The organism is Streptomyces sp. CB09001 (assembly GCF_003369795.1).
Taxonomy (GTDB): domain Bacteria; phylum Actinomycetota; class Actinomycetes; order Streptomycetales; family Streptomycetaceae; genus Streptomyces.
The window spans coordinates 5017029-5072225 of the sequence record NZ_CP026730.1; the positions used below are offsets into that span (position 1 = coordinate 5017029).

Sequence of the window (55197 nt, forward strand, 5' to 3'; positions counted from 1 at the left end):
CTGGTGGCTGGAGACGTCGACGCCCTCCGTCTGGACCGCTCGGCCCGGGACGGGGGTGCCGTGTTCGCCGTCGTGGGCCGCGACGCCCATGCCCATGTGGGCGGAGCCGCGGGCCGGGACGTCCGCGGACGACGCGGCGTCGGCGGGAAGGGTGAACACGAGGGAGAACGCGGCGAGCAGGATCCCGGTGACGGCGAACCTCCGTCCGCGGGCCGATCCGGATCTGTGCACGAGCATGACGTGCCTCCGATGGCTCGGTGGTGCTCGGTGGGGGATGCGCGAGTGGGGAGAACCCCTGGACGGCATGAGGATGGCGTGCGCATGCCATTCGGAGGTCCGGTGAAAGACTCTACGCACGTAGAAACGCTGGGTGGAAGAGGACCGGGAGCCGCCGTTGGTCTAAGCCTGCGAAATACTTGGCGAGCTGCGGCGATGGCGGCCCGTGGCGGAAACTTTCAGGACCGGAAAATCGAGGCAGGGGCTGACGTGCACGAAGACGGGAACGGCGGCGGTCGCGGAGGCGAAGCCCGCCTGTCCGGCAGTGGTGTGAACCAACCGGAGTTCCTCGCCCTGGAGCGGGAGCTGACCGTCCTGCTGCGTCGGGCCCGGGCCAACCAGGGCGAGATGGCCCGGGAGGTCCACCCCGACCTCGAGTCGTCCGCGTACGGCCTGCTCGTCCGGCTCGGCGAGTGCGGCGGCCAGCGCGCCACCGACCTCGCCGCGTTCATCGGCGTCGGCAAGGCCACCATGTCCCGCCAGCTGCGCGCCCTGGAGGAACTCGGGCTGGTCGCCCGCGAGCCCGACCCCGCCGACGGCCGGGCCTGGCTGGTCACCCTGACCCCGGAGGGCCAGGAACGCGTCGGCCGGGTCCGGGAGGCCCGCCGCGCCCGGTACGCCCGGCGGCTCGCCGACTGGAACCCGCGCGAGGTGACGGAGCTGGCCCGGCTGCTGCACGAACTCAACCGGGGGATGGAGAAGTAGGACCGGCGCCGTCCCTCCGTCTCACAACTCGGCGTAGACCACCGTCGCGTCGTCGTGCGTCTTGCTGCGCCCGAGGAACGCCCGGCCACCCGCCTCGTCCGCGCGCTCCAGCTCCCGCACCCGGTCCACCAGTGCCTGCGCGCCCTGCTTGCGGACCAGTGCCAGGCAGTCCGCCCAGTCGCCCTCCCCGAACTTCTCCACCCACCGCGCGGCCCCGTCCGTGAGTGCCGCCAGCGTCCGCACCCCACCGCGCGGGAGCGCCCCGGTCACGGCGCGCGCCGCCACGGCGGGGTCGGCCGCGGCCGTGAAGAAGCCGCCCTCCTTGTTGCGCAGCCCGGCGTCGATCACCGCGTCGCTCACGAGGGCCGAGCGCGGCAGCCGGGCCAGCCGGTCGTCCAGGACGGGGGTGAGGGTGCCGTCGGGTGCCTCCAGCAGGAGGGCGGAGTCGGACAGGACCAGGTACTCGACGGCGTCCGGGGACCAGCGTGCGAGGACCACGGTTGCCTGCGGTGTGCGCGGGTGAGAAAGGTCACAGGATTCCGCGTGCGTCGCCGCGGTACGCGCGATGCCGCGGGACAGGGCCTCGGCGAGGGGAAGATCCGGGAGTGAAACGGTCAGTTCGGTCAGCGCTCCCCCCAGTCGCGCCGTGAACCAGGGCACGGAATGCAGACACCCCGTCGCGGTCCGTGGCGGCGTCACGCCGTCCAGCACGACGAGTGAACCACCCTGTCCCGAGGCGGGTAGTCCGACGCTCGCGAAGTCCTCGTTGGGCTGGTCGGCGAGGCCTGGTTCCGAGACGAGTTCCGTACGCATCCGGCCAGTCTGCACGACCCCTTCACAGCGTTCGCAAAAGGCTGGCACCTTCCCCGGGTTCTCCCGGAACCGGGGCGGCGACGCAGGTCAGGCGCCGGATTTGGGGTGGAATTCCAAGCTCCGGCGGCGCGTGGCGGCACATAGTGCCACCGCCCGTCGCAGACGTCCAACCGGCTCGCCGGGCAACCGCACGGCACGCGCCAGGGGAACTTGCTCCCCAACTCCCCTCCGGGGTTCACTCCTTCGGGTGGCGGGTCGGACGATGCGCGCTCACCGCCCACCGGCACTGGGAGGGTCGGGAACCGGTGGGGGACTGCCCCGCTCACGCGGTCTCCCCGCCCGACGCGCTGTCGGCGGCCGGGGAACAACCCAGCGCCCGGCGGTGGGTGCACGCGCCCCCGGCCGGCCAGTTGACGGAGCGCCACCCGGGCCCACGGGTACACGAGTCAGGATTGCGAGCACCGGTGCAGAAGACGCGGCCTCGTCGCACAGGCAAGCAGACGGCCCCCGCGGGGAGCGCGGAGCGCACCCCCGGCACCTCCACCCCTCCGCAGCCGCCGGAGGCCCCCGTCGGCAAGGGCCGCGCCACCCACGTACGCAACCGGCTCATCGTCGCGGTGGCCGTCGTGGCAGCCGCCGTCGCCGGGGCCGGAGCCCCCTCGGTCGTGGCCGCCTCCGGGCAACTGCACGACTCCCAGGAGCTGGTGACGCTCGCCGAGCAGACCCAGGGCGCGCTGACCCTCGCCCACTCCCTCGCCGACGAGCGCGACGAGGTCACCCCGTACATCGCGGTCGGCCGCCCCAAGTCCAAGGCGCCCTCCGAGCAGCGCAGCGCCCGCGTCGACCGGCAGGTGGAGGAGCTGCGCGCCGACACCGACACGCCCGCCTCCCTGCGCGAGGACCTCGACGCCGTCGCCGCGCTGCGCCGCGCCGCCCTCACCGGCAAGAGCACCGCGCTGGAAGCCCACCAGGCGTACTCGGAGGCGATCACCGAACTCCACGCCCTGGCCGAGAAGCTGGGCGAGGAGATGCCGCCCCGCGCGGGTTCCGGCGCGTACGCCCTGGCCGAGCTGGACACCGCCGTCCAGCAGGCCGCCGCCACCCGCGGCCTGCTGCTGGCGGCACTGAACGTGCCGAGCACCACCGAGACCGTCATCGACCCCCTCACCGGCCTGCCCACCGAGACGACCACCTCCTCGGACGCCGACGCCGAGCAGCGCGACGCCCTCGCCGCCGCCGCCCAGCAGGCCCGGGTGCGCTCCGACGCGGCCCTCGCCGACTTCCGCGAGGGTGCTCCCAAGGAGGCGCGCGGCAGCTTCGACGCCACGGTCGCCGGGCCCGAGGTCAACTCCGCCGAGAAGTACCTCGCCGGCCTCACCGACGAGCCGACGCTCTCCGAGCGCGACCTCGGCACCAGCACCAAGCGGCTGGACGCGGCGCTCTCCGCCCGCGTCGACGCGATGCGCGGCGCCGAGTCCGCCCTGTACGAGAAGCGCGTCGAGGCCCTGGAGCAGCTGCGCGACGACGACGTCACCGCGCTGGAGATCCGGATCGCCGTCCTCGGCGCACTGATCCTGCTCGCCGTCGGCATCGCCACCGCCCTGGCCCGCACCCTCACCCGCCCGCTGTCGGTGCTGCGCCGCGGCTCCGCCCGGCTGGCCGGCTCGGCGGACCCGACGGCCGAGGAGCCGGTCGCCTTCACCGGCCGCAACGACGAGTTCGCGCAGGTGGTCCGCTCCGTCAACGCCCTGCACACGCATGCCGCCACGCTCGCCGGGCGGGTCGCCACGCTGGAGTCCGACCGCAAGCACCTGGTCGGCCAGCGGCAGAGGATGGCCGACGCCCGCGAGGAGCTGCGCACCGAACTCGCCGAGTCCGCCGCCCAGCTGGAGGTGGTGCGCAAGAGCATCGGCTCCACCTTCGTCAACCTGGCACTGCGCACCCTCGGGCTGGTCGAGCGGCAACTCGCCGTCATCGAGGGCCTGGAGGAGCGCGAGCAGGACCCGGACCGGCTCGCCACCCTGTTCAAGCTCGACCACTTCGCCACGGTCATGCGCCGGCACAGCGAGAACCTCCTCGTCCTCGCCGGCACCGAGCACGTCCAGCACAGCGCCTCGCCGGTGCCGCTGGTCGACGTGGTCCGCGCCGCGGTCAGCGAGATCGAGCGGTACGAGCGGGTGCGCATCGCCGCGCTGCCGCCGCACGCCCACGTGGCCGGTTTCGCCGCCGACGACCTCTCCCACCTGCTGGCCGAGCTGATGGAGAACGCCACCTCCTTCTCGCCGCCCGACCTGCCCGTCGAGGTCTCCGGCTGGCTCCTGGAGAACGGCGAGGTGATGCTCTCCGTCCAGGACGAGGGCATCGGCATGGCCACCGAACGCCTCCAGCGGCTCAACGCCCGCCTCACCGACTTCGACCCGGACGCGCCGTACGACCAGGAGGGCGAGGACGGTCTGGGGCTCGGCCTCTACGTCGTCGCCCGGCTCGCCCACCGGCACGGGGCACGGGTACGGCTGCGGGAGCAGAAGCAGGGCGGGGTCGCCGCCGTCGTCGTCCTGCCGAGCCCGCTGCTGGCCGCCGCCCCGCCGGCCGCGCTCACCCCGACCGTGCCGGTGACCGACGGCACCGGGACCTTCTCCCTGCCCGGCGCCGACGCCGAGGCCAACTCCAACGTCCTGCACGGGCGGACGGAGAAGGCGGAGCAGGCGGCACGGACGGAGCGGGCCCTTCCGGCGGAACAGGCGGAACAGGCGGCACAGGGTGCCGGGGAGGAAGCGGGCCCGGACCCCGAGCCCGGCATCGACCCGCTGGTCGCCTCGGCGGAGGAAGCCGTACGCCGTGCCGAGGCGGACGCGGCAACGTCCCACGCCGACACGCCGCACGCCCCGGAACCGGACGAGCGTGCGGACCCGGCCGGGTCGGCCACCCCGGAACCCGCGGAGGGGACGGAGTCCTCCCAGGACGGTCCCGCCCCCGGCGGCGACCTCCCCGACGACGCCACGATGGCCCTGTTCCTCCCGGCCGTAGCGGAACCGGAGACCCGGCCGGAGAGCGGTCCCGACCCGTACGCCATCGGACCCGACGCCCACGACCGCGCGCCGGACGAGGGAGCCGGACGGTCCGAGGGCTCCGAGCCCGCCGAACCCGTCACCGAGAAGGGTCTGCCCAAGCGGACCCCGAAGCTCACCACCCACGCCGCGGTGCCGCGGCCGCGCACGTCGGATTCCGTCGACGCCGACGCGCTCCGTCGGCGCCTGGGCGGATTCCGTCGCGGGGCGGAGGCCGGCCGCCGGGACGTCGAGGCGGAGATCGCCGACCGCACCGGGCAGAACCAGGGGCCGGGCGCCGCGGCGGAGACAACCGAAGAAGCCACGGGGGGCACCGTCGAGGAGGCAAGCAGTTGACCGCGCCCAGTACCTTCGGACTGAGCAGTGAAGCCCGCAATCTCCACTGGCTGCTGACCAACCTCGTCGAGGAGGTGCCCGGCATCCGGTCGGTCGCCGTGGTCTCCTCGGACGGGCTCCTGCTCCTGTCCTCCGACCCCGGACGCAACGAGGAGGCCCGGCAGGCCCGCGAGACGCCCCGGGCGGGCCCGCGCGGTTCCGCCGCCGACCTCGCCACCGTCGTCTCCGGCGTGGGCAGCCTGACCGTCGGCGCCGCCCGGCTGATGGACTTCGGCTCCGTGAAGCACACGATGGTCGCCATGGACGAGGGCAGCCTGTTCGTGATGTCGATCAGCGACGGCTCGCTGCTCGGCGTGCACGGCTCCGCGGAGTGCGACATGAGCGTGGTGGCGTACCACATGGCCCTCTTCGTCGGCCGCGCCGGCCACGTCCTGACCCCCGAACTCCGCACCGAACTGCGCCAGTCCCTGGAGCCCGAGTCGTCCAAGTCGTCCGAGCCGACGGGGAGCGCCCGATGAGCAGCAGTCCCAGGAAGCCCGGGAAGAACGGCCGGGGCCACCTCCCCGTGCGCGGCGCCGACCGCAAACCGGCCAGGGTACGCCCCTACTCGCTCACCGGCGGCCGCACCCGTTTCGGTCACGTGCTGCTCGTCGAGACGTTCGTCGGCGCCACGGCCGGCACCGCCGCGCTCGAAGCCGCCGAGGAGCGCAAGGAACTGACGACCGGCGGCCTGACCTCCCGGGTGATGCCGGAGATGCGGGCCATCGTCGAACTGTGCCGCCGCATGCGTACGGTGGCCGAGATCGCCGCGCTGCTGAAGATGCCGCTCGGTGTGGTCCGGGTGCTCCTCAGCGACCTGGCGGACCAGGGAAAGATCCGTGTGTACGGCACCGGGACCGGCCACGGCACGGGCCGCCCGGACCGCGCTCTGCTCGAAAGGGTGCTCAGTGGACTCCGTCGTCTCTGACGCCGCCGCGTTCGGCGTCCCCCCGCTCGTCGACACCGACGGGCCCGTGCAGCCCTGGCAGACCGATCCCACTCGTGCGCCGGTCGCCACGAAGATCGTCGTCGCGGGCGGTTTCGGTGTCGGCAAGACCACGCTGGTCACCGCCGTCTCGGAGATCACGCCCCTGCAGACCGAGGCGCTGATGACCGAGGCGAGCGAGGAGACCGACGACCTCACCGCCACCCCGGGCAAGCTCACCACCACCGTGGCCATGGACTTCGGCCGCATCACGCTCGACGACGACCTGGTGCTCTACCTGTTCGGCACCCCGGGCCAGCAGCGGTTCTGGTTCATGTGGGACGACCTGGTGCGCGGCGCGATCGGTGCCGTCGTACTGGCCGACACCCGCCGCCTGAAGGACTGCTGGCCCGCGCTGGACTACTTCGAGAGCTGCGGACTGCCCTACGTCGTGGCGGTCAACCACTTCGACGGCAGCGAGCTGTTCGAGGCGGAGGACGTGCGGGAGGCGTTGACGATCCCGGCGCACATACCTGTCATGATCATGGACGCGCGCCGTCGGATCTCGGCCATCGAGACGCTGTTGTCCCTCGTGGGCCACGCGCTCGACGAAACACCCGAGTAGACGAACCCTCGTCCAGACGCCCTCGACCAGGAGACGGAAACCGCATGCGGAAGATACTCGTCGTCGGAGCCGGCCAGTCCGGTCTCCAGCTCGCCCTCGGCCTGCAGTCGCACGGCTACGAGGTCACCCTGATGTCCAACCGGACCGCGGACGAGATCCGCACCGGCCGGGTCATGTCGACGCAGTGCATGTTCCACACGGCACTCCAGCACGAGCGTGATCTCCAGCTGAACTTCTGGGAGTCCCAGGCCCCGAAGATCGAGGGTCTCGGCGTCTCGGTGGCGGCCCCCGGCTCCTTCGACCCGGGCCCCTCGCAGCGCGCGATCGACTGGCTCGGGCACCTCGACGGCATCGCGCAGTCGGTCGACCAGCGGGTGAAGATGGCCGGCTGGATGGAGACCTTCGCCCAGCGCGGTGGCCAGCTGGTCATCCACGGCGCGGCCGTCGGCGACCTGGACTACTTCTCCCGCGCCTACGACCTCGTCCTGGTCTCGGCGGGCAAGGGCGAACTGGTCCAGATGTTCGGCCGGGACCCGGGGAGGTCTCCGTACAGCGAGCCGCAGCGCGCCCTCGCCGTCGCCTACGTCCACGGGATGGGCCCGCGCCCCGAGCACCCGGAGACGGAGGCCGTGCGCTGCAACCTGGTGCCGGGCGTCGGCGAGATGTTCATCATGCCGACGTTCACCACTTCCGGCCGGGCCGACATCCTGTTCTGGGAGGGCATACCCGGCGGCCCGCTCGACGCCTTCAAGGACGTCAAGGACCCGGCGGAGCACCTGTCCCTGACGCTGGAACTCATGGAGAAGTTCCTCCCCTGGGAGTACGCGCGGGCCACCAAGGTCGAACTGACCGACGCCGGCGGCACCCTGGCGGGACGCTACGCCCCCACCGTCCGCAACCCGATCGGCCGCCTCCCTGGCGGCGGTCTCGTCCTCGGTGTGGCCGACGTGGTCGTCGCCAACGACCCGATCACCGGCCAGGGCTCCAACTCCGCGTCCAAGTGCGCCGCGTCCTACCTCGCCTCGATCGTCGAGCACGGCGACCAGGAGTTCGACGAGGCCTGGATGCGGCAGACCTTCGACCGCTACTGGGAGACCGCGCAGCACGTCACCAAGTGGACGAACACCATGCTGGCCCCGCCGCCGGAGCACATCCTCAACCTGTTCGGCGCGGCGACGCAGCTCCAGCCCGTCGCCGACCGCTTCGCCAACGGCTTCGACGACCCGTCCGACTTCGAGAACTTCTTCTACGACCCGGCGAAGACCGAGGGCTACCTGGCCGAGCTCGCGGGCACCGCGGGCGCGTAGGCGTCCGTGTACCCCTCGTCCGACCCGTCCGTCGCCCCCCGGGGGAGTCGCGGTGGCGTGTAGCGCCGTACCGGCTCCCCGCCGGGGTCGGGGCGTACGGCGCCCAGGACCGGGTTGGCGGCGATCGGCGACACCTTGACGTCGGCGCCGGGGCGGGGTGCCTGGACGACCATGCCGTCGCCGAGGTACATCGCGACGTGAGTGGCCTCGGGGAAGTACACGACCAGGTCACCGGGGCGCAGCTCGTCCAGCGGCACGTGGCCGAGGCGGGCCCACTGCTCCTGGCTGGTGCGCGGGATCGGCGTCCCGGCCCGCTCCCAGGCCACCGAGGTCAGCCCCGAGCAGTCGTACGACGCCGGGCCCTCGGCGCCCCACTCGTACGGCTTGCCGAGCTGCTCCACCGCGAAGCGCACCGCCCTCTCGCCCCCGGCGGACGGCTTGGCGTCGTCACCGAGCGCGCCGGACGCCAGGAACCGCTCCTGTTCCTCGGCGACCCCGCTCCTCTCCAGCTCCGCGAGGGCGGCCAGCTGCTCCGGGGTGAGGGAGGCGAGCAGCTCCTCGACGGCGCGCAGCCGTTCGCGCACGCCGTCCCGTTCCCTCTCCTGGCGCTCGGCGAGGGCGGCCTGCCGGGCCAGGGCCGCACGGGCCCGCCCGGCCAGCTCGTCGGCCTTCCTCGTGTCGCCGGTCAGCCGCCCCACCGTCTCGGCCCGCTCCGTGGACAGCCTGCCGATCACATGCCCCTGGTCGAGGGCGTGCTGCGGGTCGCGGGCGAGCAGCAGCCGCAGATAGGGGGAGAAGTCGCTGCTGTTCTGGTACTGCTGCCGGGCCAGCCGCCCGGCCGCGCCGCGGCTGTCCCGCAGCGACAGCCGGGTCCGGGTCAGCTCCGCGTTCAGCCGCAGCACCCGGGCGCGCTGCTGCTTCAGCCGCTCCTCGGTGCCGTTGTAGGTCTCGGTGGCCCGCTCCGCCTCCCGGTACAGCCGCTGAAGGTCCGTCAGCAGCCCGGCCACGGTACGGTCACCGGCCGCCCCCTCGGCCGGCCCGGGCCCGGGTTCGGCCGCGGCGGGCACCGGCGCGAGGACGATCCCGGCCGCGAGCGCCGCCGTACACACCAGACGCAGAAGCCTTCCTGACACACCATCACCTCCGCTGCGGGGCGGCGGGTCCGCTCCGCACGGTGAGCATGTGGCGGGTCGGCGGGCTTCGCGCGCCGAGTGTGCGCGGATCGGCGCAACCGGGTCACCCGTCCGCGTCGTCCGGCTTGCCACCCGGCGTGGCGTCTGGATCGGCGGCCGCCGGACGCTCCGGTTTCGACCAGGGCCACTTCCGTCCGGAGCCCTTCTCCCCGCCGGGGGAATACGCGTACTTCCAGCGGGCGAACCGCAACCCGCCCCGGGCGTCCCGGGGCACGCGCCGGTAGACGAGCACCGTGGGCGGGCCGCCGTCCGGGTCGGGGACGGGGATGCGGTACGTCTTCGGCGGGTGCCCGGTCATCCCGACCAGGACGGGCAGTACCCGTCCGTCCATGGGGCCGCCCTCGAAGGGGGTGTCTTCGCTCTTCACGGCACCAGTGTCGGTGATCGGGGCTCGGGTGCCGGAAGTCGTCGCTCCCCTGTCGGGTCCGCCCGGTGTCAGAGGTCCGCCGCCAGCGCCTCGACCAGCGTCGCGGTCTGCGGGTCGCGGCGGGCGGTGACCGTCAGCACGGCGAGGAACTGCTCCACCAGCCAGTCCCGCAGCTCGTCGAAGGGCGGCTGCTTGTCCTCGTCCAGCCAGATCAGCGAGGCCGCCTCCACCGCAGTGATCCACATCCGGACGGTCATCCGCAGCCGGGGACCCGGCTCGGCGACGTCCAGGTGGCGCATGATGTGGTCGGCGGCGGCCCGGCGGACGCCGTCCACGATGCCCGAGGTCTGCGAGGTCTCGACCACGCTGCCGCCGCGCAGCAGGGCGCTGAAACCGGTGTCGTGCTCGTCGACGAAGGTGAGATAGCGGTCCAGGGCGCGGGAGAGCCGGGCCAGCAGCGGACCCTCGCGGGGCTCGTCGAAACAGAGCCGCAGCTCGTCGGCGGCGGAGCTCAGCGCGGCCTCGTACAGCTGCTGCTTGCCGCCGGGGAAGTACCGGTACACCAGCGGCCGCGAGACCCCGGCCTGCTCGGCCACGTCGTCCAGGGAGACCTCCTCCGGGGCCCGGTGCGCGAAGAGCGCGAGCGCCGCCTCCAGCAACTGGACGCGGCGCTCCTCCACGCTGAGGCGGCGGTAGGCGGGGGTGGGGGCCTGCGGGGTCATGAACCGCAGCGTAACCCGCACGACCGGGCGTCCACCCACGTCGGCGAGGCGGACCGGCCGGACTAGGCCAGCAGTCCCGACGACCGCCACAGCTTGCGGCCGGCGCCGCGCAGGACGCCGATGTCGTCCAGGAAGTCGGTCAGGCGCTTGGCGCCGGTCTGCATGATCTCCTTGCGGTGGCCGCTGGCCTGGACCTGGGCCAGGGCCTCCCGCTTGTCCAGGCCGACGTTCGGGTAGACCTCGGGGTTGATGAACGCCTTGGAGAAGACGCGGGCGAACTCGCCGGAGGTGACCCGGGTGAACTCCTGCGACCACTTCGGGGCCGTCACCATCTGCCGGCGCAGCTCCTCACGGGCGTACCGCACGTGCCGGGCCTCCTCCACGACGTGGATGCGCGTGACGCCCCGGATCAGCGGCTGGACCCGCTCGTCCGGGAAGGTCAGGCGCTGCATCCAGTCCAGGACCTCCTCGCCGAGGAGCGTGGCGGTGAAGGAACCGGGGGTGGTGGAGATCGTCTTGAACAGGCGTCCCAGGTGCTGGTGGACCGGGCTCACCGGGTACCAGGGGGTCTCGCCGCGGGATATCAGCCGGGCGAACATCTTCGAGTGCCGGCACTCGTCCTCGATCTCGGTGAGCGCGTAGCGCACGTGGGCGCTCGTCGCCGCCTTGTCGTAGATGTGCCGGACCAGGAGCTGCATCAGGATCAGCTCGAACCAGATGCCGAGCGAGGCGAGCGCGGCGGCCTCGTGCTGGGAGAGCGCGATGCGCTGCTCCTCGCTCATCCGCTGCCACATCGGCGTGTCGTACAGCGACACCAGCTCCGGCGGCCAGAACCACTTGCCGTCCTCGAACGGCGCGTCCCAGTCCAGCTCCTTGTCCGGGTCGAAGGAGTGCTTGGCGGACGAGTCGAGCAGCCGCTCGGCCACCTGCTCCCGGTCCTTGAGCAGACCGAGCGCGTCGCGCAGGCCCTCGAGCGCGTCGGCTTCCGTCAGGGTCGTCATGGCTGTGTCCCACCTCGTCGAACGGATCGTGTTACCCGCGGTCACTCCAGCGTGCCGGTTCTTATGAGACTGCGTGTCAGTAAGCTCGTCAATCCCCTGCGCCCAACTTGTTGACCGCGAGTAAAGGTGGGGTGGCCGTCAATCGTCCGGTGTGGGTTCGCTCGATGGGGCGCTCCGTCGGCGTTCGTCCTGGGTACGCTGGCCGTGTCCGTCAGACTCCGGGACATGGGAGCGATCATGAGCGCCGCGCGTGACTACGGGCTGGACGACGACTACGAGTGGCCCCGTCCGCCGGAGGGCGGCTGGACGGCGGACGACCTCGACGAGCTTCCCAACCTGCCTCCGCACACGGAGCTGATCGACGGGAGCCTTGTTTTCGTGAGTCCGCAGACCGCTTTTCACATGCGTACGATCCGCTTGCTGGACCGCGCCCTCAGCGACCAGGCGCCGGACGAATTCGAGATCTACCGCGAGTTCACGGTGACGCTCAACGACCGGAACCGTCCGGAGCCCGACGTGCTGGTGGCCCGGGCCGGTGCGGACCTGGGACCCAAGCAGACTCGTCTCCTCCACGGTGACGTTCTTCTGGCCGCTGAGGTGGTCTCCGAGGACTCGATTGACAGAGACCGGGAGACCAAGCCCCGCAAGTACGCAGCTGCGGGCATTACGCACTACTGGCGGATCGAGCAGAACAACGGACTGCCCGTTGTCTACGTGTACGAACTGGAGTCGACGGCGAAGACCTACGTGCCCACTGGCATCTTCCACAACCGCCTCAAACTCACTGTCCCCTTCCTCATCGACATCGACCTCACCGCCGTGAACCGTCGCCGATAGCCCCGCCCTCACCCCCGAGCACCGCCTCCATCACCGCCCGCGCGATCGGCGCCGCCAGCCCGCCCCCGCTGATGCCCTCCCGGTCCGAGGCCGAGCCCTCGACCACCACCGCGACCGCGACCTTCGGCTCGATGTCCCCGGCCCCCCGCGCCCAGGAGATGAACCAGGCGTACGGCGTGCCCGAGTTGCCGACGCCGTGCTGGGCGGTGCCGGTCTTGCCGCCGACGGTGGCGCCCGGGATCGCCGCCTTCGCGCCGGTGCCCTTGTCCACCACGCCGGTCATCAGCTCCTTGAGCAGCGCCGCCGTCGAGGGGCGCATCACCTCGCGGGAGGGGCGCGACCCGGCCGCCGCCACCAGGCTGCCGCCCGCCCGCAGCGTCCGTTCCACCAGGTACGGCGAGCGCACCTGACCGCCGCCCGCCACCGCCGCCGCTACCATCGCCATCTGCAGCGGCGTCGCCCGGGTGTTGTACTGGCCGATCGACGACAGGCCGAGCTGCGCCCGGTCCACGCCGGTGTCGAAGGTGCTCCGCGCGACGGGGAAGGGGACCCGCAGCCCGTCGTCGTTGAAGCCGAACGCCTCCGCCGTCGCCGCCATGCCGCGCACGCCCACGTCCACGCCCAGCTTGGCGAACACCGTGTTGCAGGACCACTCGAACGCCTCCCGCAGCGAGGCGTTCCGGCACCCGTCGGCCTCGTTCGTGAGCTTCGTCCGCGTCCCGGGCAGGGTGTACGGGTCGGGGGAGCGGGTCGGCGCGTCCAGGTCGCGGATCACGCCCGCGTCCAGCGCGGCCGCCGCGGTGACCACCTTGAACGTCGAACCCGGCGGATAGGTCCGGCTCACCGCCCGGTTGAGCATCGGCTTGTCGGGGTCGGCGTTCAGCCGGTTCCAGACGCGGGTGGCGGCCGCGCTGTTGCCGGACAGCAGCTGCGGGTCGTAGGAGGGGGTGGAGACCAGGGCCAGGACGCGGCCCGTGGCCGGCTCGACCGCGGCCACCGCTCCCTTGCGCCCGCCCAGCCCCTCGTACGCCGCCCGCTGCGCGGCCCCGTCGATCGTCGTGACCACGTCGCCGCCCGGGTTGTGGGCCCCCGTCACGTCGTTCCACAGCGGCAGCGGCGCCAGCATCGGGTCGGCGCCGGACAGCAGGCCGTCCTCGGCGTGCTCCAGCAGCGTCGTCCCGTACGCCTGGGAGGCGAAGCCGGTGATCGGCGCGTACATCGGCCCGTCGGCGTAGGTCCGCTCGAAGCGCAGGTGCTCACCGGTGTCCCGGGAGCCGGTGACCGCCCTGCCGCCGACCAGGATGTCGCCGCGCGGCTGCTGGTAGCGGGCGATGTCGGGGCGGCGGTTGGCCGGGTTGTCGTCGTACTCCGGCTTCTGGACGATCTGCACCCGGGCCGCGTTGACCACCAGGGCGACCAGCAACAGGGCGCAGAAGACGGCGGCGTGCCGGATGTTCCGGGTCACCTCCGCCGCTCCCCGCTCACGGTTCCGCCCGCCCGCCGGCCTGGCTGCGGGCCGCGTGGCTGACCCGGATCAGCAGCGCCACGATCGCCCAGTTGGTGACGACCGAGGACCCGCCCTGCGCCAGGAACGGCATCGCCATGCCGGTCAGCGGGATCAGCCCCGTCACCCCGCCCGCGATGACGAACACCTGGAGCGCGACGATCGAGGAGAGACCGACCGCGAGCAGCCGGCCGAAGGGGTCGCGGGCGCCGAGCCCCGCCCGGTAGCCGCGCTCCACCAGCAGCCCGTACAGCAGGAAGACGGCACTCAGGCCGAGGAAGCCCAGCTCCTCGCCGGCCGTCGCCAGGATGAAGTCCGACTTGACGGCGAAGCCGATCAGGACCGAGTGGCCGAGGCCGAGACCGGTGCCGGTCACCCCGCCCGCCGCGAAGGCGAAGAGGGACTGGGCCAGCTGGTTCGGCCCGTGGCCCGCCTCGATGGACGCGAAGGGGTGCAGCCAGTCCTCCACCCTGGTGTGCACGTGCGGCTCCAGCCAGCCCACGGCGACCGCGCCCAGCGAGGCCAGCAGCAGCCCGACGGCGATCCAGCCGGTGCGGCCGGTGGCGACGTAGAGCAGGACCACGAACAGGCCGAAGAAGAGGAGCGAGGTGCCCAGGTCCCGCTCCAGGACCAGGACGCCGACGCTGACCAGCCACACCGCCAGGATCGGGCCGAGCACCCGGCCGGTGGGCAGTTGCAGCCGCCACACCCGGCGGCCCGCGTAGGCCAGCGCGCTGCGGTTGGCGGCCAGGTAGGCGGCGAAGAACACCGCGAGCAGCACCTTCGCGAACTCGCCGGGCTGGATGGAGAAGCCCTCGATCCGGATCCAGATGCGGGCGCCGTTCACCGCCGGGAAGAAGATCGGCACGGTGAGCAGGGCGAGCGCCGCCGCGACGCACACGTAGGCGTAGCGCTGCAGGACCCGGTGGTCCCGCAGGAGCAGGACGACCACGATGAACAGCGCGACACCCAGCGTCGACCACACCAGCTGGGTCGGGGCCGCCCGGTCGTCCGGGGTCTCCAGGTCGAGCCGGTAGATCAGCACCAGGCCGAGGCCGTTGAGCAGCACCCCGATGGGCAGCAGCAGCGGATCGGCGTACGGGGCGCGCAGTCGTACCGCCAGGTGGGCGAGGAGCGCGAGCACCCCGAGCCCGGCGCCGTATCCGGCGGCGCCGGGCGGAAGGGCGCCCTGCTGGGCGAGGCCGACGTTGCAGTAGCCGAAGACCGACAGCAGGACGGCCATGAGGATGAGCGCGAGTTCGATGCCCCGGCGCCGGGGGAGCCGGGCGACGGGAGCGGGGGTATCCGCCTGTGCCACGGTGATCCCGGTTCCGGTTCCGGCCTTGGTCATGTCCGGAACTTACCCAAATGGTGTGGTGTGCGGAGTGTCCGGCTCAGCACCAGCGCGGCGCGGGGCCGATGTTGTCGATGTACCGGGCCGCGCCCCACGCCCAGGTGCCGTCCGTGAGGAGGTACCACAGCGGGTTGCCCTTGACCTTGGAGCCGGGCGTCTTGCAGTAGATGGAGACGACCTCGCCCCTGCGGGCGTACCGGATGACGTCCGCGCCGCGGCTCGGCGAGGTGCGCAGGGCGAGCCGGTCGGCCGTCACGACACCGCGGTAACGGCCCTGCTCCTGGCGGCCGTCGCCCCCGCCCCACGCGTCGCCCCCGTTTCCGCCGCCGTTTCCTGCACTGCCTCGGCCGCCGTCTCCTCCGCCGGTGACGGCGGACGTGGAGCCGGTGTCGCCTCCCCGTTCGCCGTTCGCGGCGGCGGGGGTGACGGCGACGGCGGTGGCGAGCGCGCCGGCCGCGAGGGCGGTGGCGAGGCCGCGGACCAGGGGTGAACGCGAGGCCGGTGCGGACAGTGGGGACATGGGAGTACCTCCCGGGAGCGAACGGGTCTTCAGGTGACTAACCGCCACATTAGGAGCGCCCCGCGAGCGCCGCCCGCCGCACTGAGCCATCGGGGAAGACGCCGTGGTCAGGGCTGCTGAGGCAGCGTCAGCCCGGCCAGCGCCCCGCCGTCCGGCGGGTTGGTGAACTCCAGCCGCGCCCCGAGCACCTCGGCCTGTCCCAGCGCGATCGTCAGCCCGAGTCCGTGCCCCTTCGTCCCGCCCTCGGTGCGAAAACGCTGCGGCCCGTGCGCGAGCAGGTACTCCGGATAGCCGTCCCCGTGGTCCCGCACGGTGATCACCGCACCGTCCACGGTCAGCACCACCGGCGCCCGCCCGTGCCGGTGCGCGTTCGCGACCAGGTTGCCCAGCACCCGCTCCAGGCGCCGCCGGTCGGTCTCCACCCGCGCGTCCCGTACGACGTCCACGCGCGTGTCGGTGCCCGAGCCCCGCAGGACCCGCCGCACCAGCGCGCCCAGTTCCTCCGGCTCCGTCGCCGGCCGCTCCCGGCCGCTCTCCAGCCGGGAGATCTCCAGCAGGTCCTCGGTGAGGGTGCGCAACGCCGCCACCCGGTCCCGGACCAGCTCGGTGGGGCGGCCCGGCGGCAGCAGCTCGGCCGCCGCGTGCAGGCCGGTGAGCGGGGTGCGCAGCTCGTGCGCCACGTCCGCGGTGAACCGCTGCTCGGCGAGCAGCTTGCCCTGCAGCGACGACGCCATGGAGTCCAGCGCGGCGGCGACCGACGCCACCTCGTCCTGCGGGCGCGTCGGATCCTGCGCGCGCGGATCGCCGACCCGCGCGTCGAGGTCGCCCGCGCTGATCCGCCGTGCCACCCGCGCCGTCGTGTGCAGCCGCCGCGTCACCCGCGTCACCGCGAACGCGCCGACCAGCAACGTGGCCCCGATCGCCAGCGCCGACGACCACACGAGCGTGCCGTCCAGGCCGTCGATGGTGGCCTGGCCCTGGGAGTGGTCGACCCGCACCGCCAGCGCCCGGCCGCCGTCGGCGGGCCCCGCCGCCCACATCGTGGGGCGCCCCGCGTACTCGGCGAGCATCGTGCCGCGCCGGCCCGACGCGGCCAGCTCGCGCAGCGGCCGCGGCAGCCCCGCCGGGTCGATGCCGGCCCCGCGCCGCATCGGATCCCCCGCCTCGTAGGACTCCGTCGCCTCGCCCAGCCGGGACAGGGCCGCGTCACGCGCCTGGCCGACGGTCCGGTTGGTCACCGAGACGTGCACCAGGACGCCGAGCAGCGCGGCCAGCGCGCAGCACATCACGGTGATGAAGACGGCCGCCTTCACCGCCAGCGGCCCGGCCCACCGGGGGAGGGCGAGCCTCACCGGGCGCTCGCCGAGGGCGAGGGCGAGGGCGAAGGCGACGCGGTGGGTGACGCCGAGGGTGACGCCGAGGCGGACGGACGCTTCGTGTGCTGCCCGCCGTCGTCGGTGCGCAGCATCTCGTCGCTGGTCAGCAGCATGGCCCGCTGGTCGGCGTCCCAGGTCCACTGGAGGCGGTACTCGTACCCGGCGACCTCCGAGGGCGAGCGGACGATCACCGTCCGTCCGGCCAGCTCGACCGCGCTCACGGCGTCCTCGTAGGACATGACCCGCACCAGCCGGTCCTTCTCCACGGTGTAGACCCGCACGGCCGTCAGCCGGTCCGGCAGCAGCCGGAAACCCAGCGTCATCTCGGGCCGCCCGTCGCCGGTCAGGTCGCGGTAGTACGGCCTGAGCACCGGGCAGCCGCCGGGCTCGTCGCCCGCGCCGTCCGTGCCGCAGTCCGCCATCCGCACGGACGTCTCGTGGTACCGCGCCTTCGCGCCCGCGTAGTCGTCCGGGTGCGCGGCGATCTCGGCCCGCACCGCGGCCACCGGGTCCGCCCTGCGGATGTCGCCACCCGGCACGGCGACGCCCTTCACCGTCCCGTGCTCCACCTCGCCGATGTCGTACGCCGGACTGGACGCCGGGGTCAGGCCCGGCCACAGCCGGGCCGGATCGCGCGCGGCGGGCGTCGCCCCGGCACCCTCCAGGCCACCGGTGTCCCCGCAGGCCGCCAGCACACCGGTCGCCATGGTCGCCAGGAGCAGCGCGAGGGCGGCGGGGACGCGGACGGCATGCCCGCGGCGGCTCGGGAGCACTGCACTCCTGGGGTTCGGTGATCGGCGTCGGCGGTCCCGCACGGCCGCGGGCGGCACCACGGGCATCGCGGCACCGCACGCGACGCCGTACGGAAGGCCATTTTGCGTGCGTACGGGCCCGCCGGGCTACTCGGCCAGTTCCTCCAGCAGCCGCACGGTGGCCAGGCCGGTGCGGAGATACGCCACGAACAGGTCGTTGTGCAGCGCCCAGGGCGAGCGCCGGGCCCGGATCAGCCGGATCGCCTCCTCGGCGCCGCCGCCCCGGCGCATCAGGGTGTGCGCGACGACGAGACCGGAGCGGTTGTACCCGTGATAGCAGCGGACGAGGACCTTCCGGCCCCCGTCCAGCGCCTCGTCCGCGGCCCGGGCCAGCCGGATCACCCCGGCGAGCTGCGTGCCGTCCAGGGGGCCGTCCGGGATCGGCCACACATGGTGCTCGACCCCTTCGTCCGGCCCGTGTCCGGGCAGCCGAAGCAGCGTCTGCACCAGGTCGAACTCGTCCCGCACCACGGCGAACTCCAGCCGCCCCGGCGTCCGCCGGAACTCGTGCCCGCCCATCCACAGCCCCGGCACGATCTCGTCCCACGGCCGGTCCGGGGCCGGCACGTCCGGACCACTCCCACGGGTACGCACAGGCACCTCCCAGTCCCGCCCAGGGTCTGCCCGACTCATCCCGAAGGCAACCGGCTTCTTGCCCCGGCGGCACCCCGCCTGGTCCCATGGACGGGGGTGGTGATGGGCATGGACGGACTGCGCGTCGTGCCGACCCGGCGCCACGGCCGGGAACGGCTCTACGTCTGCCTCCCGGACGGCGGGAACGTCGCCTGGTACGACCGCGAGGAGGCCCGCGTCAACCTGCTGAGCGACGACCGCCGGGCCGAGGTCCTCCAGGCCCTCGGCCCCTTCGTCACCGGGCCGGTCACGGTCGGCCCGCCGCCGGTCCCGACCCCCGCCGAGCTGGCCCGGCTCTCCCTCCACCCGGACGACGACCTCGCGCCCAACCGGCCCGGCGAGGCCCTCCTGGTCGCCCTGGAACGCGAGCCGGGACCGGCACACCGGCTGCGCCCCGACCCGCGCCGCCGGGCGCTGGCCGCCGAGCAGGCGACCGGGACCGCCCTCGACCGTCTCGACGGCACCGGCCTGCGCACCCTGCACTCCCTCCCGCTGCCCGGCGGCGACCGCGTCCACCACCTGCTGATCGGACCCGGCGGCCTCTTCGCCCTCCACGTACTGCCCGCCCGCAGACAGCGCGTGCGGGTCACCGACCCGCTGGTGGCGCTGGGCCGCCGTACCCCCAGCCCCCTGCTGCGCCGGGTCCGCGCGGACGCCGACCGGGTCTCCTACGCCCTGACGGCGGAGGTCCACCCGGTGCTCGTCCTCGTCGAGCCCACGCACGTGACCGTCACCGGCCCGCCCCGCTCGGTGCGCGTCCTCACGGACCGGGAACTGCCGGACCTCGCCCGGGCGGGCGGGGTGCTGAAACCGGCGGACGTGGAGGCCCTGCACGCCATGGCCCGGGACCGGGCCACCTGGCAGCGCGCCTGAGGACCCGGCTCAGGGCAGCGCCGCCGCCCGCCGGCGCTCGAACAGCGGTGCCAGCAGGTCGCCGTAGTCCTGCACCCGCGGCCCGACGTCCGGCGGCAGGAAGACGAACTGCTCCGCCCGCCCGCACCCGGCGACCTCGTCCCACGTCACCGGCGTGGAGACCGCGGGCACGTCGCGGGCGCGCACGGTGTACGGGGCGGCCGTGGTCTTGCGGGCGGCGTTCTGACTCCAGTCCACGAACACCTTCCCCGGCCGCAGGCTGCGCGTCATCCGGTGCACCACCAGCCTCGGCAGCGCCCGCTCCGCCTCCACGGCGAGCCCCTTCGCGTACTCCGACACCCGCTCGGAGGACGCGCCCCGCACCCCCGCCAGCAGGTGCAGCCCCTTGGCCCCGGAGGTCTTGGCGTACGCCTCGATCCCGTCCGCCGCCAGCCGCTCCCGCAGCCACAGCGCGACCTCGCAGCACTGCACCACGGTCGCGGGCGGCCCCGGGTCCAGGTCGAACACCAGCCGGTCGGCTTCGCCGGGATCGTCCACGGTCCACTGGTGGGTGTGGAACTCGGTCACCAGGTTCGCCGCCCACATCAGGCTCGCCAGGTCCTGCACCAGCACCATCCGGGCCGGGCCCTCCGAGCGGGGCACCTCGGCCGTGGTGACCCAGTCGGGCGTACCCGGCGGCACGTTCTTGGCGAAGAACACCTGGCCGTCCGGGCCGTCCGGATAGCGCAGGAAGGAGACCGCGCGGTCCCGCAGGTGCGGCAGCAGCACCTCGGCGGTCGTCGCGTAGTAGTGCAGCAGCTCGCCCTTGGTGAGGCCGGCCGCGGGATACAGCACCTTGTCCAGGTTGCTGAGGGCCACCCGCCGCCCCTCCACTTCCGTGATAGGCGCCATACCATGAGAATCTCACGAAATGCGGATGAAACGCCCGAGAGGCGTCCGGCGGCCGCCCGACAGGAAAGGTGCTGCACGTGCGATCCATCTGGAACGGCGCCATCTCCTTCGGCCTGGTCAGCATCCCGATCAAGCTGGTGAACGCGACCGAGAGCCACTCGGTCTCCTTCCGGCAGATCCACACGGAGGACGGCGGCCGGATCCGCTACCGCAAGGTGTGCGAACTGGAGGACCGCGAGGTCACCCAGGCCGAGATCGGCAAGGCCTACGAGGACGCCGACGGTTCGATGATCCCGATCACCGACGAGGACCTGTCCCAGCTGCCGATCCCGACGGCCCGCACGATCGAGATCGTGGCCTTCGTGCCCGAGGACCGCATCGATCCGCTCCAGATGGGCGCCGCCTACTACCTCGCGGCGAGCGGCGCCCCGGCGGCCAAGCCGTACACGCTGCTGCGCGAGGCGCTCAAGCGCAGCAACCGGGTGGCGATCGCCAAGTTCGCGCTGCGCGGCCGGGAGCGCCTGGGCATGCTCCGGGTCGTCGGCGACGCCATCGCGATGCACGGCCTGCTGTGGCCGGACGAGGTACGTGCCCCCGAGGGCGTCGCCCCGGAGGCCGGCGTCACCGTGCGTGACCAGGAACTGGACCTCGCGGACGCCCTCATGGACACCCTCGGCGAGATCGACCTGGGCGACCTGCACGACGAGTACCGGGAGGCCGTCGAGGAGGTCGTCGCCGCCAAGGCCGCCGGCGAGAAGCCCCCGGAGGCCCGCGAGGAGGCGGCGCCCGGGAAGGTGCTCGACCTGATGGCGGCGCTGGAGAGCAGCGTGCGGGCGGCGCGGGAGTCCCGGGACGGCGAGGAGGCCGGACCGGCCGAGGAGGCGCAGGTCAGGTCCCTGCCGCAGCGCGAGACCTCGTCCCGGCGGGCCCCGAAGGAGACCGGCGGCAAGAAGTCGACGTCGACGGCGGCGAAGAAGGCGGCTGCGAAGAAGACGGCGGCCAAGAGGGCGACGGAGCCGAAGAAGGCGGAACCGAAGAAGTCGACCGCGAAGACGGCGAAGACGGCGAAGACGGCGAAGCCGGCGAAGTCCGCCGCACCCGCGAAGAAGACGGCCGCCAAGAGCGCCGCCAAGAGCGCCGCCAAGAAGACGGCGCCCCGCAGGCGCAGCGCCTGACCCGCCCGAACGCGCTCACGCCGGTCAGCGGGTGCGGTCGCGCGTCCGCAATCTGAAGATGACCAGCCCCACCACGCTGAACCCGGCCGCCCAGGCCAGTCCCAGGCCGAGGTGTCCCCACAGCGCGGTGTCCGCGAACGCGTCGCCCGCCGCGAACTGCATGGGGCCGAAGGACGGGAACCACTGCAGGACCGGCTCGTTGGCGAGCGGGTTGCCCAGCGGGTTCTGCAGGAACGTGTCCAGCAGTCCGCCCATGATGATCAGGAAGAAGCCCTCCAGGTCCCGTTTGACCAGCACCCCGAGGAGCAGCCCGAGACCGCCGTAGGCGAGCGCGATGACGGTGAACCCGGCCAGCACCGCGAACCAGGCGCCTGCCGCCGGACGCCAGAAGAACAGCACCGCCAGCGCGGTGTAGAGGGCGATGCCGGTGGCGACCGCGGCGACGGCGAGGGTCTTGGCGCCGATGAGGGTGGACTGCCGGTACCCGGCGAAGACCAGCCGCCGGTCGAAGGCGAGCGACCTGCGCACCGCGTCGAAGACCACGAACCCGGCGATCATCGTGACGCTGTTGAGCCCGGCGGTGATCAGGGTGAGGTGGCCGCCGTCGACGTGCAGCACCTCGCCGGTGGCGTACAGCCTGAAGTCCAGCGGCTCCCCGCCCGCCATCGCGTCCATCACCAGGTACCAGACGGGCACGAACACCAGGAGCAGCAGCCCGGCGAGCCGGTTGCGGGTCTGGTCGCGCACCGAGAAGCGCAGCGCGGTGGGGAACTGCCCGTACCGCGGCCCCGGGCGGGCGGCCTGCTCAGGCGTCGACATGCCGGTGCTCCCTCCCGGCCGCCGCCCGTGGGGTGAGGCGGCCGTCGGCCAGGTCGGCCAGCAGGTCGAACCGGTCCTGTTCGAAGACGAGATGGGTGATGACCACGACGGCCCTGCCGCGGGCGCGCAGGTCCTCGGCCAGGTCCCAGAAGCGCAGATACGTCTCCCAGTCGAAGCCCTGGTACGGCTCGTCGAGGAGCAGCACCGCGGGGTCGTGCAGCAGGGCCAGGGTGAGGTTGAGCTTCTGCCGGGTCCCGCCGGACAGCTCGCCGGCCGGGGTGTGCCCGTACCGCTCGTAGCCCAGGGCTCGGACCAGCTCCCGGCCGCGGTCCAGGGTGGGCAGGCGGTTCGCCGCGGCGAAGTAGCGCAGGTGCTGCTCGACGGTGAGGCTGCCGCTCAGCACCGGGTCCTGGGGGCAGTAGCCGAGCGTCCCGGACAGGGAGACCTCGCCGCGGTCCAGGGCCAGGGTGCCGGCCAGCGCCCTGAGCAGGGTGGACTTTCCGGCGCCGTTCTCCCCGACGACGGCGACCAGCTGCCCGGGGGCGACGGCGAGGTCGGCGCCGCGCAGGACGCGGTGGGCGCCGTACGCCTTGTGCAGGTCACGGGCGCGGAGGACGGGGGCGGGCGCGTGCTGTGCGGGTGGTGCTGGTGCGGGGTCGGTCGCCATGCGGGTCACCTGGGCCTTCCTGTGCTTCCGGCACTCCTCGGCCGGTGGGGCTTCCGGCTGGTCATGTCCCGTCGGGGGAGGACCCCTAGGACCCCCGGGGAGGTGACGCGTTCAGTCCGCCCGCGTAGATGTCGAGCACCTCGGGGGCCCAGCGGGCCATGCCGTCGGCCGACAGGGGGTCGGTGCCGAGGACCTCGCCGATGCGGTCGCGCAGCAGGAACACGGCCAGGTCGTTGGCGAGCAGCAGAGCGGCGCGGACCGCCGGGTCCCGGCCCGGGGCGGCGAGGCCGGCCGCCGTCAGCCCGTCCAGGGCGGCGCGGCTCACCTCGTAGAGGCGGGCGAACAGCAGCCGTCCGGCGTCCGTGTCGCTCAGCAGCAGGCGGCGCAGATAGCCGGGCAGGGGGGAGCCGGCCGGGAGGTGGCGGGTGAACGCCGCGCTCAGGGACGCGGCCCCGGCGCCGGAGTCGAAGGCCTCCACGCCGCCGTCGCCGCCGGTCAGCTCGCCGAGCATGGCCTCGAAGACGGCCACGACGTACTGGTCGACCTCCTGGCGCAGCCCGTCCTTCGAGCCGAAGTGGTGCACCACGAGACCGGGCGACACACCGGCCGCCGTCGCGATCCGCCGTACGGTCACCGAGTCCGGGCCGTGGGCGGCGAACAGGGCGAGGGCCTCGTCGCGGATGAGGGCCCGGGTGGTCCGGTCCTCCGGCATTGAACGCATGTACAGCAGATTAAACAGGCGTTCAGTCAATTGTCCAGGGGGAGGCGGATGCCCGGGGTATCGCGGAGGGCGCGGGCTGGAAGACGGCGGGGCTCGCGGCGGCGGACTCGCTCGGAGCGGCGGAGTCCGCCGTGGGCAGGGCGGGGCTCTCCTCCAGGCGCTGCCCGATCGTTTCGGCGGGGCCGCCGCCCGGGGTGGCCGGGCCGGTGGTCAGCTGCGACCACGCGGTCACGGCGAGGGCGACCGCGGCGGCCGTGCCGAGCACGCGGCCCGACCGCCGCAGCCGGGCCCGCCCGTCCAGCTCGCGCCAGGCCGGTCCGGCCCACGCGTCCTCCCGGCGCCACGTCTCGCCGACCGTGTCGTGGGCGCGGCCGGGGCGGCCGGCGGGCGGCTCCGGCCGACTGCCGGGGACGCGGTCCCGTGCGGCCGGTTCCCGGGGCGCGGAGGCGTGGATGGCGCGCTCGTCGTCCTCCAGGAACAGTCGCCAGACGTACTCGGGCACGGCCGGTCCGTCGTCCGGTCCATCCGGGGTGTCGCCGCCGCCCGGTCCGGAAGCGGTCATGGTCCCGCTCCTCCTGTCGTCGGCCCCGGACGGACGCGGGCGGGAGGAGGGGAACGGCCGCCCGCCACCGGCTCCGGCGCCGGATGGTCATGGCCCGGCGGACACCGTCGGCCGCCACCTGCTGAGAACGTGCGCGACCGGCGGCCCGTTCCCCGTGCCGCCGGTCGTGACTGGGTCGTAATCGTGCCCGCGCCGGGTTCTCGCGCCGCGCACCGCACCAAGGGCCCCGCCCCCGGGTCCTCAGGGAGCCGCCGGGGACGGAGTGGGCGTCGGGGAGGCGGTGTTCACGTTCAGGTCGGGGCGCGGCTTGAGCACCAGCACCCGCTCACCGGGCTGCGGCGGAGGCGGGGTGACCTTCTCCCTCGGCAGCTTCGCCGGGCCCGTCTGCTTGAAGGTGACGTCGTCGTACTCGACCAGCCCGGTCTTCTCCAGCACCGTGATGTGGTCCAGGACGGTGTCGTTGGCCAGGTCCGCCAGCTGCCGCACGAGGGTGTTCTTGGTGGAGGCCCGGATCTTGGCGATGGCCGGGAAGATCTGACCGTGGGTCACCCGCATGATGTTGACCGCCGAAGAGTCGAACTCCTTGCCGCTCTTGGCGTCCACGGTGGCCACGAAGCCCTCCTGCTGCGGGGACGCCCGGTTGGGCAGCGTGATGCCCAGCTCGGGGGAGATCTCGCGGCACATCGCGTCGAGTCCGGCGTGCCCGACGACCAGGTGCTCCCCGGCCGTCTTCATCGCCTTCGTCGTACCGCGCCCCATCACCATCTCGCCCAGCGGGTACTCCCACAGCCCGGCGGCGCGGACCTTCACCACGAAGTCGCGGTCGGCCTCGGTGAGCGGACCGAACTTCGTACTGGCCACCACCCGGCTCTGGTTGCCGTCGGCCTTGTCCAGACCGAGCACGGCCGGAAAGGCCAGCGCGGTGAGGGTCAGGGTCATCGCACCGAACAGGACGACGACTCCGACCCTGCTGCGGGACAGGCGCATGGTGCCTCCAGTGGCGACGCGGGGACGCGAGGTACGCGCACGTGTGCTCGTGCGCGTACCGGTACGCCAGGAGGTACGTAAGCGGCGGGCGGATCCTTCACCGCTCCGGCACAGAACTTGCGGGGCCGGTGAGGGACCCGCTCCCGAGCGGCCGCCGCGCCGGTCAGCCGATGTCGGCGCCGTACACGCGCTCGACCGTGATGGTGAGCAGCACCCGGCGGTCGGACACCATCGTCGACCGGCACTCGTCCCAGTCCGGGTGCTCCCCGGCCGCGGCCCGGTAGTACTCCACCAGCGCCTCGACCTCCGGTCCGTGCGGGTCGGCGCCCGGACCGGTGAGGGTGGCGACGCCCTCGGCGGTGGCCCAGGACCTGCCGTCCGGGGCGGTCACCTCCAGCGTGGCCCGCGGGTCCCGGCGCAGGTTCGCCGTCTTGGCGAGGCCCTCGCGGGTGGAGACCCGGATGACGCCCGCGTCGGGGTCGTAGGCGGGCATGACGGGCGAGAGCTGCGGGCGGCCGTCCGACTTGATCGTCGCCAGTACGCCGAGGCGGCTCCCGGCCAGCAGGGCACGGGGATCGAAGCGTGGTGTGGTGGTCATGGGCCGATCATCACCCGGGGACCGGCTCAGGGCACCGCGGGCCCGCCCAGGTAGTCGCCGGCCTCGTCGTAGGGCCAGGCGTTGGCCACACACCCCTTGAGGCCCTTGATCTGCTGCATCATCGCCGGAGCGGGCCGGCCCGCTCCGGGGCACGTCTCGTGGCCGTGGCCGATGCGGTGACCGACCTCGTGGTTCACGATCAGCGCCCGGTACTCGTGGATCGGCCCGTCGAACTGCGGGGAGCCCAGCACCCAGCGCTTGAGGTTCACCACGACGTCCGTGCCGACGCTGCAGTTGACCTCGCCCCGGGTGAGCAGGCCCGCGGCGCCGCAGATCTTGTCGACGGTGCCCGGTGTGGCGATCTTCACCACGAAGTCGTAGGAGCCGCTGCTGACCAGCCGGAAGGAGTTGGTCCCGTCCTGGGTCCAGCCCCGGCGGTCGGCGAGCACCTCGGATATCTCGTCGGCGGCGGCGCTCGGCCGGACGTCGACGCCCTCCTCGACCAGGACCTTGTAGCGGCGCACGCGGCTGCCGGTGCCCACGGTCGTGCCGTCGGCCCGGGCGGTGACGAAGGTGCCGGGACCGGTCGCCGGAATGGCGATGGTGGTGGCGGAGGGCGAGGGCGGGGTCGAGGGTGGGGCCGCGGACGACGGGGAGACCTTCGGCGACGGTGACGCCGAGGGGGAGGGCGAAGCCGAAGGCGCCCGGGTCGAGGCGTCCAGGGCGTCCGCGACGTCGGCCACCTGGTCGTCCGTCACCGGCGGCCGGGTCTCCCGCCAGTACGCGACGGCGGCGCCCGCGGTGAGCAGGACGGCCCCGAGGGCGACGAAGGCCAGGACCGCGCGGGCGGGTCCGCGGCGTCTGCGTCTGCGGGCGCGGGATCTGTGCCCGGCACCGTCCGGCCCGGTTCTCCGGCTGGAGCGGCGGGCGGTTGTTCGGCCCACGGCGGGATGTCCTCTCTGCTGGTCCTTGGGGCGCGCACAGCGGACTCCGGTGTGCTGTTGTACCCCCAAGATCCAAGCGGACGGACGTGCGAAAACGTCACGGTTTCCGAAGTGTCCCTTCTCACGCGGACATTCGGACCGTGCCGGCAACCGTTCGATGCCGGGCGCCGTCTTCGCCCAGAACGTTCACGTCGGGGCCGCCCGGCGGAGACCGGGCGACCCCGACGCATGCGGGGGGACGGAGCGCCGTCAGCCGGCGGGCGTCCGCTCCCAGCGGTAGAAGCAGCGCGCCATCGCGTCCTTCGGACCGCGCCACGTCGCCGGGTCGTACGCCGAGACGTACGGCTCGAGCCGCTCGCTGACCTGGCGGAACTCCGGGTGCCCGGTCAGCCTGCCGATGGTGGGGGCGGGGTCCTCGTCGCTCTCGATGAGGTGCAGGTACACGCCGTCACCGAACTCGAAGAGGCTGCGCCGGTTGACGCCCACCAGGTGCGGCAACTCGCCGCCGTCGGACTCCGCGAACACCTTCGCGATGTCCGGTGCCGCGCCGGGTGCCATCCGGGCGACGATCAGTGTGTGGTGCATGGGGTGCTGCCCTTCGCCGAGGTCCGTAGGTGTCAGTCGGCGAGCACCGAAGCGGTCCGCCGCTCGCCCGCCGCCTGCTCGATCCGGTCCCGGATCAGCGCCATCTGCGTACGCGAGTTGCGGTTGATGTTGTCCGTCATCCAGGCGTCGTCCACGGGCGCGTCCGGCTTCATCGCGAAGTCCTGCGTCCAGCGCATGACGGTGCCCTCGGAGGTCTCCGCGTACTCCCAGACGATGTTCATGTACTGGAAGGGGCCGGTCTCGACCCGCTGGGCGCGGACCGTGCGGGTGACGGGGTCGGCGACCCGCTCGGAGACCCAGCTCCACACCTTGCCGTCGGCGTCCGGGTGCATGGTGAGCCGGAAGGTGACCTTGTCGTCGTCGCGTTCGAGCACCTCGACGGAGGCGTACTCGCTGAACAGCCGGGGCCACTTCTCGATGTCGTTGGTCATGTTCCAGACCAGCTCCATCGGGGCGGCGATGGTGATCTCGTTGTCGGTGTGCCCTGCCATGTCACACTCCCGTCTTGAGGGCGCCGTTGATCAGCGCGAGGAAATCCGCGGGCGTCTTGCAGCGCTCGGCCTGCTCGGGCAGGCCCAGGCCGTACCGCTTCTCCAGCTCGGCCACGATGCCCAGCAGGCCGAGGGAGTCCAGGCCGAAGGTGTCGAAACCGTCGTCGGCCTGCTGCCGGAGGGTGACCGGGTCGACGTGCACGCCGGCGGTGCGCTTCATCAGCGCCGACAGCTCCTCGACGGTCACCTGGTAGTCCAGCTGGTCGGTCATGGGTGTCCTCCTTGACTCGGGTTGGCCGGTCACGGGCCTCGCCCGTGACCGTTGGTCGTCGTTCGGCCGTCAGCGGCCCTCGGCCGGTACCGCGCCCCGGCGCAGGACGAGCGCCGAGTTGGACCCCATGAGGCCGCGCGCCAGGACCAGGGCCGTGCGCGGCTCGGCGGGGCGGGCCCGGCCGGTCACCAGGTCCAGGTCGTGGCACACGTCCAGCACGTGCGGGGTCGGCGGGATCAGCCCGTGCTCCATCGCGAGCACCGCCGTCGCCACGTCAAGCACCGGCGCCGCGCAGTACGCCCGGCCGGTCCCGGTCTTGGGCGCGGTGACCGGCACCCGCGCGGCGTGCGGGCCCAGCGCGTCGGCCAGCGCCAGCGCCTCGGCCCGGTCGGCCTCCGGGACCCCGAGGGCGTCCGCGAAGACCACGTCGACCTCCTCGGGCCGGCAGCCCGCCTCGGCCAGGGCGCCCCGGATCGCGCGGGCCAGGCCCTCCCGGGACTCCGCCCAGCGGCCGGGCCCGGTGAAGGTCGCCGCGTGCCCGGCCACCGTCGCCCGCACGTCCGCCCCGCGCTCCCGGGCCGCCGCCTCCTCCTCCACGACGAGCACGGCACCGCCCTCGGCCGGCGCGAACCCGCAGGCCGCCTCGGTGAACGGGCGGTAGGCGCGGTCGGGTTCGGCGGCCCGGCTCAGCTCGGGGTAGCCCAGCTGGCAGACGATGGAGTAGGGGGCCAGCGGTGCCTCCGTCGCGCCGCAGACCACCGTGTCGGTGCCGTTCCGCACGGCCAGCGCCGCGTGCGCCAGGGCGTCCAGTCCCCCCGCCTCGTCGGCGGCCACGACCCCGCAGGGGCCCTTGAAGTCGTTGCGTATGGAGACCTGGCCGGTGCTGGCCGCGTAGAACCAGGCGATCGACTGGTACGGGCCGACGTGGCGCGAGCCGTGCCCCCACAGGTTCTGCAGCTCCCGCTGCCCGAACTCGCCGCCGCCCGAACCCGCCGCGGTGACCACGCCGACCGAGTACGGCGAGTCGGCGTCGGCCCGGCCGAACCGGGCGTCGGCCAGCGCGTGCTGGGTCGCGGACAGCGCGAAGTGCGTGAACCGGTCGGTCTGGACGAGGAAGCGGTCCTCGACCGTCTCGGCCGCGTCGAAGCCCTGCACCTCGCCCGCGACCCGCAGCGGCAGGTGCGCGCAGCCCTCCCGGGTGACGGGACCGAGACTGCTCGTGCCGTCGGCGACCGCCTTCCAGTGCGCCTCGACGCCGGTGCCGTGCGGCGACACCACGCCGAGTCCGGTGACGACCGCACGCCGGCTCCCACCGCCGGTGCCGGTCCGCTGTGGTCCGCTCATCGCAGCCCTCCTTCACTGCCGCTCAGTACGACCGCGGACTGGAAGCCGCCGAAGCCGCTGCCCACCGACAGCACGTGCCGCAGCGTCCGCTCCCGTGCCTCGCGCGGCACGTAGTCCAGGTCGCACTCGGGGTCGGGGGTCGTGTAGTTGGCCGTGGGCGGCACCACCTGGTGGGCCATCGCCAGCACGCACGCGGCCAGTTCGATGGAGCCGATCGCGCCGAGCGAGTGGCCCACCATCGACTTGATGGAGCTCATCGGCGTCGCGTAGGCGTGCTCGCCCAGCGAGCGCTTGACGGCCGCGGTCTCGTGCCGGTCGTTCTGCTGGGTGCCGGAGCCGTGCGCGTTGACGTAGTCGATCGCGGAGCCGTCGATACGGGCCATGTCCAGCGCCGTGTCGATGGCCCGCGCCATCTCCAGGCCCTCCTTGGTGAGCCCGGTCATGTGGTAGGCATTGCCGAAGGTGGCGTAGCCGGAGATCTCGCAGTACACGTCCGCGCCCCGGGCCCGGGCGTGCTCCAGGTCCTCCAGGACCAGCACCGCCGCGCCCTCGCCCATCACGAAGCCGTTGCGGTCCGCGTCGAAGGGCCGGGAGGCGTGCGCCGGGTCGTCGTTGTTCGGCGAGGTCGCCTTGATGGCGTCGAAGCAGGCCATGGTGATCGGCGATATCGGCGAGTCCGCCGCACCGGCCAGGCACACGTCGACGCGCCCCTCGGCGACCGCGTGGTAGGCGTACCCGACGGCGTCGAGGCCGGACGTGCACCCGGTGGAGACGGTCTGCACCGGCCCGCGCACCCCGAACTCCTCGGCGACCGCGGAGGAGAGGGTGGCCGGGGTGAACGCGCGCTCCAGGTGCGGCTGGGAGCGCCGGTCGTCGACGTCCCAGCGCGAGCCGCGCTCGCTGACCAGGACGTAGTCGTGCTCCAGCCGGGTGGTGCCGCCGACCGCCGTGCCGAGCGTCGCACCGGCCCGCCAGGGGTCCTCCCGGTTCATGTCGAGGTTCGCGTCCCGGACCGCCTCCGAGGCGGCCACCAGCGCGAACTGCACGTACCGGTCGCAGCGCTGGGCGGTGGCGAGGCCGAGCCCGTGGTCGGACGGCTCGAAGTCGCACTCGGCGGCGATCTGCGAGCGCAGCCCGGACGGGTCGAACAGGGAGATGCGGCGCGTCGCCGTACGGCCTTCGGACAGCAGCCCCCAGAACTGGGGCACGCCGATCCCGCCCGGGGCGACGACGCCTATGCCCGTGACGGCGACCCGGCGCCGGGTCATGACACCACCTCGGCCGCCGGGGCGGTCCGCTCGTGCCCGGCGTGGCCCGGGTGGTCCGCGTGTTGGCCCGCGTGCGCCCCGTCGCAGGGGAGCGCGTTGCCCTCGGCGTCCTCCGTGTCGACGTGGCCCAGCTCCGGACGCGGGGCCAGCGGGCCCAGGTGGAACACGAGCCGCGCCTCGACGTCCCCCGCGTTGCGGAAGCGGTGGCGCATGTCCTGCGGGATCAGCAGCCCCTGCCCGGTGCCGAGCGAGTGCGGCACGCCGTCCAGGTCCACCTCGAGGGCGCCCTCCGTGACGTACACGAACTCCTCGGAGTACGGGTGGTAGTGCTCGGCGATGCGGTCGCCGGGCTGCACGATGGCCACGCCCATGAAGCCGCTGGTCGACCCGGCGGTGGTGGGCGTGAGAAGGGCGCGGAGGTCTCCGCCGCGGCGGCGGTTCGGGGCGATGTCGCCGAGGGAGACGATGCGTACCTGCTGGTCTGTCATGTCGTTCACTCCGGGGTGACGGGAGGAAGTGGGGGAGGGGAAGCCGGGAGAAGCCGGGGAGGGAGCCGCGCGCACCGGCGGGCACGCCGTCGGGCCCGGTCGGCCGCGCGGTCGGGGAGGGTGCTTCAGGAACCGGCCGAACGCCGGTCGGTCAGGGGCGTCATACGGATCCGGCGCAGCAGCCGGGACAGCGTGGCGGCCTCGGCCGGCGACCCGTCGACGCCGACCGCGGCGGCGTCCAGCAGCCGCTCGGCATCCGCGGCGCCCCGGCCGTGCAGGCCGAGGACCTCGGCGGGCGCGTCCTCGGGGTCGCCGTCCACGTCGACGAGCCGTACGACGAGGTCGTCGCGGTGGAAGACGGTGGCGGCCAGCACCGGGCCGTCCGGGTTCCGGGCGGCGGACGCGTCCTGACGGGCCAGCAGCCGGGCCAGTTCCGGACCGGCGCCGTCGCGTACCGGGTAGAGCAGGGCGAGCCGTTCCGGGCGCGCGCCCGCCCGGTCGGGGTACGTCGTGTGGTGGACGGCCGGCATGGCGGCCCGGGTGAAGAACCGCCGGGCGGACTGCGGGTCGCCGAGGTCCCGGTCCTGCTCCAGATACGGGTTCAGCGCCTCCTCGACGGCCCGCACCCCGGGCTGCCGGGCCACGTGGCGCAACGCGGTCTGCAGGTCCCCGCGCACCTCCACGGCCCGCACGATCCGGTTGCCGGCCATGAAGAGCGAGGTGCGCAGCAGCCGCGTGGAGCCGTCCACGTGGGCCTCGGGCGACACGTACTCGGACAGCAGCCGGGCGGTCTCGGCCTCGGTGCCGGGCCGAACGGTGAACGTGAGGGCGTGCCGTACGACGTTGCCCCCGATCCGGGGCGCGGAGCGCGGCTCACCGGGCGCCGGCCGGCCCCCGTCGGTCTCCCGCAGGACGCTGTAGCGCAGCGAGTGGGTGTCACGGACGCAGGTCGCCAGCGGTTCGACGGTGTCCAGGTGCTCGTCGCTGTTGACCCAGGCCAGGAAGGGCGCGGCGCTCTCCCACTCACTGGTGAGGAGCCACTGGGTCGGGTTCTCCAGGGACTGGCACAGCTGGTCGCTGACGTGTCCGGGAACGGCGGCGACCCGGTCGCGGATGCGCTCGTAGGCGTCCAGGAACTCCTGCTGCATTCCGTCGTGCACGTCCAGCATCAGGACGACCCGCACGCGGGAACCGTCGAACGCGGATATCGACACGCCGCCGGCGTCCGTCGCCACGGCGGGTGACGTCGCCGACGTCGCCGTGGCCCGCGTCGCATCCGTGGTCGGGGCATCCGTCGCTACGACGGGAGAGACCGTCATCCGGCCCACCTCTTCTCCGGTCTTCCTCGTGGACTGGGGCGATCGTCGGCGGCGCCCGCCAGGGGGGCGGGGTGCGACGGTCGCGTAAGCACGATCGTGGGCCGTGCCCGCGGGGTCCGCGAACCAGGAGGGTTAAGCGGGTGAAGCCTGCGCCGCCGCGGGCCTCGACGGGCCGTACGGGGCATGCATGAAGGCCCCGGCGCACCTCGGTCGGACCCCTCTCGCATCCCTGGCGCATCCCTGACGCGCATCTGAACGCGCGTCTGACGCACTCACGACGCACCCCTGACGCACATCTGTCGTACAACGGAGGACGAACCATGAACGAAAGAGCCGACCGGTCCGGCGGCGCCGCCCCCGGGGGCGACCGGACCCACCGCGTCCCGGTCCTGGTCGTCGGCGGGTCCCTGGTGGGCCTGTCGACCTCGGTGTTCCTGGGCCGGCTGGGCGTCCGGCACACCCTGGTGGAGCGGCACGCCGGCACCTCCATCCACCCCCGCGGGCGCGGCAACAACGTCCGCACGATGGAGATCTTCCGGGTGGCCGGCACCGAGCCGGACATCCGCAGGGCCGCCGCCACGCTGGCCGACAACCACGGCATCCTGCAGGCGCCGACCCTGGCCGGCGACGCGGGCGAGTGGCTGTTCAAGCAGATCGACCCGGGCGGCGGACTGGCCCGCTTCAGCCCCAGCTCGTGGTGCCTGTGCAGCCAGAACGACCTGGAGCCCGAACTCCTCACTCACGCCACGAACCTCGGCGGCGACCTGCGCTTCGGCACCGAACTGCTCTCCTTCGAGGCCGACACCGAGGGCGTCACGGCGATCGTGAAGAGCCGGGAGACCGGCGAGCACACCACCATCCGCGCGGACTACCTGGTCGCCGCCGACGGCCCCCGCAGTCCCGTCCGCGAGCAGCTCGGCATCGGCCAGAGCGGACCCGGCGACCTCTTCCACAACGTGAGCATCACCTTCCGCTCGCGCCGTCTCGCCGACGTCGTGGGCGACCGCCGGTTCATCGTCTGCTACCTGACCGACGAGAACGCCGACGGAGCCCTCCTGCCCGTCGACAACCGCGAGAACTGGGTCTTCCACGCCCCCTGGCACCCCGAACAGGGCGAAACCGTCGAGGACTTCACCGACGAGCGCTGCGCCGCCCACATCCGCCGCGCGATCGGCGATCCCGACCTCGACGTCGAGATCACCGGCAAGGCGCCCTGGCACGCCGCCCAGCGCGTCGCCCGCAGCTACCGCTCCGGCCGCGTCCTGCTGGCCGGCGACTCGGCCCACGAGATGTCCCCCACCGGCGCCTTCGGCTCCAACACCGGCATCCAGGACGCCCACAACCTCGCCTGGAAGCTGGCCGCGGTCCTCGAGGGCTGGGCGGGCGAGGCACTGCTGGACACGTACGACACGGAACGGCGCCCGGTCGCCGAGGCCACCAGCGCCCGCGCCGCCCATCGCTCGGTCGAGCACAGCCACCCGGGCTTCGCACCGCCGCCGGCCATGGGAGGCGGCGGTCCAGGCGCGGCGGCGGGTGGTCCCGGGGGATCCGGTGGGTCCGGTGGTGCGCCGGGTGGTCCGGGCGGCCCGGGGGGTGCGTCCGGTGGGGTCCGCGGTCCGGGTGGCTCCGGCGGTTCCGGTGGCTCCGGCGGTCCGGGTGGATCTGGCGGTCCGGGTGGTCCCGGAGGATCCGGTGGTCCCGGTGGTGCGCCGGGTGGGCCGGGCGGTTTCGGTGGTCCCGATGGTCGGGGCGGTCCCGGCGGCGGCCCGCAGCGCGGGATCCTCAATGTCGCCCTCGGCTACCGCTACCCCCGGGGCGCGGTGGTCGGCGCCGACCCGGCGACCCCGGTGGTCCCGGAGGGCCTCGACCTCACCGGAGCGCCCGGCAGCCGGGCCCCCCACCTCTGGGTCCGCCGGGGCCAGGACCGCGTGTCCACCCTGGACCTCTACGAGGACTCCCTCGTCCTGCTCAGCGACGCCGCCCAGCCCACCGGCTGGCACGAGGCGGCCGCCGGGGTGGCCGCCGGGACGGGGGTCCCGCTGAAGTCGTACCGCGTGGGCGGGACGCCCGGGGCCGACCTGATCCCGGACGACGAGGAGACCGACTGGGCGCGCGCCCACGGCGTGACCCGCGGCGGCGCGGTCCTGGTCCGCCCCGACGGCTTCGTCGCCTGGCGTTCCCCGGGGCCCGCCCCCGACCCGGAGTCGATGCTGCGCCAGGTGGTGGGGACGGTGCTGTTCCGAGGCTGAGTGAGGCACCCCTAAACGTGGACCACTCCCCGTTCCCCTGCTAGCGTCTCGCCCAGCGGTGAAACGGGGAGTGGTCCCCAGTGTGAGAGGGGTGGACGTGGCGGATACGGCGCTGGTGCTCGGCGGGGGCGGCCTGACCGCGTACGGATGGCAGATCGGCGTCCTGGCGGGACTGGCCGACGCCGGGGTGGACCTCACCGACGCCGATGTCCTCGCGGGCACGTCGGCGGGCTCGCTGCTGGCGCTTGACCTGGCCAGGGGTTCGGCCCCGGCCGACCTCTACAAGGAGCAGCTCAACCGTGAACGCGCCATGCTGGACGTGGAGTTCACGCTCGGCATGACGGTCAGGTACCTGTGGGCCGCGCTGGGCTCGCGCGACCCGGAGACGGTGGTCAGGCGCCTCGGCCGGCTGGCGCTCTCCGTACGCGGCGTGCCGCAGACCGCGGTCTTCGACGCCATCGGCGCCCAACTGCCCGTCCGGGACTGGCCGGACAGGACCGTCCGGATGTTCGCCGTCGACGCGCTCACCGGCGAACCGACCGCCTTCGACGCCGACAGCGGCGTAGACCTGCTGCACGCCATGTCGGCGACCTGCGCACTGCCGCCCCTCTTCCCGCCGATCGGCATCGGTCCGGGCCGCTGGATGGACGGCGGCGTCCGCTCCACGACCAACGCCGACCTGGTCGACGACTGCGCGCGCGTCGTCGTACTGGCCCCGATCCCCAAGGGCGCGGGAGCGAGCCCGAGCGCACGGACCCAGGCCGAGACCCTCGCCTCGCGCGGGGCCCGGGTCGCCCTGCTGACCCCCGACCGGGAGGCCCGCCGCGCCTTCGGCCGCAACGCCCTGGACGCCTCCCGCATCCCCGGCGCGGCGCGGGCGGGCCGGCGCCAGGGCGCGGCCCACGCGGGACGCATCGGGGAGATCTGGAAGGGCTGAACGCGGCAGGCCGGCTTCCCGAGAGACCCGACGGACCCGAGGAACCGCGGAGTCAGCCCAGGCGTGGCTCCGAAAGGCCGGACACCTCGTCGACCAAGGGCTGGACGCGGTACGGGACGACCGTGCTCAGGCCGATGACCGTCGTGCTGCGCCGCACCCCCGGAACCTCGAGCACGTGGTCGATCACCTGCTGCACGTGCTGGTTGCTCGTGCCCGCGATACGGCACCAGATGTCGCCGGGACCGGTCACGACGTGCGCCTCCAGGATCTGCGGAACGGCCCGCAGGCGCGCCGCGATGGCCTCGCGGGCGGGCTGGTCCACCTCGAACGTCGTGAACGCCTGGACCACGTGCCCGAGGGCGGCGACGTCCATGTCCGGTCCGTAGCCGGTCACCACGCCGGAGCCGGTCAGCCGGTCGAGCCGGGCCTGCAAGGTGCCGCGGGCGACGCCGAGCCGGCGGGCGATCTCCAGCAGGCCCTCACGCGGACGCTCCCGGAGCAGCCGCAGCATCCGGCCGTCGAGCTGGTCGAGCCCCTGTCGTGCCACTGCACCTGCCGATCTGCCACCCGAAGGGCAGTCCGAACCCGTTTCTGCTGCCAAATCGACAGTCGACGGATGCCTCTGTTGCCCATTGGGCACTCCCCGTCCCACCCTATGTGCTCCCGTCCAGGAGGAGACCCGTTCCGTGAGGCAGCACACGCATCCGTTCGTCCCCTACCGCCCCGACCGGTACGACGAGGCCGAAATGATCCGGCGGGGGCGGGACTTCGTGTCGTTCGTCGACCGCAGGCGCAGCGTGCGGTTCTTCAGCGACGAGCCGGTCCCGCGCGAGTGCGTCGACCTCGCCGTCGCCGCGGCCAACACCGCACCCTCCGGCGCCCACTTCCAGCCGTGGAAGTTCGCCGTGATCGGCGACGCCGCGACCAAGCACCGCATCCGGGTCGCCGCCGAGGAGGAGGAACGGGTCAACTACGAGGGCGGGCGCATTCCGCCCGAGTGGCGCGCCGCGCTCGCCCGCCTCGAAACGGACTCCGACAAGGGCTTCCTCGACGTCGTACCGTGGATCGTGGTCTGCTTCGCCGAGAAGAGCACCGCGATGCCGGACGGTTCGCTGCGCAAGAACTACTACGTGAACGAGAGCGTGGGCATCGCCTGCGGCCTCTTCATCACCGCACTGCACGCGATGGGCCTGAGCACCCTCACCCACACGCCCAACCCGATGGCCTTCCTCACCAGGATCTGCGAACGCCCCGGCAACGAACGCCCCTACATCCTCTTCCCCGTCGGCTACGCGGCGCCCGACTGCGAGGTCCCGGACCTGGCCCGAAAGCCCCTGGCGGAGGCGATCACCGAGCCCCCGCGCTGACGGCCCCCGACCGCAGTGGACGCCGTCGGGGGCCGTGGAGGCCGTCGGCTCAGGTCCGGTTCACCTCCCGGCGAGCCGCCGCCGGCGGACCAACAGCCCACCGGCCACTCCGGCGACGGCGAGGGCGCCCGCTCCCACCCCGGCGGCGACCGGCACGGTGTCCGGCGGCCCCGAGTCGGCGGTACGGGCGTCCGCGGCGACCCGCGCCCGCTCAGCCCCCGTGTCGTACCCGCCGGCGTAACCGCGCTCGTCGTAGGCGGACCCCGGCATCTTGTCGGCGTACCGCTGGTGCACCAGGCGCTGGTAGCGCGCCAGGCCGGTGCCCCCGGCGCCGACGGAGGCGCGGGCCTCCTCGTTCAGTGGGACCACCCGGCCGTCGGCCACCCGGTACCAGGCGTTCAGCTGGGGCTCCCGGAAGACGACCGAACCGGCGTCGGCGCGGGCCGCGTAGTCGGTCTCGTCGCTCCCGGTGGCGATGTTGACCACCTGCCACTTCCCGGCGACCCGGGCCGTCCACACCGAGGCGGTGTCGCCGTCGGCGTCGACCGCCTTGGACGCGGCGAACTCCATCGTGGCCACCGGGGTCCGACCGGCCGAGGCCGCGGTGACGAACTCCGGGTTGAGCGAGTACACCGGCACGGTCTCGCCGACCAGGCGCGGGTCGGCGGCCTCGGCGGCGGTGGACTCCTGGGCGGGGCCGAGTCTGCCCTTCCGGCCCGGCGGGAGGCCGTCGCGGGCGAAGAAGGTCTCCAGGACCCGCAGGGTGGCCGCGGACCCGGCGGCCCGGTGGGCGTCGGACAGTTGCGCCGCGGTGGGGGCGTCGGCCACCACGGGGCTGCCGGAGGGGCCTGTCCGGCCGGCGGTGGCCGTGGTGCCGGCGCCGGCGGGTGCGGCGCCGGCCGCCGGACTCGGCCCGAGAAGGGCCACGCCGGGAAGCGCGATCAGCAGGACGGTGTGTCGGAGTCGGAGTCGGAGTCGGGGTTGGGGTCGGAGTCGGAGTTGGGGTCGCATGCCGGGCTCACGCTCCGATGCCATAGAGGGAGTGGGTCCAGAAGAAGGAGCCGTTGTTGACGTAGTAGCCGTAGGCGGCCCAGTTGTAGCGGTTGCTCGACGGCCAGGGATCGCCCCAGTACACCCAGTTCTTGCTGACGTCGTAGCCGTACACGGTCAGCATGTGACCGCCGCCGGACTGCCACTGGATCCGCGACATCACCGGGCGGTCGGCGTCTATCTCCCGCGTGATCGTGTCGTAGTTCAGGTAGCCGTCGACGTACCGGCCCGGGTTGATGCCCATCGAGTCGAATGCCCGCCGGTCGTTGCCGAGGGTGGCCTGCCAGTTGGGGCAGGAGCTGTTCACGGCCCGGCCGAAGGCGAGGTTGCAGAACTGGTTCTGCGAGTAGTCGTGGCCGTAGTACTCCGCGACGGTGTCGCCCGTCGCGGCCCAGCACCAGTTGCTCAACTGCTGGGCCTGCATCGAGATGTTCAGCCGACGCCAGGTCCACTCGGCCTGGCTGCTGCTGCTGCCGCCGCCGACCGCCGAGCGAGCGAGGGTGGTCGGCTGCGCCGCGTGGCCGGACGGTGCAGACGCCGCCGACGCCACCGAGGGGGTGAGCAGCCCGGCGCTCGCGGAGAGTGCGAGCGCGACGGCCCACCGTCGCCGTCTCCGTGGGGACAGGGACAAGCGCATGGATGGCCTCCTTGTGGGGGCGGTGAACGACCGAAGCCGATACGGCCGTTCACCTGACGAGCCACCGGCCGGTCCAGGGGAGAACGACGAGACCCGGGCACCAGGGGGCCGGGACCGCCGGGACCGGCCGGGGGAGTGGGTCGAGAATCGGACCGCGCGTCCGGTCATTCAAGGTGCGAGCAAAATCGGCCGGTTCAGCGGTGAACCCGGTGTGAACACCCGTGAACGCCGCACGAGGCGGACCGGACGGCACCGCGACCCCGCCTGCCCAGCCCCGCCCGCATCGCCCGCCGACCGCCCGCGGACCCTCCGCGCACCGGCCGTGGAATCGTCCCGTCCGACCCGGTGCCTTCGACCGCCGCCTGTGTGAACATCCACTCGAAGCACACGGGACCGACCACCGGCGGAGGTGAAGAAGTGATGCGTACCGATACGCATCCCGGCGGCGCAGGCGCAGTCGGCGGCGCCGTACAGGGCGACCCACCGGACGACGCCCTGACCGATGCCCTGGCCGAGGCCCTGCGCACCGGCCCCTTCCACCTGGCCCTGCGCACGGCCGTCCGACGCCGCGGCCTCGCCCTGCACCGCATCCGCCACCACCTGGCCGAGCGGGGCCTCCAGGTCAGCGTGACCAGCCTCAGCTACTGGCAACGCGGGGAACGGGTACCGGCAAGGCCCGAGTCGGTACAGGTGATCAGGGCACTCGAACACATCCTGGACATCGCCCCTGGCGCCCTGGTCCGCCTGCTGGAGCCGCCCCACGGCGGCGGCACGGGCACCACGACCCGGGCGGCCCGCCGCTACCAGGAGCTGATCGGCTCGGACACAGCGGTCCTCCACCTGCTGGACCAACTCGACTGCCCCACCGAGGACCGCCTCCACACGGTGAGCCAGTCGGAGCAGGTCCACCTCGGCCCCCGCCGTGAACTGTGGCGCCGCGAGGTCCAGCAACTCGTACGCGCGCACCGGGGCAACGTCGACCGATACGTCTCCCTCTACGAGGGCGACCCCGGCTGCGACATGACCCGGGTACGGATCGACCCCCTGGACAACTGCCGCCTGGGCCGCGTACGCAGCGACCAGGCGGCCTCCCTCCTCGCCGTCGAGCTGGTCTTCGACCGCCCCCTGTCCCTCGGCGAGACCCAGCCCTTCCGTTACCGCATCACCGACGGCACCGGCGGCGAGTGCACCGAGTACACCCGGGGCTTCCGCTACCCGGTGGGCCACTACCTCCTCCAGGTCTACTTCGACCCACCGGCCCTCCCCGTCCGCTGCTACCGCTTCACCCGCCGCTCCGCCCACGCCCCCCGCCACCACGTCACACCGATCCCCCTCAACGGCTACCACAGCGCCCACCTGGCGGAACAGGACGCCAGTCCGGGCATCGTGGGCCTGGCGTGGGAGTGGGACTGATCTCGAGGCACCGGACGTTGCGGGAGGTTGGTCAGCGCGAGGTGTTGGAACTTTCAGCTCAGCCAGGTGTTTCGAGCTCACGAAGGCATGCAGCCGCCTCGGCAACCTGCCCCTCGCCGAACACCCGCACCCCCGCCCGCCTCAACAGCGCGGTGGTCACGCCGTGACCCGGCACCCGTGTCCCCGCGAACCGCCCGTCATAGACGCGGAGCGAGCCGCAGGAGGGGCTGGACTCCTTCAACAACGCCACGCGGACCCCGGCCGCACGAGCCGCGTCCAGCGCAAGCCGGGCACCGAGAACGAACTGCCGGCTGACGTCCTCGCCCGACTCGGTGAGCACCCGGGCGACTCCGTCCAGAACACCGTCACCGTCACCGCCCACGATCTCCGCCGCCGGCCGCGGCACGGGCAACCCCCCGGACACCTCCGGACAGAAGACGACCACCCGCCCCTCGCTCCGCCACCGCGCGACGACTTCGTCACCGACCGGCTTGGCACCCCCGTCATAACGCACCCGCCTGCCCAACAGACAGGCACTCACCAGAATCCGCTCCACCACGCCAGGCTACGACCCGGACCCACCCGGCGGGCGTGGCTCCTCCCCGAGCACCAGGGTGCCGAAGGGATTGTCGATGACATACCGCCAACGGCCGTCCGAACCCCGCCGAGCGACATCGGTGGCAGTACCTTCGACGTGCACGGCCTCCCCCTCCCGTCCGACCCCGTCGATGACCCAGTCGACGATCAGCAGCGCCAGCTCCCCACGGCGATACACATGCCGCGGCCGAACCGAAATGGGCACGCCAAGCCCCTGCAACCGGCCGTTCGCGACATCCAGCTCCGCCCCGGTCACCGGTGCCCCCGGCTGCGGAACCAGCACGGCCGCGTCCTCGTAGACCTGCGCCAAAGCGTCGGCGTCACCGCTGTTGAACCGCTCGGCGAACACCGCGGGCACCTCTTCGGGCCGATCGGCCAGCTCTCGCATGATCGACAGACTTCCTTCCGCACCGGGACAATCGACTCATTGCCCCCACGCCAGGAGGCGATCCCACGCTAGGAGGCGATCCCGTGACTCACCGAACGGTTGGTCACCCGTCAGGACTCCCCGACGACCCGCGCGCCGACGTCACCGCACCCACTCCCGAGTGCCCGGTGGAGATCACCCTGGCGGCCCTCCAAGGCCGCTGGACGACGCTGGTGATCCGCGAACTGCTGCGCGGCGACCGCTCCTACAGCGAACTGCGCGCCGCCCTGCCCGCCCTCTCGGACAAGGTGCTGTCCGACCGCCTGGCCCAGCTCACCAGGACCGGAGTCGTCGAACGCCACCGCCACCCCGCCTGGCCCCCACGCGTCCACTACACCCTCACCCCGACCGGCAACCGCCTGGGCCCCGTCCTCCAGGCCTTGTGGGACTGGGGAACGCAGACCCCGCTCCCGGCCAACGGCACTCCACCCACCCAGCAGAGCCGGACCGCCGGAACGGTTAGATCTTGATCACGGTCGCGCGTCCGCCGCAGAGGGCAGCGAGGTCCTCTGGATCGGAGGTGAGGACGGTGACCGGCCCTGGCGAGGCCAGGGCGGTGGCGGTGAGCATGGCGTCGATGGCGTACTGGTGGCCGTGAAGGCCGGCGTCGGCGAGGAGGGCGGCGGCGTGGCGGGCGATCGGCTCGGTGATCGGTTCGATGACCAAGCGGGAGAGGGTCCATTCCAGGGCAGGGCGGTTGATGCGCGGGTGGACCACTTCGACCAGGGTGGCCGCCGACGTGATCACTCGGAGGTCGTCGGCGCGAGCAAGAGCGAGCCAGCCGGTGACCGCGCGATCGCGCAGGACGGCCTTGGCCAGTCCTTCGCTGTCGAGGACGAGGGTGCCGCCGGGAACCGCGGGGGACCGGCTCACGCCGCGCTCGACCTGTGCTGTGCCTGCACGCGTCGTGCCTGGGCGAGCTGATCGCGCAGGGCCTGGACCTCCTCGTCCGAGACGGGTCCGTGCTCGGCCTCGGCGACGGTGATCAGTTCGTTGAGGTTGTCCCGTTCGATCTGACGGGCCACGGCCGCGGCCACGTAGGCGGACAGCCCAGAGGGCCCACTACGGGCCTTGGCGGCTTCTGCGATGTCGCGCGGCATGGTGATCGAGTACTTGCCGGTAGGCTCACTCATGCCATCTATCCTACCCGTCATCCTCCCAGGCGAGCGGTATGGAACCAGGTCGGAGCGATGCCGCAAAAGGAGGCGTACTTGCCAGATCGGCAGTTGCTGCATTGACCCATGCAAATAGGGCCCCTTACCTGTACATATGCAGGTCAGGAGCCTATTCCTGACTTCTCGATCTACCTTCGCCGGGAGGTCGCCAAGCGGGCCGGTCTCACCCAGCGGGCCTTCCGCGACCATGCGCGCGTCTCCTTCGCCAAGGTGGCCGAGTACCAGAAGCGTGGCGCCGTTCACTTCCACTCGGTCATCCGCCTCGACGGCCCGGAAGGCGGCGAGACCGCGCCCCCGGCCTGGGCGACGGCCGAGCTGCTGACCGACGCCATCCGCGCTGCCGCCGCTGCCGCTCGCGTCGACGGCCCAGAGGCCGACGGCCGGCCGCACACCTTCGTCTTCGGTCGACAGCTCGACGTCCGTACGATCCGCTCTGCCGACTTCGACAACGGCCAGGACCTGACCGAGCGCGCCGTAGCGGCGTACGTCGCCAAGTACGCCACCAAAGGCGCCGAGACGGCGGCGGGCACCCTCGACCGGCTGATCCGCTTCCTCGCCGAGCTGGCACAACACGGCTGGGGCTCGGCCCCGCTCCACCGAACTCGCCCGTCTGTCGGAAAGCAGCGGACGGACTCGGGCGAGACCCACGACGACCGCGGGCTGAAGAACCGGCCGACCGAAGATGTCCGACGGGTGCCCATCCCGCCGCACCTCGTCGCCGTGCTCCGCGAGCACCTGGTCACCTTCGGCACGGCGGACGGCGGGCGGCTGTTCTTCAGTGAGAAGGGCTCGGTCGTCCCGTCCTCGACCTACTACCGGGTGTGGCAGGAGGCCCGGCTCCTCGCGATTCCGCCGGCCGTCGCAGCCTCGCCGCTCGCGAGTCGGCCGTACTACCTCCGGCACTCGCCGCTGTCGACGTGGCTCAACGCCGGCGTCGACCCGACCGAGGTCGCCGAGCGCGCCGGCAACAGCGTCGAGGTCCTGCTGACCCGCTATGCGAAGTGTCTTGATGGACGGCAGGACGTCGCTAACAGGCGTATCGAGGATCTGTTGCGCGAATACGAGTGAGACGCCCTGCCCCAACACTGAGGCCCCAGGCTATCGTCTGGGGCCTTCCTCGTTTTGGTCCTTACCTGCGGTGATGCGCCCTCACTTGCGCGGGCAGTTACGTTTGTCATGCCCGTGATAGTCACACACGCTGCACTTCCCCGCGTTGGGAGAGACGTCGCACGACCGTCTGTCGTGTCCTCCCTCGCCGCACCAAGAGCAAGTGCGGGTCCCGCTCGCGCTCATTCTTTGTCCTCCGCATCGTCCGTGGCTCGCCGCCTTCGCTCGGGAGTCTAACGTCGCGAACCTGCTAGTTCGGCGTTTTGTCAGACGAACGGCCATATGGGGCACGCGGGTTGGCTGCTGCATGCGTCCGTCGGCCGCTTCAGTTCAACCCGACGGCCGCACCTTCACTCGCGCGGTCTTTCCGCGGCCGCCACCCGCCGGGGGCCCCGTGCCATTGGTGGGCCGTCGCCGTTCCAGTTCTTCACCTGCGGCGATGCTCCAAGATCCCGTCCACGTCTCGTCCACAGACGCCGACATACGGCCGCTCCGGGCTGCATCTGCCTGCACATACGCGAAGACCCCGACTCCAGCGTTTCCGCTGGTGGCGGGGTCTTTGGGCACCTAATCCAAGGTGCCCCCGGCAGGATTCGAACCTGCGCACACGGCTCCGGAGGCCAGGTGAGCACGAGCGGCGCTCCGCGCCCTGACCTGCGGCGGAGCCTTCTTGCGGCTGAAGCCTGAGCAAGATCATCACGCTCCTATTGCGCGGGCGACCTGTCAGGCGGTGGGTCCGGGCCGTATCGTCGAAGCATGATCTCGGGCAGCAGCGGGGGAGCAGGCGGCAACAGCGCGGAGTTCACCGCGGAGACACTGGCCCCCGTCCTTCGAGAGGCCTGCTCGTCGGCCGGACTCGACTCCAGTGGAGCCGAGTTGCTGCGCCTGGGGTCGAACGCGGTGTACCGCCTGCCCATGTCACCCATCGTCGTGCGCATCGCACGCGATCCGTCGGTACGCGTGGAGATGGACCGGGCGGTGAAGGTGGCACGCTGGCTGGAGACCGAGAACTTCCCGGCCACGCGGGTACCGACGCGGGTTGCTCAGCCGCTCGTCGTCGGCGGCCGAGTGGTGACCTTCTGGGAGAGCGTCCAGGAGAACGAGGAGTACGCCACCGTCGGCGAACTGGCCGACCTGCTGCGCCGCCTCCACTGGCTCGAAGAGCCGGAGTCCCTCGGCCTGCCGTACTTCGATCCGCTGGCCAAGCTGACGGCGTCCCTCGAAGGACTGGACGGCATCGCGGGGGAGGACCGCGAGTTTCTGGAGGCGCGAGCGGCTGGGCTCGCCAAGGATTACGACCGCCTGGACTTCGGTCTCCCCTTCGGGATGATCCACGGAGACGCCAACATCGGGAACGTCCTCCGCCACCGGGACGGCCACGCGGTCTTCATCGACCTGGACGGCCTCACACTCGCCCCACGCGAGTGGGACCTGATCCTGACGGCGCTCTACTACGACCGCTACGGCTGGCACTCGAAAGCGGAGTACGCGGAGTTCGTCCACCGGTACGGCTTCGACCTGATGAACTGGCCTGGCTACGAAACCTTGGCCGACCTGCGAGAGCTGATGATGGTGGCGTGGCTCGGCCACCAGGTCGCTACCAGCGAGCGCTCCGCGGATGAATTCGGCCGGCGTCTACGCGCTCTGCGGACGGGCGGAAGCCGGAAGGACTGGCGGCCCTTCTGAGAGTCGTTGTCGGTCCGGTGGGTGACTGCCTGCCTGCTGGCCAGCGTCTCTTCAGACGCTGGCCACTCTGCCCGTCGCCTGCCACAGCCGGTGCTCTGCGGCTACCTGATGGAAGTCCTGGGTGGCTGTGCTTTCCACCCGGGAGAGGTTCTGCCCGAACTCGGCGAGGTAACTGACGCACCGGGCCGACTTGAGCTGTTCCCCCAGGTCAAGCGCATCGAGGGCCACGCGGCACGCCTCTTCGACGTCCCCGGCTCGTAGGTGGGCGTCGGCGAGGACCATGGTCGCGAAGAAGTCGCTGCGCACGTGACTGCCGCTCATCGCGTTCTCGGCATGGGTTACCGCATGGCGAGCCCTGTTGACGTCACGGAAGCAGTGCGCGGCCTCCGCGGCAAGCTCCGCAGCGTCGAAGTAGCTGATCCACTCCGGCTCGTCTCCGCTGTTCCGGCTCTCAAGGGCCCTGGTCGCAGCGCTCAGCGAAGCCTCGCAGGCAGCGACATCACCGGTACGGGCGAGGGCGCGGGCTTCCATCGCATGGAACTGAGCCCGCAACGTCGGCGTCGCCACGGCGGAAATGCCCATGAGCGCCGCACGGGCGAGAGTGGCGGCCTGGGTGTACCGCCCCAGGAACGTTGCCTGATGACTCATCGCTGACAGGATGCTGCCCGCCAACCGGCGGTCGTTGGCGTCCTGGGCAAGTCGGAGTGCCTGGAGAAAATACCGTTGGGCGAGCCCATGGTGACAGGCGTCGTACGACATCCAGCCGGCCAGCAGGGTGGCTTCCGCGACGGTGGAGAAGAGGGCTCGGCCTACCTGCTCGGTGTACCGGCCGCGCAGCAGTGGCGCCACGTCGTTGCTGAGGTACTGGATCACCGAGTGCCGCGCGTGGTCTCCGCCGAACTGGTCGTCGAGCTGAGCGAACATGTCGGCTGTGGTCTTGACGGCGGTCACGTCACGGAGACCGACGCGTGTTCCCTCGCTGCGTGGCCGAGGGATGCCCGGCTCCGGCGCGACCAGCCACCGCAAGGAAGCCTCGTTCCAAGCTGGTTCGGACGGCTCCGCCGAGATCAGAGGGTCGTACTGGTTGAGATCCGCACGCCACAGTTGGCTGACCGTCTGAATGGCGTCGTCCGGGCTGGCGGGATACGCAGCGTCGAGTACAGGAGCGTCCTTCGCTTCTCCGACACTCAGACCTAGCTCCGCCGCACCCACCGCAAAGACCTCGCAGAGCAGCGGACCATAGAAGTCGTCGGGCGAGCTGTGGTCGTTCTCCCAACTGGCAATGCGGCGCTTCACGCTGGTGTCCGATGGCAACTGATGCCCACGTTGCCCGGCTGCCCGACGCAGTTCCCTGACCAGTCGCGGCTGGCTCCAGCCCCGACTGGTGCGAGCCTCTCGTAAGCGGACACTGGTCGGCTTCATGGAGACGTGACCCTTCACTCCCGTGCGCATGCGCCGGCGTGGCAACTCGACCTGTTCGACCGAATGTACGCGCTGGTGATCGCTTCTTGCAGGCAGTAACCGGAGATCGTTTGCACCTGCCGACCTGACGGGGGATGACGTGACGTGTGTGGATGAGTCATCCCCCGTCACCCCTCGTCATCTGCCCAGGCCACGTACCGGGCCATGAGTCTGGAGGCACGGCGGCATGGGGCCGCAAGGTACTCCGACTGAGGGTGAGACGACGTGCAAAGGATGACCAGGCGCGGCATGGAATGGCTGTCCGAAGCAACGGACGACCCGGCCCTGCGCCGGGAGATCTGGGCGGACGATCCCCGCAGGCCCAGTCTGGTGCCGACCGGCCGCCTCTTCGACGTGCTGAGCGTGGAAGAGCGTCTCGGGCTGGAGATGTTCGACCGTCTCCAGCGCAGCGGAATGCCTTTCGGGCCGTCGGTCGCCGATCGCAAGGCCCAACGGGTCGGGTTCTTCCTCGGCTCGGACAGCCGCGAGACCTTCACGTTCTACCTCGGACGGGAAACGTCGTCTCCACCGCCGTTCCGCTACCTCGGCGACGGCAGTGCGGTCGTCGTCCCCGGCCCCACTCCTCTGTCCGACGACCGTTACCAGTGGCTCCGCGCCCCCACGCGCCGACCGGAGGCAAACCCCCTACGCCCGGTCGCCCTCGCAACCGCGCTGGTCGCGTCCGGAGAACTCCTCGCCAGGATCGATCGCTTCGACGAGCTGTACCCGACCCCGTACGAGGCTGTCGCTGCCCTTCCCGAGGAGACAGACCGCTGATGCCGAACGAGCCGACCGACGGCCGGGACGCTGCCGCGTGGTCGCCCCTCGACAGTGACGGCTGGTACGCGGCCCGAAACGCGACCACCGCGTTGCGAGACACCCTCGTACGCGCGGGCCTGGAGAAGGACTTCCCCTACCTGCGCGCCGAGTTGAACGCCTTTGGACATGGCCTCGTCGAGCTGGGTCGGGTGTCGCCCGAGACGGCCGAACGCCTCGCAGAACTCCTCCGCCTGGCGCTGGCGAGCGGCTTCGGCAGAGACCGCGCCAGCACCGACCCTGCCCCAACCACCGTCCAAGAACACAAGGGAAGGAACTGACACGATGACCGACCGGCGAGGAGTGGTGGCCAAACGGGCGGAGAACTTAGCTCCTGACGTGCCCTACGTCCGCGGCTGGAACCGCGCCCGACGAGGCGCCGGCACCCTGGCCGATCAGCTTGTGCTACTCGGGCTCGACTCCGACTTCCCCGGCCTGGTGGCGGACGTGAACGTCGCCGGTGACGGACTGGTGCACCTCGGGACAGTCCGGCCTGAAGCGGCCGAACTGCTCGCGGGCCTGATCGCGGCAGGACTGCAAGCAGAGCTGAGTGGCGTGGCGGCCGGAACGTCACCGACCACTCGCCGGGAAACACCTGCGGCCTGATCCGCTCCCTGAACACGGTTGACCATGGTCTGAGCGTGCTCCCGCGGTCAACTGTGCTGGGCCCCATACGGCAACCTTCTGCGAGTGGTGCCGTATGGGGCCCATCGCTATCCCGACACACTAGGTCGGTCTGCCGCTCGGCCGGGACCGGCGCCCCAGCGCCGCAGCCCGGACGAACTGCAGACCGATCGGAGACATCAGCTTGGGAAGCTGCGATCATTTGAGCCCCGGACCGGGCACTGATCTGTGCGAATGGCCGAGGTAACAGCGTTGTCGGGCGCGGGCGCCTTAACCGTGGTTCCCCGCTGATTCCCACCCGATCTGGTGCGCTTGTGGTGCGCTCGGACGACAGGCACAGGCTTGGACACGGCGCACTGCGAAACTGGAGGGGTGGCGGAGGACCGGGCCGGACCCCAGTCCTTCCCCGCAGCGGGAGCCGTTGGCGGCGGCTCACGAGTCGTTGGCGGTCAACTCCACCTGCTGCACCCCTGATGCATTATCCGGCGGGGTCTTGGCGGGTGTAACGACACTAGCGCTTCTTGAGTGTTGACCGCCAACTCGCAGCTTCACAGCGGATGTTAGCCACGCAGTGAGGCGATCAGTGCGGCCACGGCGCTGATGGCGGCTGCTGCTGCCGTTGTCCACCCAAGTGCCAGGTTGACCCCGGAGTGCTGGCCTGTAGGGTGCGTCTGGACATTGGCTTTATCCGGAATATCTTGCTCCGTATAGGGCTCTGTGCCCAGCTGGTCCATCAGTGAGTCTCCAGGACTGGTTGTTGACGAGCTGCTCCAACAGCTCGAAATCTGCTGCACCCCGCGGCGCGGACCGGTAATCCGTGCTGCGGGGTGTGTCGTTCGACGTGTTCGGAACGCTAGCGCGGGACTTCAATTGGCCATGAGCTCTGGGTTGATTCTCGGATGGCTCACCTGGAACATTTTTTAATCTGCGCAGACTTGATAACGAGCCAGGACCTGCGGAAACTCACAGTTCGGCTCGGACGTGGTGTGCACTTTCCGGCTGTGGCATTCACGCTAATCGGGGTGAATGGGGCGCAGATCTATGGCTGGATCTCACCTGTGACGTCCTAGGTCGGCGGCGTCTCATGGGTGAGACAAGACCTGTCTTCTTGCTCTGGGTCTTGCCAGGGATCTTGTTTAGGTGCGTTTTTGCTGGTCAGAGCGGCGGGCTCGTGCGCCTGGTGGTCGTCGTTGGTCGTCATAGGCTACTGGTGAGCGGCCTCGGCCGGCCCAGGGACGGCCCAGCCAGCACCGTCATGAGCGTCGGCTTACCGCGTTACGCAGCGCCTCGAACCAACCCATGAAGAGCCACCTCAGCCACCAGAACCAACCCCTGCGCCTGCGTTGCGGCTGTGGTTCTGGACGCGTCGGCATGCGCGGAAGTCGGGGAGGAGTAGAGACACGTGGGCTTCGGCTTCGTCGCCTTCCACCACCGTGCAGATGGCAGTAGCCGTTCCATCCGGCAGGGTTTCCGCACGCTCGTCCCTGTCGTGTCACCCCAGCGCAATGCCCCATGAATGGAGTCTGGCAGAGCCTGCGTGGGCAGGGGGCCGACCGGAGGTGACTACTCACGAGAGTTCGGAGTTGTGCGGACTGACCAACGTCTGCTCGCAGGCAGGCGCTGCTGAGCACGGAGCGCTCGTCGCCTCCCCTGAGGTGCGCTGCTGAAGAGGGAGCACGGCGCTGATCCGCGAGGGATCTCCATTGGTCGGCCTCGGCCTCTCTGGCACGGCCCATAGCCGTACAGGGAACTCTCCCATCCAGCCTTCTGGGGAGCCTTGATACAGCCTAGAGTCCGCTCATGAGAGTCGTACTGACTGTGATGGCTGCCGCTGGTGGGGCCCTGCCCATCGCCGCTGTCATATGGGGATGGCTGGCCATCCGCAAGGACTACAAGGATCTTGTCCGGGATCTCACCAGGATTGACGAGATCATCGAGGCACCTGAGGGAACATACGAGAGCAAGGATGCCGCGATGTTCGCGGTTCGCGAGCCTCAGTTCAACATGGGCCGACTGACCTACACACACGAGTGGGCTCAACGACTCATCCTGGAGCAGACGATGGGAGATCTGCGTGGCCCGGCATGGCTTGCTGGTGTAGGAGTCGCGCTGGGGACCTCTGCTGGCGCCATGTCTTTCTGGCTCTAGCACGACCCCTTCGTCCTGAAGCAAGTTGGGTCGGGGCCGTGGCTTGGGCTTCTGTGCCTCTCACTTGCGCTGACGGTCCGCAGACATTCGCGCTCGTCCGCCGTTGTTCCCGAGGTTGTCACGGAGTGTGACATTCACCGGCGGGGCGTCTTATGTCTCACTCCTGCTCTGAAGCGGATTCGACGCATCCTTGTACCCACCCGCGCGTCCACGATCCCTGCCGACGGTGACAAGGCCGCTGCGGAAGGGGCGCTATGCGGCGAGAAGGGCTGGGCAGTGGGGCCAGTGGCCTGGGGCTTCGATACCCGGTCAAACTCACGGCAACTCGATTGGGAGGCACTCCGTTACAGTGGCTAGCCTCTGAATCTGGCACGGCAGTCGCACGAACCTCAGCCAACGACAGTCAGCCACGATGGCGGGTGCGCCAGCCGACCACGCACGCGTATGCCTTGCTGCACCCCCACCAGCCTCAGCCACGCTATCGGGGTATGTCGTCAACCAGACAAGCGGTCACGGCCGGCCCGTGACGACGGCCGGAGTCCTCAGCTTGGGAATTTTGGGTTACCTATGGGTGGCTGCCGAGATGACAAGTCCCAGAGCGGATACGGAGCTTTATCAGTTGGTTCTTCTCCCCGCCATGCTGCGTGGTCCACCGCACCATCTGGCACGACTGGGCGGGTGCCGCTCACCGATGCCAAGACATTGTGAGCAGTGGATGTGAGCTTCTGGCCCGATGGGCTGGTTGGACGCCCTAGTTGACGGGCGCGGCCGGCCAATGGAAGCCGAAATTTAAGGCAGCGCTCATATAAGGCGACGCGCATGCTGGGCCACGTTCAGCGTCGTCCCGTTGGGCAGCACTCCGCGACGCCGTATTGTCTCTTCAGCTACCCAGGCCACTTCTGGGTTTTCCGTATTCGCGAGCATTCTTAGCGCTGCCTCCTGAGCAGGAGTGGGTAGCAACTCATAGACATCTGCAATCAAAATTTCCAAAGATTGGGCATGCTCGCTATACCTGATCGGATCTACTTCCCGCTTGACGTAGTCCTGAAAAGTGAAGGGAAACTCCTCTGCAGGCAGTATGCCTGTGCTGACGAGCTCTTCATAGAATTCACGCCATGGAGAATCCTCGCGACCTTCGCGCGAGTCGAACCATGCGTAGAATTTGGGAATCTGGCGCCCTTTTATTCGGATTCTCAAGTCATTGCCACTTCGGTCGTCGAAGGGTATCAATGAGTCGTCTTGTGCGCCGATAAGCGCCAGGAACGCTCTTCCTGAGGAAGATGCCTTGTAAACGCCACCAACCGGTTGAAGTTGCTGAAATCGCCGCCCTTGAATCAGTAGATACTTACCGTCTACTTTGACCTTGAAAAGGTAAGCCGCAGAAATTCTCACATCTTTGGTGGCATGGCGCACAGAGTACCAAAGGTGGCGCAGATGGATGCGATTTGCGATCACTCCATCAACTACAGGAATTGCAAGGCTGATTGCAGCACCACTAGCTAGGTTGCCTACGGCCGAACCGTTGGCGGAAAAGGAAAACGTCAAACAAATGAAGAAAAGCGTGAGGTATAGTGTGAATCTGGCCACCGGGACCCCCTGGGTGTTGAGCGCCTAAAATTTAGGGATGGGTACCTCGTCGGGTGCCCGAAGCAAATATTTAGCTGTCCATTTGAGTATCGTGGATCCTTTCTCAAGATTTTTGAGCAACTCGGGAGGCATGTAATCGGCTTCGTGCATGGCTACCAGTAGGGCGCGTCGAACGTCAATATGGGACTCGCCTTCGTACTCCATTTTCAGTAGCTGGCCATCGATCGAGTTGCCGAGCCGTCCTATGTACCTCGCTGCAAATTCGCGTGGATAGTTGCTCCTGTTGCGGTCGCGGACTGCGAGCCAGGCTTTGGCGCGAAGGACGTCCGAGCGGATGCCGCAGCGAATCGCTGTCTCGAATATGTTGCGCTCCAAAAATGGGTAATCGACGGTTGGGATTTGGTCGAGTATTTTCTCTAGAGTGACTTGCAGATCTTTACGCTTATCGGGAAGCCTTTCTAGATACCGGAGTATGCGGGCGGATAGATGGTGCCAACTCTTTATGCTGTCTAGAGCCCAGGGAAAAGCGAAGTCGTCCTTTCTGTAACCTAGGGTAGGCAGCGAAAATTTGATGTCCCTTTCGTTTGGGGGTGTTGCATTAACCGCTGAAAGGAATAGGTCCTGTAGGTCCTTTACTGCCCACGGCTTTCCTAGTCCGAGAAAATAGAGGATCAAATCCTTTCGCATGTCGTCTAGGTGTTCCTCGGCATCTTTGCGCGCAAGTATTCTTGTCTTGGGTGCCGACATGTTTAGGTGTCGAGCCCTGAAGGCTCGATTTATGCGCTGGAGGGTCGAGCGCAATTTTTCTTCGTTCGAATCGAACAGATACATGTCATCTGAATAGCGGATGAATCTGATGTCGAACTGCTGGATCAGGTTATCAACCGGGAGTAGGTAGGCGTTGGCCAAAATGCCCGACGCGGCCGATCCCTGTGGTAGACCCCAAGTGTGACACTGGCGCTCGAAACCATTGAGAAAGCCCCATAGCTGTGTAACGACGTCTTCGCCGACGCCGAAAGCCGCTAGGTCCATCGAAAGCACATCAATTTCAACGTGTTCATAAAATGAGGCGATGTCGGTTTTCGCCATCAGTAGATTTTTGTCTGCCGAAAGAAAGTCGCGCGCGGTTTTACGCATCAGCTTCCAGTCCGCGACTGAATGCACCGATCGATGTCTAGAGCGATGATTAAACACCGAATCTGAGAGGAGCGGGTCAATAGATTCTGCAACTTCAAACGCCAGGGCCTCATATATGAGGCGATCTTGCACCGAGAGCCTTGCGAGTGGGCGAGTGCTTATGTAGTCCTTCGGGTGCTCCACGAGCTCAATATGATTAGGCGTGTACTGGGTGTTGTGAAGGTGTTCCAGCACTTCGGAGCGATAGTCTTTCCAGAATGGCCTCAAGTCGCGAAAATTGATCACGTCTGGAAGATCGAGTCGGCCTTCGACAGCCCACAGGCGCTCCGCGGCGCGATCCAAGAAGCGACTGCGCAGTTGACTCCCCGTCACGACTGCAAGAGTACGCGGCACGCCAAGGATGGCGGAACGGGTTTGGCTGGCGGCTTGCCCGGTCTGGGGTCGAGCGTGATCAGAGGGCTGTGCACTGGTTGGTGATTCGGACAAGCTTTGGATCTGGCCGAAATGTACACAAAGGGCCTCCGAGTCTTGCTCGATTCGGGACTCGGACCGTGGAGGTGGCTAGAGCCGTGAAGGGGACCAGTCACCTCTACGACGTACCCCTTCTCTGGCATCAGGTGGTTGCATGCTGTGCGCAGCCCGGGCGCTGGCCGGGCTGGAGCGGGGCGGAGACAGAAGCGCAGGCCCGGCCGGCGCCCGGGCCGCGCGCGGTGAGCGGAGCGAGCCGCCTTGATGACGTAGAGAAAGTCTGAGCCAACTCGGCTTGTGCTATAGCTTGAACGAGAGCTCAAGCTCGTCGCCAGGAAGGTGGAACTCCTCCAGGGCGAGGGGCATTTCCGACTCGGTGAGAGTCACGCGAATGATGTGCAGCAGCGGAACCCCGTCGGCGAGCCGAAGCGCTTGAGCCTGGTCCGGCAGGGGCATCCGGGTGCGTACGTACTCCGTGAAGTGGAGTTCGTGGCGCAGGTCGGCCAGCGCGGTGTAGAGCTCTGGCGCCGGCGGCGGTGCCTCTTCCTCGTATTTGGTGTCGACGAGTACTGAGAACGGCACGTAGGTCCGGTGGAGTTGGCGCAAGTGGCCGTGGTCCGCGGTCTGTAGGGCGTCGTACGTGAACATCGGCTCGCCCGGCGGGATGCGGAGTAGGTCCGCCAGGGCTAGCGGGGCGTCGGTGCGGGTGGCTACCGGTGGTTCGGCGTCCGTCCAGCGGATGCCGTCGGCCTCGACGTAGCGGCCGTCCGGAGTGCGGCGTACGCCGCGAGGGCGCGTGTGGCTGGGTCGGCTGTGGGGGGAGCGGGCGAAGGTGCCTCGGCCCATGATGGCCTCGACGAGACCTGACGCCCGTAGCTCGCTGAGTCCCTGGCGGACTGTGGGGCGCGTCACGCCGAACTGCTTGGCCAATGCCTCTTCCGACGGGAGGGGTTGGCCAGCGGCGAAGGTGCCGTCCAAGATGCCTTCGCGCAGGTAGTCGGCGATCTGCCGGTACTTCGGCTGCGTGTTCTTCGGCGGCATGCGGGCCCTCCGTGGCCAGTGCTTGCTCGGCTGTGCGTCCTCGTAGACGACTTGTCCACGTTCGTGGACAGCTTCGCTCATGGCCATGTCGGTTGACAACCCGTACTACGGGTGGTCTAGCAACCCGCAGGATGGTCCTGTGGGAGCAGAGAGGAGAACCGAAAAGTGGCAAGCCTTCCGATCGACACCGCGAAGTACACGGGGATCATCTGTGCCGTACCCCCGACTCCGCGGGTCGCCAACCGTGAGACCGGTCAGCTCCGCGTCGACCGTGAGACGGGCAAGACCGTGTATCAGGTCGGCCTCTGCCTAATGGCGGGAGCGTCGGCCGACGTCGTGAACGTGAGCGTGGCCGGGGAGCCGGCCGGTGTGCAGCTCGGTATGCCGGTTGCTGTGCGGGACCTGGTCGCCACGCCGTGGGAGAACGACGGGCGGCACGGGGTTGCGTTCCGTGCGGTGGAGATCCGGCCCCTGAGCGCTCCCGCCACTCCGGCGGGTAAGGGGTCCGGGCAGTGATGAAACTGGCCTCCGCCGCTTCGGCCGGTGTGACCTGGCCGAGCTGGGTTCTGGTCGTGGCCGCAGTGCTGGTGTCGGGTCTGCTTCTGGCGGGCCCGGCCCTGCGCCGCCGCTACCCCGTGGCCTGGTGGCTGTTATGCGGTTTCCCGAGTGGGGCCTTGCGGGTCGTGCAGACCTGGCGGCCCCTCATGGCCGGTTGCGGGCTCGCTGTAAGTCGTCGGCCGGCGCTGACCGTCGTATCCGGACTCGTCGGTAAAGGGGCGCCACCGCCACAGCCGCGGGTGCCTCGGCGAGGGCTCATCCGTCCGACCGCCGGC

59 protein-coding genes and 1 pseudogene (2 of these 60 running past the window's edge) are annotated in these 55197 nt (G+C 71.1%); 22 read left to right on the forward strand and 38 right to left on the reverse strand.

Annotation, left to right across the window (positions count from 1 at the left end; genetic code table 11):
• Positions 1–237: the beginning of a lysozyme gene (locus tag C4J65_RS23495; protein ID WP_115744169.1), read on the reverse strand. The gene continues 591 nt to the left of window position 1, outside the view; 237 of the gene's 828 nt are visible here — the first part of the coding sequence; it begins with the start codon at positions 235–237; its stop codon lies off the left edge, out of view.
• A 249-nt stretch (positions 238–486) separates the two neighbouring features.
• Here C4J65_RS23495 and C4J65_RS23500 point away from each other — a divergent pair, with 249 nt between their 5' ends.
• Positions 487–981, forward strand: a complete 495-nt coding sequence (locus tag C4J65_RS23500) for a MarR family transcriptional regulator (RefSeq protein WP_115744170.1) — start codon at positions 487–489, stop codon at positions 979–981.
• A 21-nt stretch (positions 982–1002) separates the two neighbouring features.
• Here C4J65_RS23500 and C4J65_RS23505 read toward each other — a convergent pair whose 3' ends face one another.
• Positions 1003–1794: a protein phosphatase 2C domain-containing protein gene (locus C4J65_RS23505; protein ID WP_115744171.1), complete on the reverse strand. Its 792-nt coding sequence runs from the start codon at positions 1792–1794 to the stop codon at positions 1003–1005.
• Positions 1795–2258: 464 nt separating this feature from the next.
• Here C4J65_RS23505 and C4J65_RS23510 point away from each other — a divergent pair, with 464 nt between their 5' ends.
• The 5 genes from C4J65_RS23510 to C4J65_RS23530 are packed head-to-tail and all read left to right on the forward strand — an operon-like array spanning position 2259 to position 8094.
• Positions 2259–5198, forward strand: a complete 2940-nt coding sequence (locus C4J65_RS23510; RefSeq protein ID WP_115744172.1) for a nitrate- and nitrite sensing domain-containing protein — start codon at positions 2259–2261, stop codon at positions 5196–5198.
• The gene (locus tag C4J65_RS23515) at positions 5195–5716 is read left to right on the forward strand and encodes a roadblock/LC7 domain-containing protein (protein ID WP_162833312.1); all 522 of its coding nucleotides are present in this window, start codon (positions 5195–5197) and stop codon (positions 5714–5716) included. Before C4J65_RS23510 ends, C4J65_RS23515 begins: the two co-directional genes overlap by 4 nt.
• The gene (locus C4J65_RS23520) at positions 5713–6165 is read left to right on the forward strand and encodes a DUF742 domain-containing protein (RefSeq protein WP_115744173.1); all 453 of its coding nucleotides are present in this window, start codon (positions 5713–5715) and stop codon (positions 6163–6165) included. The genes C4J65_RS23515 and C4J65_RS23520 overlap by 4 nt, the downstream gene beginning before the upstream one ends.
• A complete protein-coding gene (locus tag C4J65_RS23525; protein WP_003973677.1) occupies positions 6146–6787 on the forward strand; it encodes an ATP/GTP-binding protein in 642 nt (213 codons plus the stop codon). The genes C4J65_RS23520 and C4J65_RS23525 overlap by 20 nt, the downstream gene beginning before the upstream one ends.
• A gap of 44 nt (positions 6788–6831) precedes the next feature.
• On the forward strand, positions 6832–8094 hold the full coding sequence (locus tag C4J65_RS23530; RefSeq protein ID WP_115744174.1) for a styrene monooxygenase/indole monooxygenase family protein: 1263 nt from the start codon (positions 6832–6834) through the stop codon (positions 8092–8094).
• Here the strand turns inward: C4J65_RS23530 and C4J65_RS23535 are convergent.
• The 4 genes from C4J65_RS23535 to C4J65_RS23550 all read right to left on the reverse strand — a co-directional run bounded on the left by C4J65_RS23535 (position 8058) and on the right by C4J65_RS23550 (position 11377).
• On the reverse strand, positions 8058–9227 hold the full coding sequence (locus C4J65_RS23535; RefSeq protein WP_115744175.1) for a C40 family peptidase: 1170 nt from the start codon (positions 9225–9227) through the stop codon (positions 8058–8060). The genes C4J65_RS23530 and C4J65_RS23535 overlap by 37 nt on opposite strands.
• 103 nt (positions 9228–9330) lie before the next feature.
• Positions 9331–9654, reverse strand: a complete 324-nt coding sequence (locus C4J65_RS23540; RefSeq protein WP_115744176.1) for a hypothetical protein — start codon at positions 9652–9654, stop codon at positions 9331–9333.
• Between the two features lie 68 nt (positions 9655–9722).
• Positions 9723–10376, reverse strand: coding sequence for a TetR/AcrR family transcriptional regulator (locus tag C4J65_RS23545; RefSeq protein ID WP_115744177.1), 654 nt, complete (start codon positions 10374–10376; stop codon positions 9723–9725).
• 62 nt (positions 10377–10438) lie between these two features.
• Positions 10439–11377, reverse strand: a complete 939-nt coding sequence (locus tag C4J65_RS23550; RefSeq protein WP_115744178.1) for a diiron oxygenase — start codon at positions 11375–11377, stop codon at positions 10439–10441.
• A 237-nt stretch (positions 11378–11614) separates the two neighbouring features.
• Here C4J65_RS23550 and C4J65_RS23555 point away from each other — a divergent pair, with 237 nt between their 5' ends.
• Positions 11615–12214, forward strand: coding sequence for a Uma2 family endonuclease (locus C4J65_RS23555; protein WP_115746598.1), 600 nt, complete (start codon positions 11615–11617; stop codon positions 12212–12214).
• On the opposite strand, the gene C4J65_RS23560 is transcribed toward C4J65_RS23555, so the two are convergent.
• From C4J65_RS23560 to C4J65_RS23585, 6 genes are all read right to left on the reverse strand, one after another.
• Positions 12189–13679: a penicillin-binding transpeptidase domain-containing protein gene (locus tag C4J65_RS23560; RefSeq protein WP_115744179.1), complete on the reverse strand. Its 1491-nt coding sequence runs from the start codon at positions 13677–13679 to the stop codon at positions 12189–12191. The genes C4J65_RS23555 and C4J65_RS23560 overlap by 26 nt on opposite strands.
• Before the next feature lie 16 nt (positions 13680–13695).
• Positions 13696–15069 carry an FtsW/RodA/SpoVE family cell cycle protein gene (locus C4J65_RS23565; protein ID WP_162833313.1) on the reverse strand — a complete coding sequence of 458 codons (1374 nt, stop codon included), beginning with the start codon at positions 15067–15069 and terminating at the stop codon, positions 13696–13698.
• A gap of 43 nt (positions 15070–15112) precedes the next feature.
• Positions 15113–15592: an SH3 domain-containing protein gene (locus C4J65_RS23570; RefSeq protein WP_115744180.1), complete on the reverse strand. Its 480-nt coding sequence runs from the start codon at positions 15590–15592 to the stop codon at positions 15113–15115.
• A 107-nt stretch (positions 15593–15699) separates the two neighbouring features.
• Positions 15700–16944, reverse strand: coding sequence for an ATP-binding protein (locus C4J65_RS23575; RefSeq protein ID WP_115744181.1), 1245 nt, complete (start codon positions 16942–16944; stop codon positions 15700–15702).
• A complete protein-coding gene (locus tag C4J65_RS23580) occupies positions 16941–17741 on the reverse strand; it encodes a hypothetical protein (RefSeq protein WP_115744182.1) in 801 nt (266 codons plus the stop codon). Before C4J65_RS23580 ends, C4J65_RS23575 begins: the two co-directional genes overlap by 4 nt.
• A gap of 126 nt (positions 17742–17867) precedes the next feature.
• Positions 17868–18374 carry a dual specificity protein phosphatase family protein gene (locus tag C4J65_RS23585; protein WP_162833314.1) on the reverse strand — a complete coding sequence of 169 codons (507 nt, stop codon included), beginning with the start codon at positions 18372–18374 and terminating at the stop codon, positions 17868–17870.
• A 108-nt stretch (positions 18375–18482) separates the two neighbouring features.
• Here C4J65_RS23585 and C4J65_RS23590 point away from each other — a divergent pair, with 108 nt between their 5' ends.
• Entirely contained in the window at positions 18483–19286 is an 804-nt protein-coding gene (locus tag C4J65_RS23590) for an NERD domain-containing protein (RefSeq protein ID WP_115746600.1), read from the forward strand.
• A gap of 9 nt (positions 19287–19295) precedes the next feature.
• Here C4J65_RS23590 and ligD read toward each other — a convergent pair whose 3' ends face one another.
• A complete protein-coding gene (gene ligD / locus C4J65_RS23595) occupies positions 19296–20177 on the reverse strand; it encodes a non-homologous end-joining DNA ligase (protein ID WP_115744184.1) in 882 nt (293 codons plus the stop codon).
• Positions 20178–20254: 77 nt separating this feature from the next.
• On the opposite strand from ligD, the gene C4J65_RS23600 reads away from it, so the two are divergent.
• Complete coding sequence (locus C4J65_RS23600) at positions 20255–21352, forward strand: Ku protein (protein WP_162833315.1); 1098 nt, start codon at positions 20255–20257, stop codon at positions 21350–21352.
• 24 nt (positions 21353–21376) lie between these two features.
• Here the strand turns inward: C4J65_RS23600 and C4J65_RS23605 are convergent, their stop codons facing one another.
• The 14 genes from C4J65_RS23605 to C4J65_RS23670 all read right to left on the reverse strand — a co-directional run bounded on the left by C4J65_RS23605 (position 21377) and on the right by C4J65_RS23670 (position 32437).
• Positions 21377–22171: an ABC transporter permease gene (locus C4J65_RS23605; RefSeq protein WP_115744186.1), complete on the reverse strand. Its 795-nt coding sequence runs from the start codon at positions 22169–22171 to the stop codon at positions 21377–21379.
• Positions 22158–22838 (reverse strand): ABC transporter ATP-binding protein, encoded by a 681-nt coding sequence (locus C4J65_RS23610; RefSeq protein ID WP_115746601.1) that lies wholly within the window; start codon positions 22836–22838, stop codon positions 22158–22160. Before C4J65_RS23610 ends, C4J65_RS23605 begins: the two co-directional genes overlap by 14 nt.
• A gap of 85 nt (positions 22839–22923) precedes the next feature.
• Positions 22924–23559 (reverse strand): TetR/AcrR family transcriptional regulator, encoded by a 636-nt coding sequence (locus C4J65_RS23615; protein WP_115744187.1) that lies wholly within the window; start codon positions 23557–23559, stop codon positions 22924–22926.
• A 22-nt stretch (positions 23560–23581) separates the two neighbouring features.
• Complete coding sequence (locus C4J65_RS23620) at positions 23582–24121, reverse strand: hypothetical protein (protein ID WP_115744188.1); 540 nt, start codon at positions 24119–24121, stop codon at positions 23582–23584.
• A gap of 240 nt (positions 24122–24361) precedes the next feature.
• On the reverse strand, positions 24362–25108 hold the full coding sequence (locus C4J65_RS23625; RefSeq protein ID WP_115744189.1) for a DUF4142 domain-containing protein: 747 nt from the start codon (positions 25106–25108) through the stop codon (positions 24362–24364).
• 163 nt (positions 25109–25271) lie between these two features.
• Positions 25272–25706, reverse strand: coding sequence for a PPOX class F420-dependent oxidoreductase (locus C4J65_RS23630; protein WP_115744190.1), 435 nt, complete (start codon positions 25704–25706; stop codon positions 25272–25274).
• 26 nt (positions 25707–25732) lie between these two features.
• Complete coding sequence (locus C4J65_RS23635) at positions 25733–26650, reverse strand: DUF3152 domain-containing protein (protein ID WP_115744191.1); 918 nt, start codon at positions 26648–26650, stop codon at positions 25733–25735.
• 249 nt (positions 26651–26899) lie between these two features.
• Entirely contained in the window at positions 26900–27235 is a 336-nt protein-coding gene (locus C4J65_RS23640) for a TcmI family type II polyketide cyclase (RefSeq protein ID WP_115744192.1), read from the reverse strand.
• 32 nt (positions 27236–27267) lie between these two features.
• Positions 27268–27747 (reverse strand): SRPBCC family protein, encoded by a 480-nt coding sequence (locus C4J65_RS23645; RefSeq protein WP_115744193.1) that lies wholly within the window; start codon positions 27745–27747, stop codon positions 27268–27270.
• 1 nt (position 27748) lies between these two features.
• A complete protein-coding gene (locus C4J65_RS23650; protein WP_007444685.1) occupies positions 27749–28018 on the reverse strand; it encodes an acyl carrier protein in 270 nt (89 codons plus the stop codon).
• Positions 28019–28087: 69 nt separating this feature from the next.
• Positions 28088–29362 (reverse strand): ketosynthase chain-length factor, encoded by a 1275-nt coding sequence (locus C4J65_RS23655; RefSeq protein ID WP_115744194.1) that lies wholly within the window; start codon positions 29360–29362, stop codon positions 28088–28090.
• Complete coding sequence (locus C4J65_RS23660; RefSeq protein WP_115744195.1) at positions 29359–30630, reverse strand: beta-ketoacyl-[acyl-carrier-protein] synthase family protein; 1272 nt, start codon at positions 30628–30630, stop codon at positions 29359–29361. The genes C4J65_RS23655 and C4J65_RS23660 overlap by 4 nt, the downstream gene beginning before the upstream one ends.
• Complete coding sequence (locus C4J65_RS23665) at positions 30627–31118, reverse strand: cupin domain-containing protein (protein ID WP_115744196.1); 492 nt, start codon at positions 31116–31118, stop codon at positions 30627–30629. The genes C4J65_RS23660 and C4J65_RS23665 overlap by 4 nt, the downstream gene beginning before the upstream one ends.
• A gap of 125 nt (positions 31119–31243) precedes the next feature.
• Positions 31244–32437, reverse strand: a complete 1194-nt coding sequence (locus C4J65_RS23670) for a SchA/CurD-like domain-containing protein (RefSeq protein WP_115744197.1) — start codon at positions 32435–32437, stop codon at positions 31244–31246.
• A gap of 320 nt (positions 32438–32757) precedes the next feature.
• Here C4J65_RS23670 and C4J65_RS23675 point away from each other — a divergent pair, with 320 nt between their 5' ends.
• Both C4J65_RS23675 and C4J65_RS23680 read left to right on the forward strand, forming a co-directional pair.
• Complete coding sequence (locus C4J65_RS23675) at positions 32758–34686, forward strand: FAD-dependent monooxygenase (RefSeq protein WP_115744198.1); 1929 nt, start codon at positions 32758–32760, stop codon at positions 34684–34686.
• 97 nt (positions 34687–34783) lie between these two features.
• The gene (locus C4J65_RS23680; RefSeq protein WP_162833316.1) at positions 34784–35623 is read left to right on the forward strand and encodes a patatin-like phospholipase family protein; all 840 of its coding nucleotides are present in this window, start codon (positions 34784–34786) and stop codon (positions 35621–35623) included.
• 52 nt (positions 35624–35675) lie between these two features.
• Here the strand turns inward: C4J65_RS23680 and C4J65_RS23685 are convergent, their stop codons facing one another.
• Entirely contained in the window at positions 35676–36170 is a 495-nt protein-coding gene (locus C4J65_RS23685) for an Lrp/AsnC family transcriptional regulator (RefSeq protein WP_115744200.1), read from the reverse strand.
• Positions 36171–36309: 139 nt separating this feature from the next.
• On the opposite strand from C4J65_RS23685, the gene C4J65_RS23690 reads away from it, so the two are divergent.
• Complete coding sequence (locus C4J65_RS23690) at positions 36310–36990, forward strand: nitroreductase family protein (protein WP_115744201.1); 681 nt, start codon at positions 36310–36312, stop codon at positions 36988–36990.
• Between the two features lie 60 nt (positions 36991–37050).
• Here the strand turns inward: C4J65_RS23690 and C4J65_RS36790 are convergent, their stop codons facing one another.
• Together C4J65_RS36790 and C4J65_RS23700 are read right to left on the reverse strand one after the other, a co-directional pair.
• Positions 37051–37917 (reverse strand): hypothetical protein, encoded by an 867-nt coding sequence (locus C4J65_RS36790; RefSeq protein WP_240330497.1) that lies wholly within the window; start codon positions 37915–37917, stop codon positions 37051–37053.
• A gap of 91 nt (positions 37918–38008) precedes the next feature.
• Positions 38009–38677 carry a papain-like cysteine protease family protein gene (locus tag C4J65_RS23700; protein ID WP_115744202.1) on the reverse strand — a complete coding sequence of 223 codons (669 nt, stop codon included), beginning with the start codon at positions 38675–38677 and terminating at the stop codon, positions 38009–38011.
• Positions 38678–39097: 420 nt separating this feature from the next.
• Here C4J65_RS23700 and C4J65_RS36795 point away from each other — a divergent pair, with 420 nt between their 5' ends.
• On the forward strand, positions 39098–40090 hold the full coding sequence (locus tag C4J65_RS36795; protein WP_240330498.1) for a hypothetical protein: 993 nt from the start codon (positions 39098–39100) through the stop codon (positions 40088–40090).
• Between the two features lie 58 nt (positions 40091–40148).
• Here C4J65_RS36795 and C4J65_RS23710 read toward each other — a convergent pair whose 3' ends face one another.
• Both C4J65_RS23710 and C4J65_RS23715 read right to left on the reverse strand, forming a co-directional pair.
• Entirely contained in the window at positions 40149–40646 is a 498-nt protein-coding gene (locus tag C4J65_RS23710; RefSeq protein WP_115746602.1) for a DUF523 domain-containing protein, read from the reverse strand.
• 9 nt (positions 40647–40655) lie between these two features.
• A complete protein-coding gene (locus C4J65_RS23715; RefSeq protein WP_115744203.1) occupies positions 40656–41075 on the reverse strand; it encodes a DUF4440 domain-containing protein in 420 nt (139 codons plus the stop codon).
• Positions 41076–41158: 83 nt separating this feature from the next.
• On the opposite strand from C4J65_RS23715, the gene C4J65_RS23720 reads away from it, so the two are divergent.
• Entirely contained in the window at positions 41159–41584 is a 426-nt protein-coding gene (locus C4J65_RS23720; RefSeq protein ID WP_115744204.1) for a helix-turn-helix domain-containing protein, read from the forward strand.
• On the opposite strand, the gene C4J65_RS23725 is transcribed toward C4J65_RS23720, so the two are convergent.
• A complete protein-coding gene (locus C4J65_RS23725; RefSeq protein ID WP_115744205.1) occupies positions 41574–41987 on the reverse strand; it encodes a PIN domain-containing protein in 414 nt (137 codons plus the stop codon). The two genes, C4J65_RS23720 and C4J65_RS23725, sit on opposite strands and share 11 nt — an antisense overlap.
• Positions 41984–42247, reverse strand: coding sequence for a CopG family transcriptional regulator (locus C4J65_RS23730; RefSeq protein WP_162833317.1), 264 nt, complete (start codon positions 42245–42247; stop codon positions 41984–41986). Before C4J65_RS23730 ends, C4J65_RS23725 begins: the two co-directional genes overlap by 4 nt.
• A 162-nt stretch (positions 42248–42409) precedes the next feature.
• On the opposite strand from C4J65_RS23730, the pseudogene C4J65_RS37205 reads away from it, so the two are divergent.
• Positions 42410–43357, forward strand: a pseudogene (locus C4J65_RS37205) (replication initiator); the annotation flags it as partial.
• 795 nt (positions 43358–44152) lie between these two features.
• Positions 44153–45082 (forward strand): aminoglycoside phosphotransferase family protein, encoded by a 930-nt coding sequence (locus C4J65_RS23740; RefSeq protein WP_115744206.1) that lies wholly within the window; start codon positions 44153–44155, stop codon positions 45080–45082.
• Between the two features lie 51 nt (positions 45083–45133).
• On the opposite strand, the gene C4J65_RS23745 is transcribed toward C4J65_RS23740, so the two are convergent.
• Positions 45134–46378 carry a hypothetical protein gene (locus C4J65_RS23745; RefSeq protein WP_205351053.1) on the reverse strand — a complete coding sequence of 415 codons (1245 nt, stop codon included), beginning with the start codon at positions 46376–46378 and terminating at the stop codon, positions 45134–45136.
• Positions 46379–46792: 414 nt separating this feature from the next.
• On the opposite strand from C4J65_RS23745, the gene C4J65_RS23750 reads away from it, so the two are divergent.
• From C4J65_RS23750 to C4J65_RS23765, 4 genes are all read left to right on the forward strand, one after another.
• The gene (locus C4J65_RS23750; protein WP_115746605.1) at positions 46793–47320 is read left to right on the forward strand and encodes a bifunctional DNA primase/polymerase; all 528 of its coding nucleotides are present in this window, start codon (positions 46793–46795) and stop codon (positions 47318–47320) included.
• Positions 47320–47640, forward strand: coding sequence for a hypothetical protein (locus C4J65_RS23755; protein ID WP_115744208.1), 321 nt, complete (start codon positions 47320–47322; stop codon positions 47638–47640). Before C4J65_RS23750 ends, C4J65_RS23755 begins: the two co-directional genes overlap by 1 nt.
• 4 nt (positions 47641–47644) lie before the next feature.
• Positions 47645–47965, forward strand: coding sequence for a hypothetical protein (locus C4J65_RS23760; protein ID WP_205351054.1), 321 nt, complete (start codon positions 47645–47647; stop codon positions 47963–47965).
• A 1818-nt stretch (positions 47966–49783) separates the two neighbouring features.
• Positions 49784–50131, forward strand: a complete 348-nt coding sequence (locus C4J65_RS23765) for a hypothetical protein (protein WP_162833318.1) — start codon at positions 49784–49786, stop codon at positions 50129–50131.
• Between the two features lie 801 nt (positions 50132–50932).
• Here C4J65_RS23765 and C4J65_RS23770 read toward each other — a convergent pair.
• From C4J65_RS23770 to C4J65_RS23780, 3 genes are all read right to left on the reverse strand, one after another.
• Positions 50933–51718, reverse strand: a complete 786-nt coding sequence (locus tag C4J65_RS23770; RefSeq protein ID WP_240330499.1) for a hypothetical protein — start codon at positions 51716–51718, stop codon at positions 50933–50935.
• A 24-nt stretch (positions 51719–51742) separates the two neighbouring features.
• A complete protein-coding gene (locus tag C4J65_RS23775; protein ID WP_162833319.1) occupies positions 51743–53227 on the reverse strand; it encodes an RNA-directed DNA polymerase in 1485 nt (494 codons plus the stop codon).
• Positions 53228–53623: 396 nt separating this feature from the next.
• Positions 53624–54364 carry a GntR family transcriptional regulator gene (locus C4J65_RS23780; RefSeq protein ID WP_115744211.1) on the reverse strand — a complete coding sequence of 247 codons (741 nt, stop codon included), beginning with the start codon at positions 54362–54364 and terminating at the stop codon, positions 53624–53626.
• A 165-nt stretch (positions 54365–54529) separates the two neighbouring features.
• Here C4J65_RS23780 and C4J65_RS23785 point away from each other — a divergent pair, with 165 nt between their 5' ends.
• Both C4J65_RS23785 and C4J65_RS23790 read left to right on the forward strand, forming a co-directional pair.
• A complete protein-coding gene (locus C4J65_RS23785) occupies positions 54530–54880 on the forward strand; it encodes a hypothetical protein (RefSeq protein ID WP_115744212.1) in 351 nt (116 codons plus the stop codon).
• Positions 54880–55197, forward strand: the 5' portion of a protein-coding gene (locus C4J65_RS23790) for an FtsK/SpoIIIE domain-containing protein (RefSeq protein ID WP_115744213.1). 1002 nt of this gene lie beyond the right edge of the window; the window shows 318 of its 1320 coding nt (coding positions 1–318); its start codon is at positions 54880–54882; the stop codon falls past the right edge of the window. The genes C4J65_RS23785 and C4J65_RS23790 overlap by 1 nt, the downstream gene beginning before the upstream one ends.

Bases quoted from the DNA above. Each gene is read 5' to 3' on its own strand.
- C4J65_RS23630 (WP_115744190.1), bottom strand. From the start codon at position 25,706: ATGACCACCACACCACGCTTCGATCCCCGTGCCCTGCTGGCCGGGAGC.
- C4J65_RS23530 (WP_115744174.1), top strand. From the start codon at position 6,832: ATGCGGAAGATACTCGTCGTCGGAGCCGGCCAGTCCGGTCTCCAGCTC.
- C4J65_RS23625 (WP_115744189.1), bottom strand. From the start codon at position 25,108: ATGCGCCTGTCCCGCAGCAGGGTCGGAGTCGTCGTCCTGTTCGGTGCG.
- C4J65_RS23505 (WP_115744171.1), bottom strand. From the start codon at position 1,794: ATGCGTACGGAACTCGTCTCGGAACCAGGCCTCGCCGACCAGCCCAAC.
- C4J65_RS23665 (WP_115744196.1), bottom strand. From the start codon at position 31,118: ATGACAGACCAGCAGGTACGCATCGTCTCCCTCGGCGACATCGCCCCG.
- C4J65_RS23620 (WP_115744188.1), bottom strand. From the start codon at position 24,121: ATGACCGCTTCCGGACCGGGCGGCGGCGACACCCCGGATGGACCGGAC.
- C4J65_RS23780 (WP_115744211.1), bottom strand. From the start codon at position 54,364: ATGCCGCCGAAGAACACGCAGCCGAAGTACCGGCAGATCGCCGACTAC.
- C4J65_RS23590 (WP_115746600.1), top strand. From the start codon at position 18,483: ATGGACGGACTGCGCGTCGTGCCGACCCGGCGCCACGGCCGGGAACGG.
- C4J65_RS23700 (WP_115744202.1), bottom strand. From the start codon at position 38,677: ATGCGCTTGTCCCTGTCCCCACGGAGACGGCGACGGTGGGCCGTCGCG.
- C4J65_RS23670 (WP_115744197.1), bottom strand. From the start codon at position 32,437: ATGACGGTCTCTCCCGTCGTAGCGACGGATGCCCCGACCACGGATGCG.
- C4J65_RS23650 (WP_007444685.1), bottom strand. From the start codon at position 28,018: ATGACCGACCAGCTGGACTACCAGGTGACCGTCGAGGAGCTGTCGGCG.
- ligD (WP_115744184.1), bottom strand. From the start codon at position 20,177: ATGGCGCCTATCACGGAAGTGGAGGGGCGGCGGGTGGCCCTCAGCAAC.
- C4J65_RS23655 (WP_115744194.1), bottom strand. From the start codon at position 29,362: ATGAGCGGACCACAGCGGACCGGCACCGGCGGTGGGAGCCGGCGTGCG.
- C4J65_RS23545 (WP_115744177.1), bottom strand. From the start codon at position 10,376: ATGACCCCGCAGGCCCCCACCCCCGCCTACCGCCGCCTCAGCGTGGAG.
- C4J65_RS23760 (WP_205351054.1), top strand. From the start codon at position 47,645: ATGACCGACCGGCGAGGAGTGGTGGCCAAACGGGCGGAGAACTTAGCT.
- C4J65_RS23615 (WP_115744187.1), bottom strand. From the start codon at position 23,559: ATGCGTTCAATGCCGGAGGACCGGACCACCCGGGCCCTCATCCGCGAC.
- C4J65_RS23570 (WP_115744180.1), bottom strand. From the start codon at position 15,592: ATGTCCCCACTGTCCGCACCGGCCTCGCGTTCACCCCTGGTCCGCGGC.
- C4J65_RS23675 (WP_115744198.1), top strand. From the start codon at position 32,758: ATGAACGAAAGAGCCGACCGGTCCGGCGGCGCCGCCCCCGGGGGCGAC.
- C4J65_RS23765 (WP_162833318.1), top strand. From the start codon at position 49,784: ATGAGAGTCGTACTGACTGTGATGGCTGCCGCTGGTGGGGCCCTGCCC.
- C4J65_RS23730 (WP_162833317.1), bottom strand. From the start codon at position 42,247: ATGAGTGAGCCTACCGGCAAGTACTCGATCACCATGCCGCGCGACATC.
- C4J65_RS23610 (WP_115746601.1), bottom strand. From the start codon at position 22,838: ATGGCGACCGACCCCGCACCAGCACCACCCGCACAGCACGCGCCCGCC.
- C4J65_RS23715 (WP_115744203.1), bottom strand. From the start codon at position 41,075: ATGCGAGAGCTGGCCGATCGGCCCGAAGAGGTGCCCGCGGTGTTCGCC.
- C4J65_RS23660 (WP_115744195.1), bottom strand. From the start codon at position 30,630: ATGACCCGGCGCCGGGTCGCCGTCACGGGCATAGGCGTCGTCGCCCCG.
- C4J65_RS23520 (WP_115744173.1), top strand. From the start codon at position 5,713: ATGAGCAGCAGTCCCAGGAAGCCCGGGAAGAACGGCCGGGGCCACCTC.
- C4J65_RS23750 (WP_115746605.1), top strand. From the start codon at position 46,793: ATGGAATGGCTGTCCGAAGCAACGGACGACCCGGCCCTGCGCCGGGAG.
- C4J65_RS23645 (WP_115744193.1), bottom strand. From the start codon at position 27,747: ATGGCAGGGCACACCGACAACGAGATCACCATCGCCGCCCCGATGGAG.
- C4J65_RS23605 (WP_115744186.1), bottom strand. From the start codon at position 22,171: ATGTCGACGCCTGAGCAGGCCGCCCGCCCGGGGCCGCGGTACGGGCAG.
- C4J65_RS36795 (WP_240330498.1), top strand. From the start codon at position 39,098: ATGCGTACCGATACGCATCCCGGCGGCGCAGGCGCAGTCGGCGGCGCC.
- C4J65_RS23640 (WP_115744192.1), bottom strand. From the start codon at position 27,235: ATGCACCACACACTGATCGTCGCCCGGATGGCACCCGGCGCGGCACCG.
- C4J65_RS23740 (WP_115744206.1), top strand. From the start codon at position 44,153: ATGATCTCGGGCAGCAGCGGGGGAGCAGGCGGCAACAGCGCGGAGTTC.
- C4J65_RS23755 (WP_115744208.1), top strand. From the start codon at position 47,320: ATGCCGAACGAGCCGACCGACGGCCGGGACGCTGCCGCGTGGTCGCCC.
- C4J65_RS23555 (WP_115746598.1), top strand. From the start codon at position 11,615: ATGAGCGCCGCGCGTGACTACGGGCTGGACGACGACTACGAGTGGCCC.
- C4J65_RS23550 (WP_115744178.1), bottom strand. From the start codon at position 11,377: ATGACGACCCTGACGGAAGCCGACGCGCTCGAGGGCCTGCGCGACGCG.
- C4J65_RS23565 (WP_162833313.1), bottom strand. From the start codon at position 15,069: ATGACCAAGGCCGGAACCGGAACCGGGATCACCGTGGCACAGGCGGAT.